59 protein-coding genes and 1 tRNA gene (2 of these 60 running past the window's edge) are annotated in these 55,158 nt (G+C 70.3%); 27 read left to right on the forward strand and 33 right to left on the reverse strand.

What is annotated here, in order from left to right; genetic code table 11:
* The 4 genes in view from queA to GWK15_RS17755 are tightly spaced (at most 52 nt apart) and all read left to right on the forward strand, a layout consistent with a single transcriptional unit that may run on beyond the window.
* Positions 1 to 296: the final stretch of a tRNA preQ1(34) S-adenosylmethionine ribosyltransferase-isomerase QueA gene (gene queA, locus GWK15_RS26045; RefSeq protein WP_338147280.1), read on the forward strand. It extends 766 nt beyond the left edge of the window; the window shows 296 of its 1,062 coding nt (coding positions 767-1,062); its start codon lies beyond the left edge, outside the window; the stop codon is at positions 294 to 296.
* Positions 293 to 1,420 (forward strand): tRNA guanosine(34) transglycosylase Tgt, encoded by a 1,128-nt coding sequence (gene tgt / locus GWK15_RS17745; RefSeq protein WP_168042702.1) that lies wholly within the window; start codon positions 293 to 295, stop codon positions 1,418 to 1,420. The genes queA and tgt overlap by 4 nt, the downstream gene beginning before the upstream one ends.
* Entirely contained in the window at positions 1,417 to 1,890 is a 474-nt protein-coding gene (gene queF, locus GWK15_RS17750) for a preQ(1) synthase (protein ID WP_168042703.1), read from the forward strand. The genes tgt and queF overlap by 4 nt, the downstream gene beginning before the upstream one ends.
* 52 nt (positions 1,891 to 1,942) lie before the next feature.
* Positions 1,943 to 2,452, forward strand: a complete 510-nt coding sequence (locus tag GWK15_RS17755) for an SH3 domain-containing protein (RefSeq protein WP_168042704.1) — start codon at positions 1,943 to 1,945, stop codon at positions 2,450 to 2,452.
* A gap of 21 nt (positions 2,453 to 2,473) precedes the next feature.
* On the opposite strand, the gene GWK15_RS17760 is transcribed toward GWK15_RS17755, so the two are convergent.
* From GWK15_RS17760 to GWK15_RS17790, 7 genes are all read right to left on the reverse strand, one after another.
* Positions 2,474 to 4,504, reverse strand: coding sequence for an ABC transporter substrate-binding protein (locus GWK15_RS17760; RefSeq protein WP_168042705.1), 2,031 nt, complete (start codon positions 4,502 to 4,504; stop codon positions 2,474 to 2,476).
* A gap of 20 nt (positions 4,505 to 4,524) precedes the next feature.
* Positions 4,525 to 5,523: an ABC transporter ATP-binding protein gene (locus tag GWK15_RS17765; RefSeq protein WP_168042706.1), complete on the reverse strand. Its 999-nt coding sequence runs from the start codon at positions 5,521 to 5,523 to the stop codon at positions 4,525 to 4,527.
* Positions 5,520 to 6,518, reverse strand: coding sequence for an ABC transporter ATP-binding protein (locus tag GWK15_RS17770; RefSeq protein WP_168042707.1), 999 nt, complete (start codon positions 6,516 to 6,518; stop codon positions 5,520 to 5,522). Before GWK15_RS17770 ends, GWK15_RS17765 begins: the two co-directional genes overlap by 4 nt.
* Positions 6,511 to 7,614 (reverse strand): ABC transporter permease, encoded by a 1,104-nt coding sequence (locus GWK15_RS17775; protein ID WP_168042708.1) that lies wholly within the window; start codon positions 7,612 to 7,614, stop codon positions 6,511 to 6,513. Before GWK15_RS17775 ends, GWK15_RS17770 begins: the two co-directional genes overlap by 8 nt.
* Positions 7,611 to 8,603, reverse strand: a complete 993-nt coding sequence (locus GWK15_RS17780; RefSeq protein ID WP_168042709.1) for an ABC transporter permease — start codon at positions 8,601 to 8,603, stop codon at positions 7,611 to 7,613. The genes GWK15_RS17775 and GWK15_RS17780 overlap by 4 nt, the downstream gene beginning before the upstream one ends.
* A gap of 123 nt (positions 8,604 to 8,726) precedes the next feature.
* Positions 8,727 to 10,004: a TRAP transporter large permease subunit gene (locus GWK15_RS17785; RefSeq protein WP_168042710.1), complete on the reverse strand. Its 1,278-nt coding sequence runs from the start codon at positions 10,002 to 10,004 to the stop codon at positions 8,727 to 8,729.
* 10 nt (positions 10,005 to 10,014) lie between these two features.
* Complete coding sequence (locus GWK15_RS17790) at positions 10,015 to 10,578, reverse strand: TRAP transporter small permease (protein ID WP_168042711.1); 564 nt, start codon at positions 10,576 to 10,578, stop codon at positions 10,015 to 10,017.
* Positions 10,579 to 10,641: 63 nt separating this feature from the next.
* Between GWK15_RS17790 and GWK15_RS17795 the strand changes: the two genes are divergently transcribed.
* Positions 10,642 to 11,754 carry a mandelate racemase/muconate lactonizing enzyme family protein gene (locus GWK15_RS17795; RefSeq protein ID WP_168042712.1) on the forward strand — a complete coding sequence of 371 codons (1,113 nt, stop codon included), beginning with the start codon at positions 10,642 to 10,644 and terminating at the stop codon, positions 11,752 to 11,754.
* Between the two features lie 75 nt (positions 11,755 to 11,829).
* Here the strand turns inward: GWK15_RS17795 and GWK15_RS17800 are convergent, their stop codons facing one another.
* Complete coding sequence (locus tag GWK15_RS17800; protein WP_168042713.1) at positions 11,830 to 12,807, reverse strand: sialic acid TRAP transporter substrate-binding protein SiaP; 978 nt, start codon at positions 12,805 to 12,807, stop codon at positions 11,830 to 11,832.
* 171 nt (positions 12,808 to 12,978) lie between these two features.
* On the opposite strand from GWK15_RS17800, the gene GWK15_RS17805 reads away from it, so the two are divergent.
* Positions 12,979 to 14,256, forward strand: a complete 1,278-nt coding sequence (locus GWK15_RS17805; protein ID WP_168042714.1) for a solute carrier family 23 protein — start codon at positions 12,979 to 12,981, stop codon at positions 14,254 to 14,256.
* A 20-nt stretch (positions 14,257 to 14,276) separates the two neighbouring features.
* Here the strand turns inward: GWK15_RS17805 and GWK15_RS17810 are convergent, their stop codons facing one another.
* The 5 genes from GWK15_RS17810 to GWK15_RS17830 form a co-directional block, all read right to left on the reverse strand.
* Positions 14,277 to 14,672: a DUF4150 domain-containing protein gene (locus tag GWK15_RS17810; RefSeq protein WP_168042715.1), complete on the reverse strand. Its 396-nt coding sequence runs from the start codon at positions 14,670 to 14,672 to the stop codon at positions 14,277 to 14,279.
* A 10-nt stretch (positions 14,673 to 14,682) separates the two neighbouring features.
* Positions 14,683 to 15,270 carry a DUF3540 domain-containing protein gene (locus GWK15_RS17815; RefSeq protein WP_168042716.1) on the reverse strand — a complete coding sequence of 196 codons (588 nt, stop codon included), beginning with the start codon at positions 15,268 to 15,270 and terminating at the stop codon, positions 14,683 to 14,685.
* A 27-nt stretch (positions 15,271 to 15,297) separates the two neighbouring features.
* Positions 15,298 to 16,359: a pentapeptide repeat-containing protein gene (locus GWK15_RS17820; RefSeq protein ID WP_168042717.1), complete on the reverse strand. Its 1,062-nt coding sequence runs from the start codon at positions 16,357 to 16,359 to the stop codon at positions 15,298 to 15,300.
* Positions 16,356 to 18,962: a DUF2169 family type VI secretion system accessory protein gene (locus tag GWK15_RS17825; RefSeq protein ID WP_168042718.1), complete on the reverse strand. Its 2,607-nt coding sequence runs from the start codon at positions 18,960 to 18,962 to the stop codon at positions 16,356 to 16,358. The genes GWK15_RS17820 and GWK15_RS17825 overlap by 4 nt, the downstream gene beginning before the upstream one ends.
* Before the next feature lie 117 nt (positions 18,963 to 19,079).
* The gene (locus tag GWK15_RS17830) at positions 19,080 to 21,344 is read right to left on the reverse strand and encodes a type VI secretion system tip protein TssI/VgrG (protein WP_168042719.1); all 2,265 of its coding nucleotides are present in this window, start codon (positions 21,342 to 21,344) and stop codon (positions 19,080 to 19,082) included.
* Positions 21,345 to 21,995: 651 nt separating this feature from the next.
* Here GWK15_RS17830 and GWK15_RS17835 point away from each other — a divergent pair.
* The 15 genes from GWK15_RS17835 (at position 21,996) to GWK15_RS17905 (ending at position 30,527) form a co-directional block, all read left to right on the forward strand.
* Complete coding sequence (locus GWK15_RS17835) at positions 21,996 to 23,324, forward strand: tyrosine-type recombinase/integrase (protein WP_168042720.1); 1,329 nt, start codon at positions 21,996 to 21,998, stop codon at positions 23,322 to 23,324.
* Positions 23,325 to 23,419: 95 nt separating this feature from the next.
* Complete coding sequence (locus GWK15_RS17840) at positions 23,420 to 23,812, forward strand: hypothetical protein (protein WP_168042721.1); 393 nt, start codon at positions 23,420 to 23,422, stop codon at positions 23,810 to 23,812.
* Complete coding sequence (locus GWK15_RS17845) at positions 23,809 to 24,054, forward strand: hypothetical protein (protein WP_168042722.1); 246 nt, start codon at positions 23,809 to 23,811, stop codon at positions 24,052 to 24,054. Before GWK15_RS17840 ends, GWK15_RS17845 begins: the two co-directional genes overlap by 4 nt.
* A complete protein-coding gene (locus GWK15_RS17850) occupies positions 24,051 to 24,728 on the forward strand; it encodes a hypothetical protein (RefSeq protein WP_168042723.1) in 678 nt (225 codons plus the stop codon). Before GWK15_RS17845 ends, GWK15_RS17850 begins: the two co-directional genes overlap by 4 nt.
* 42 nt (positions 24,729 to 24,770) lie before the next feature.
* Positions 24,771 to 25,064 carry a helix-turn-helix transcriptional regulator gene (locus GWK15_RS17855; RefSeq protein ID WP_168042724.1) on the forward strand — a complete coding sequence of 98 codons (294 nt, stop codon included), beginning with the start codon at positions 24,771 to 24,773 and terminating at the stop codon, positions 25,062 to 25,064.
* Positions 25,061 to 25,933 carry a hypothetical protein gene (locus tag GWK15_RS17860; protein ID WP_168042725.1) on the forward strand — a complete coding sequence of 291 codons (873 nt, stop codon included), beginning with the start codon at positions 25,061 to 25,063 and terminating at the stop codon, positions 25,931 to 25,933. Before GWK15_RS17855 ends, GWK15_RS17860 begins: the two co-directional genes overlap by 4 nt.
* Positions 25,933 to 26,406: a hypothetical protein gene (locus GWK15_RS17865; protein WP_168042726.1), complete on the forward strand. Its 474-nt coding sequence runs from the start codon at positions 25,933 to 25,935 to the stop codon at positions 26,404 to 26,406. The genes GWK15_RS17860 and GWK15_RS17865 overlap by 1 nt, the downstream gene beginning before the upstream one ends.
* Entirely contained in the window at positions 26,403 to 26,603 is a 201-nt protein-coding gene (locus GWK15_RS17870) for a DUF2065 family protein (RefSeq protein WP_168042727.1), read from the forward strand. Before GWK15_RS17865 ends, GWK15_RS17870 begins: the two co-directional genes overlap by 4 nt.
* Before the next feature lie 41 nt (positions 26,604 to 26,644).
* A complete protein-coding gene (locus GWK15_RS17875) occupies positions 26,645 to 26,884 on the forward strand; it encodes a hypothetical protein (RefSeq protein WP_168042728.1) in 240 nt (79 codons plus the stop codon).
* Positions 26,885 to 27,030: 146 nt separating this feature from the next.
* Positions 27,031 to 27,246, forward strand: coding sequence for a hypothetical protein (locus tag GWK15_RS17880; RefSeq protein WP_168042729.1), 216 nt, complete (start codon positions 27,031 to 27,033; stop codon positions 27,244 to 27,246).
* Complete coding sequence (locus GWK15_RS17885; protein WP_168042730.1) at positions 27,243 to 27,479, forward strand: hypothetical protein; 237 nt, start codon at positions 27,243 to 27,245, stop codon at positions 27,477 to 27,479. The genes GWK15_RS17880 and GWK15_RS17885 overlap by 4 nt, the downstream gene beginning before the upstream one ends.
* Positions 27,476 to 28,285, forward strand: coding sequence for a bifunctional DNA primase/polymerase (locus GWK15_RS17890; RefSeq protein ID WP_168042731.1), 810 nt, complete (start codon positions 27,476 to 27,478; stop codon positions 28,283 to 28,285). Before GWK15_RS17885 ends, GWK15_RS17890 begins: the two co-directional genes overlap by 4 nt.
* A complete protein-coding gene (locus tag GWK15_RS17895; protein WP_168042732.1) occupies positions 28,278 to 29,678 on the forward strand; it encodes a phage/plasmid primase, P4 family in 1,401 nt (466 codons plus the stop codon). Before GWK15_RS17890 ends, GWK15_RS17895 begins: the two co-directional genes overlap by 8 nt.
* 147 nt (positions 29,679 to 29,825) lie before the next feature.
* Positions 29,826 to 30,329 carry a hypothetical protein gene (locus tag GWK15_RS17900; RefSeq protein WP_168042733.1) on the forward strand — a complete coding sequence of 168 codons (504 nt, stop codon included), beginning with the start codon at positions 29,826 to 29,828 and terminating at the stop codon, positions 30,327 to 30,329.
* The gene (locus GWK15_RS17905; protein WP_168042734.1) at positions 30,330 to 30,527 is read left to right on the forward strand and encodes a hypothetical protein; all 198 of its coding nucleotides are present in this window, start codon (positions 30,330 to 30,332) and stop codon (positions 30,525 to 30,527) included. It abuts the gene before it with no gap.
* Between the two features lie 1,240 nt (positions 30,528 to 31,767).
* On the opposite strand, the gene GWK15_RS17910 is transcribed toward GWK15_RS17905, so the two are convergent.
* From GWK15_RS17910 to GWK15_RS17960, 11 genes are all read right to left on the reverse strand, one after another.
* Positions 31,768 to 31,911 (reverse strand): hypothetical protein, encoded by a 144-nt coding sequence (locus tag GWK15_RS17910; RefSeq protein WP_168042735.1) that lies wholly within the window; start codon positions 31,909 to 31,911, stop codon positions 31,768 to 31,770.
* 37 nt (positions 31,912 to 31,948) lie between these two features.
* On the reverse strand, positions 31,949 to 32,275 hold the full coding sequence (locus GWK15_RS17915; protein ID WP_168042736.1) for a DUF1488 family protein: 327 nt from the start codon (positions 32,273 to 32,275) through the stop codon (positions 31,949 to 31,951).
* On the reverse strand, positions 32,272 to 32,529 hold the full coding sequence (locus GWK15_RS17920) for a hypothetical protein (protein ID WP_168042738.1): 258 nt from the start codon (positions 32,527 to 32,529) through the stop codon (positions 32,272 to 32,274). The genes GWK15_RS17915 and GWK15_RS17920 overlap by 4 nt, the downstream gene beginning before the upstream one ends.
* A 520-nt stretch (positions 32,530 to 33,049) precedes the next feature.
* A complete protein-coding gene (locus GWK15_RS17925) occupies positions 33,050 to 33,727 on the reverse strand; it encodes a hypothetical protein (RefSeq protein WP_168042739.1) in 678 nt (225 codons plus the stop codon).
* Between the two features lie 364 nt (positions 33,728 to 34,091).
* A tRNA-Glu gene (locus GWK15_RS17930) sits at positions 34,092 to 34,167 on the reverse strand.
* Positions 34,168 to 34,215: 48 nt separating this feature from the next.
* The gene (gene recJ / locus GWK15_RS17935; RefSeq protein WP_168042740.1) at positions 34,216 to 35,997 is read right to left on the reverse strand and encodes a single-stranded-DNA-specific exonuclease RecJ; all 1,782 of its coding nucleotides are present in this window, start codon (positions 35,995 to 35,997) and stop codon (positions 34,216 to 34,218) included.
* A complete protein-coding gene (glpX, locus tag GWK15_RS17940) occupies positions 35,997 to 37,007 on the reverse strand; it encodes a class II fructose-bisphosphatase (protein WP_168042741.1) in 1,011 nt (336 codons plus the stop codon). Before glpX ends, recJ begins: the two co-directional genes overlap by 1 nt.
* A 79-nt stretch (positions 37,008 to 37,086) precedes the next feature.
* Entirely contained in the window at positions 37,087 to 37,545 is a 459-nt protein-coding gene (locus GWK15_RS17945; RefSeq protein WP_168042742.1) for a hypothetical protein, read from the reverse strand.
* Entirely contained in the window at positions 37,542 to 38,834 is a 1,293-nt protein-coding gene (locus tag GWK15_RS17950; protein WP_168042743.1) for a homoserine dehydrogenase, read from the reverse strand. The genes GWK15_RS17945 and GWK15_RS17950 overlap by 4 nt, the downstream gene beginning before the upstream one ends.
* Complete coding sequence (locus GWK15_RS17955; protein ID WP_168042744.1) at positions 38,831 to 40,051, reverse strand: LL-diaminopimelate aminotransferase; 1,221 nt, start codon at positions 40,049 to 40,051, stop codon at positions 38,831 to 38,833. The genes GWK15_RS17950 and GWK15_RS17955 overlap by 4 nt, the downstream gene beginning before the upstream one ends.
* Positions 40,052 to 40,118: 67 nt before the next feature.
* Complete coding sequence (locus GWK15_RS17960) at positions 40,119 to 40,787, reverse strand: hypothetical protein (protein WP_168042745.1); 669 nt, start codon at positions 40,785 to 40,787, stop codon at positions 40,119 to 40,121.
* Between the two features lie 89 nt (positions 40,788 to 40,876).
* Between GWK15_RS17960 and GWK15_RS17965 the strand changes: the two genes are divergently transcribed.
* Positions 40,877 to 42,679 (forward strand): PHA/PHB synthase family protein, encoded by a 1,803-nt coding sequence (locus tag GWK15_RS17965; RefSeq protein WP_168042746.1) that lies wholly within the window; start codon positions 40,877 to 40,879, stop codon positions 42,677 to 42,679.
* A gap of 12 nt (positions 42,680 to 42,691) precedes the next feature.
* On the opposite strand, the gene GWK15_RS17970 is transcribed toward GWK15_RS17965, so the two are convergent.
* From GWK15_RS17970 to rplM, 9 genes are all read right to left on the reverse strand, one after another.
* Positions 42,692 to 43,324 (reverse strand): hypothetical protein, encoded by a 633-nt coding sequence (locus GWK15_RS17970; RefSeq protein ID WP_168042747.1) that lies wholly within the window; start codon positions 43,322 to 43,324, stop codon positions 42,692 to 42,694.
* Positions 43,321 to 43,908: a hypothetical protein gene (locus GWK15_RS17975; RefSeq protein WP_168042748.1), complete on the reverse strand. Its 588-nt coding sequence runs from the start codon at positions 43,906 to 43,908 to the stop codon at positions 43,321 to 43,323. The genes GWK15_RS17970 and GWK15_RS17975 overlap by 4 nt, the downstream gene beginning before the upstream one ends.
* A 49-nt stretch (positions 43,909 to 43,957) precedes the next feature.
* Positions 43,958 to 44,506: a hypothetical protein gene (locus GWK15_RS17980; protein WP_168042749.1), complete on the reverse strand. Its 549-nt coding sequence runs from the start codon at positions 44,504 to 44,506 to the stop codon at positions 43,958 to 43,960.
* Positions 44,507 to 44,529: 23 nt separating this feature from the next.
* Complete coding sequence (locus tag GWK15_RS17985) at positions 44,530 to 45,507, reverse strand: 2-dehydropantoate 2-reductase (RefSeq protein ID WP_168042750.1); 978 nt, start codon at positions 45,505 to 45,507, stop codon at positions 44,530 to 44,532.
* Complete coding sequence (locus GWK15_RS17990; protein ID WP_168042751.1) at positions 45,504 to 47,015, reverse strand: acyl--CoA ligase; 1,512 nt, start codon at positions 47,013 to 47,015, stop codon at positions 45,504 to 45,506. The genes GWK15_RS17985 and GWK15_RS17990 overlap by 4 nt, the downstream gene beginning before the upstream one ends.
* A gap of 104 nt (positions 47,016 to 47,119) precedes the next feature.
* The gene (locus tag GWK15_RS17995) at positions 47,120 to 47,668 is read right to left on the reverse strand and encodes a gamma carbonic anhydrase family protein (RefSeq protein WP_245211731.1); all 549 of its coding nucleotides are present in this window, start codon (positions 47,666 to 47,668) and stop codon (positions 47,120 to 47,122) included.
* 74 nt (positions 47,669 to 47,742) lie between these two features.
* A complete protein-coding gene (gene argC, locus GWK15_RS18000) occupies positions 47,743 to 48,708 on the reverse strand; it encodes an N-acetyl-gamma-glutamyl-phosphate reductase (RefSeq protein WP_168042752.1) in 966 nt (321 codons plus the stop codon).
* Between the two features lie 132 nt (positions 48,709 to 48,840).
* Positions 48,841 to 49,326: a 30S ribosomal protein S9 gene (rpsI, locus tag GWK15_RS18005; RefSeq protein WP_168042753.1), complete on the reverse strand. Its 486-nt coding sequence runs from the start codon at positions 49,324 to 49,326 to the stop codon at positions 48,841 to 48,843.
* Positions 49,327 to 49,330: 4 nt separating this feature from the next.
* The gene (gene rplM / locus GWK15_RS18010; protein WP_168042754.1) at positions 49,331 to 49,816 is read right to left on the reverse strand and encodes a 50S ribosomal protein L13; all 486 of its coding nucleotides are present in this window, start codon (positions 49,814 to 49,816) and stop codon (positions 49,331 to 49,333) included.
* Positions 49,817 to 50,017: 201 nt separating this feature from the next.
* Here rplM and GWK15_RS18015 point away from each other — a divergent pair, with 201 nt between their 5' ends.
* The 5 genes in view from GWK15_RS18015 to GWK15_RS18035 are tightly spaced (at most 33 nt apart) and all read left to right on the forward strand, a layout consistent with a single transcriptional unit that may run on beyond the window.
* On the forward strand, positions 50,018 to 50,995 hold the full coding sequence (locus GWK15_RS18015) for a Bug family tripartite tricarboxylate transporter substrate binding protein (RefSeq protein ID WP_168042755.1): 978 nt from the start codon (positions 50,018 to 50,020) through the stop codon (positions 50,993 to 50,995).
* Positions 50,996 to 51,026: 31 nt separating this feature from the next.
* Positions 51,027 to 51,419: a VOC family protein gene (locus GWK15_RS18020; RefSeq protein ID WP_168042756.1), complete on the forward strand. Its 393-nt coding sequence runs from the start codon at positions 51,027 to 51,029 to the stop codon at positions 51,417 to 51,419.
* Positions 51,420 to 51,452: 33 nt separating this feature from the next.
* Entirely contained in the window at positions 51,453 to 53,150 is a 1,698-nt protein-coding gene (locus GWK15_RS18025; protein ID WP_168042757.1) for a dihydroxy-acid dehydratase, read from the forward strand.
* Positions 53,147 to 54,004: an SDR family oxidoreductase gene (locus GWK15_RS18030; RefSeq protein WP_168042758.1), complete on the forward strand. Its 858-nt coding sequence runs from the start codon at positions 53,147 to 53,149 to the stop codon at positions 54,002 to 54,004. Before GWK15_RS18025 ends, GWK15_RS18030 begins: the two co-directional genes overlap by 4 nt.
* Before the next feature lie 20 nt (positions 54,005 to 54,024).
* Positions 54,025 to 55,158 carry the 5' portion of a M20 aminoacylase family protein gene (locus GWK15_RS18035; protein WP_168042759.1) on the forward strand. Its footprint extends 48 nt past the window's final position, so the window shows 1,134 of its 1,182 coding nt (coding positions 1-1,134); its start codon is at positions 54,025 to 54,027; its stop codon lies beyond the right edge, outside the window.

Consider the following 55,158-nt stretch of genomic DNA (forward strand, 5'->3'; position numbering starts at 1 on the left):
GGCGTATCGTCGCGATCGGCACCACTGCGCTGCGCCTGCTGGAAAGCGCGGCGGGGGAGGATGGCACCGTCCGCCCCTTCCGCGGCCTGACCGACCTGTTCCTGTTGCCCGGCCACCGCTTCCGGACCGCCGACCTGCTGATGACCAACTTCCATTTGCCGAAGAGCACGCTGTTCATGCTGGTCTGCGCCTTCTCCGGCACGGAGCGGATGAAGGCGGCCTACGCCCATGCCGTCGCGCAGCGCTACCGCTTCTACTCCTATGGCGATGCCTCGCTTCTGGAGCGTGCGGCATGACGCTGCACTGGACGAAGGCCGCGACGGACGGCGCGGCGCGCGCGGGCGTGCTGCACACGGCGCATGGCGAGGTCCCGACGCCGGTCTTCATGCCCGTCGGCACCGCCGGCACGGTGAAGGCCATGACGGCCGATGCCGTGCGCAGCACGGGCGCGCGCATGGTGCTCGGCAACACCTACCACCTGATGCTACGGCCCGGGGCGGAGCGCGTCGCGCGGCTCGGCGGACTGCACCGGATGATGGATTGGCACGGGCCGATCCTGACCGATTCCGGCGGCTTCCAGGTCATGTCGCTGTCCGGCCTGCGGAAGATGGACGAACAGGGCGTCACCTTCCAAAGCCATATCGACGGATCGAAACACAGGCTGACGCCGGAACGCAGCGTCGAGATCCAGCGCCTGCTCGGCGCCGACGTGACCATGTGCCTCGACGAATGCACGCCCTTCCCCGCGACCGAGAAGCAGGCGGCGGATTCCATGCGCCTGTCGATGCGCTGGGCCGCGCGCTGCCGCGATGCCTTCGTCGAACGCGACGGCCATGGGCTGTTCGGCATCGTCCAGGGCAGCACCTATCCGGACCTGCGCGCCGAGAGCGCGGATTCGCTGACGCGCATCGGCTTCGAGGGTTATGCCGTGGGCGGCCTCGCCGTCGGCGAGGGGCAGGAGATGATGTTCTCCGTCCTCGACACCACCGTCCCCCTGCTGCCCGCCGGCAAGGCGCGGTACCTGATGGGCGTCGGCACGCCGTCGGACCTGGTCGGCGCCGTGCGGCGCGGGATAGACATGTTCGACTGCGTGATGCCGACGCGATCGGGCCGGACCGGGCGGGCCTACACGCGGCGCGGCGTGCTCAACATCCGCAACGCCCGGCATGCCGAGGATGACAGTCCGCTCGACCCGGATTGTTCCTGCCCGGCCTGCCGGCGGCATTCCCGCGCCTATCTCCATCACCTGTTCAAGGCGGGGGAGATGCTCGGGCCGATGCTGCTGACCTGGCACAACATCCAGTACTACCAGGACCTGATGGCCGACCTCCGGACCGCCATCCTGGAAGGCCGTTTCGAGGAGACCGCCGCGCGGATCGCCGCCGGCTGGCAGGCAGGCGAAGAGGAGAAGGCGGCATGAGCGGCGCCCCCGACCACGAATACAGCGGCCTGACGCAGCTCGGCCAGCCGACGCGCCTGCCATCCAGCCCCGAGGAAGCGGTGCTCGAGCGCGTGCCCGCGCCGCACAAGGGGCTGCGCTACTGCGTGCGCTTCACCGCGCCGGAATTCACCTCGCTCTGCCCGCTGACCGGCCAGCCGGACTTCGCGCATCTCGTCATCGACTACGTGCCGCGGGACTGGATCGTCGAGAGCAAGTCGTTGAAGCAATACCTCGCCGCCTTCCGCAACCACGGGGCGTTCCACGAGGCCTGCACGCTCGACATCGCGCAGCGGCTGGTGGGGCTACTCGATCCGGTGTGGCTGCGCATCGGCGGCTATTGGTATCCGCGCGGGGGCATCCCGATCGACGTCTTCTGGCAGTCGGGCGCACCACCGGACGGGGTGTGGATCCCGCCGCAGGAGGTCCAGCCCTATCGCGGGCGGGGCTGACGCTGGGCGGCTCCGTGGCGAAGCCGATGGCCGCGCGATAGACTTTCCCGCGATGACCTGTCGCAGCACCACGCCCCGTCACGCGATGCCCTTCCGCGCCGGAGCGGCCATCGCGCTGCTGGCCGCCATCGGCCTCGCGACGCCCCTCGCCGCCCAGGTGCCGCCGTCCGACACGCCGCGCGGCCCGCCGCTGCGCGCGGAGCCGGGCGATTGGTGGGGCGACGTGCACCGCTGGACCGGGTCCGACGAGACCCGCCCGCGCGCGGCGCGCCCCGCTTCCCCGCCGCCGCAATCGGCGGCCGCGCCGCCTCCGGCGCCACGCCGCGCCGCACCGGCGCCCGAGGGCGGTGCGCGAACCGCCATCACCAACGCCAACCGCCGTTCCAACGTCCGGCAGGAACCGTCGCTCAACGCGCCGGTGGTGCGCTCGATCCCGCCCAATACCCTGCTGAACGTCTTCGACGAGGCGCCGGACGGCTGGTACCAGGTCGGCGAGGACGCCCCGGTCGGCTGGATGCACCGGTCCGCGATGCAGCGCCCGCCGGCCGCCGAGCGCCCCTGAGCGGGGCGCCCGGCCTCGCCGTCAGGACCTGAAGTACCACTGCTCCGGATGGCCGCCCCAGGGCGTGCGGATGTGCTGCGACACGCCGGTGCGTGCCGGCACGTTCTCGAGCCGCTCGCTGACCACGCGCACCCCCATGAATGCGGGCGAGAGGCCGACCAGCCCGATCCCCCATTGCTGCTCGACCGCGAGCTTCCAGATCTCCTTGGCCGTCTGCGTCCGCTCCGCGAGGCGCTGCCCGGCGGCCGCGCGCATCAGCTGGAAGGCGCGCAGCATCTCGGGTTCGGTCGGCGCGGTGCCGCGTTCGCCGTTCGATGCGAACCACAGCGCATGGGCATTGCCCATGACGCCCGCCGTTGGGTCCACCGGCAGGGCGTAGCGCGGATATAGGTAGAGGCTCTCCGTCCCGTTGTTGGTCCACATCAGGATCTGGTTCTGGTCGTTCAGCGCGCGGGTGATGGCGAGGCTGCGTTCCATCACCTTCACGTCGCCCGCGATGCCGATCTGGCGCCAGTGCTGGACGATCATCTCAGCCTGCTGCGGCCAGGTCGGCGAGAGCGTCTGCGCCACCGCGATCTCGATGCGCAGGCGCTGGCCGTTGTCGCGGCGCAGGCGGTACCCCTCGCGGTCCTTGCGCGTCAGCCCGACCGCATCGAGCAGCTGGTTCGCCTGGCGAGGATCATGGGTGGACCACTTCGTCCGCCATTCCTCGCCCGGGCTTTCGGGGATGATGCGGTCCGGGATGACCGATCCCGGCGTGCCGAGGCCGAGCCAGAACGCCTCGTTCAACTGCTCCCGGTCGATGCCGAGCGACAGCCCACGGCGGAACCGCGCATCGGCGAGCAGCGCGCCGATCTCCCGGTCCTCCGTGTAGGTGAGGTTCGGGAAGAGCACCGAATCCCCGCCGTTGAAACCGGGGTCGAGATGCACGCGGTAGCGGCTGCGCTGCCGGTTCTCGAGCAGGATCGGCAGCTTGCCGAGGTCGATGAAGCGTTCCTGATAGTCGTAGTCGCCGGCGATGGCGCGCAGGTTCACGACCTCAGGGTTCTCGGCCAGCGTCAGCTGCACGCGGTCGATATAGGGCAGCTGGTTGCCCTCGGTGTCGACCGCATAGAAGAAAGGATTACGTTCGAGCACCCATTGCTGGCCGGTGATCGGCTGGACCATCCGCCAGGCGGCGAGCGTCGGCAGGTCGCGGTTCAGCCGCCAGTCCGACCGCGCGCGAAACAGCTGCACCCAGGTCGTGAATCCCGCCGCCCGCGCCTGGGCGTTGAGCTGCTCCATCGGCGTGTATTTTGGCAGGAACTGGCTGAGGTAGTGCTTCGGCGCATAGACGCTGTAGGCGCGCCCGTCCGACTGCTGCCGCGTCTGGCCGCCGCCGACCAGCGTGTCGCCGGCCAGCAGGTAGGGAAACAGGTAGTTCGGATCCTCGAAGACGAAGGCGACGGTGTGATCGTCCACCTTCTCGACGCGGCCGGGCTTGCCGTTGGCGGCCATCTCGGGCGCCGGCGCCGCGACCAGGTCGCGGTTCTGGTAGAGGTCCTCAAACCAGAACACCCAGTCATCGGCGGTGAAGGGCGTGCCGTCCGACCAGCGCATGCCGCGGCGCAGCTGCACGATGGTGCGGCGGCCGTCGTCGCTGACCTCGAAGCCCCGGCACAGGCAGGGGGCGATCTCGGTCCCGGTCTTGTCGAAGAAGAACGGCTTGTCCGCGGACATGATGCGGTTGCCGTTCTCGCTGTCGCCGGGGCCGATGAAGCCACGGCGCCAGGTGCCGCCATAGCGGCCGACGCTGCGCAGCGGCTGGATCACCATCAGGTCCTGCGGCAGGCGCTGGTCGACCGGCGGCAGGCGTCCGGCGCGCACCTGCTCGGCGAGCATCGGCGCCTCGTTGAACCGCGTGGGGCGGCGGGCGGGATCGTCGATCAGCGTCGGGCCTTCCAGTTCCCCCACCAAGCCCGATTCCCGCACCTGCCCCGCCGATTGCGCCAAGGCGGCGGAAGCGAGGCCCGTCGTCGCCATCAGGGCCACACTGAATTCGCGTCGCTTCATCTCGTCCTCCCTTGGAATGCCTAGGCCACGCCGGTGAGCTCGATCTCCTGCGCGCGGTGGCAGCTTGCCCATCGTCCCGGGGCCACTTCGGTCAGTTCGGGGCGCTCCACCCGGCAGCGGTCCTGCGCGTAGGGGCAGCGCGGATGGAAGGCGCAGCCGGGCGGCGGCTTCGCGGGGTCCGCGACCTCGCCGCTCGCCTTCATCTGGCGGCCGCGGCGCATCGGGTCGGGCGCCGGAACGGCGGCGAGCAGCGTCTCGGTGTAGGGATGTCGCGGTGCGCGATACAGCGCGTCGGTCGGCGCGACCTCGACGATGCGCCCGACATACATCACCGCAACCCGGTCGCTGACATGGCGCACGACGCTGAGGTCATGCGCGACGAACAGCATCGACAGCTTCAGACGGTCCTGCAGGTCGAGCATCAGGTTGATGATCTGCGCCTGCACCGAGACGTCGAGCGCGGAGACCGGCTCATCCGCCACCACCAGGCGCGGATTCAGCGCCAGAGCCCGCGCGATGCCGATGCGCTGACGCTGCCCGCCCGAGAAGGCATGCGGGAAGCGCGTGCGGGCGACCGCGGGCATCTGCACCAGGTCCAGCAATTCGAGCACCCGCGCATTGCGCTCGGCCGCCGGGACGCCGTTGACCTTCAGCGGCTCTGCGATGATGTCGCCCACCATCATGCGCGGGTTCAGCGAGGAATAGGGATCCTGGAAGATCATCTGCAGGTGCCGCCGCAGCGGCCGCAGGGCGCGCTTGGGCAGCGTCGCGAGATCGACCGTCCCGCCCTGGCCGGGATCGAAGCGGATGCTGCCGGATGTCGGCGCCAGCGCGCGCAGGATGCAGCGGGAGACGGTGGTCTTGCCGCAGCCGCTCTCGCCCACCAGCGCGAGCGTCTCGCCTTCCGCGATGTGGAAGGACACGCCGTCGACCGCCCGCACCCGCGCGACCTCACGCCGCAGCAGCCCGGCATGGATCGGATAGTGCTTCCTGAGATCCGTGACCTCGAGGACGTTCATGCCGGCACCTCGAGGAAACAGGAGGCGCCAGCCTCGCCCGGCCGCAGGGGTGGCGGCAGCGCGGCATCGCAGCGCCCGGGCATGAAGTCGCCGCAGCGCGGATGGAAGGGGCAGCCCGAGGGCCTCGCCCCCGGATGCGGCACCGCCCCGCCGATAGTGGCCAGGCGCTGGCGCGGCGTCGCGAGGATCGAGGGCACCGCCCGCAGCAGCGCCCGCGTATAGGGATGTCGCGGCGCCGCGAACAGGTCCGCGACCGGCGCGTATTCCACCACGCGGCCGAGATACATGACCGCCACCTCGTCGCACATCTCGGCGATCACGCCCATGTCGTGGGTGATCAGCATCAGCGCGATGTTCTTCTCGCGCTGCAGGCGTCGCAGCAGGTCAAGGACCTGCGCCTGGGTGGTGACGTCGAGGGCGGTGGTCGGCTCGTCCGCGATGAGGATGTCCGGATCACCCGCCAGCGCCATGGCGATGCCGACGCGCTGGCGCAGCCCGCCGCTCAGCTGGAAGGGATAGGCGTCGATGCGCAGTTCCGGGCGCGGGATGCCGACCTCGCGCAGCAACTCGATCGCCCGGTCGCGCGCAGCGGCCTTGGAAAGGTCGCTGTGGGCGCGGACGGCCTCGATGATCTGGTTGCCGACGGTGTAGTGGACCGACAGCGCCGTCATCGGCTCCTGGAAGATCAGCCCGATCCGGCCGCCGCGGATGCCGCGCATGCGGCGGGATTCCGGGTCGATCGCGATCAGGTCGGCTTCCTCGGTCGTGCCGGGGTCGAGAAGCGCCCGGCCGCCCACGATCCGTCCCGGCCGGTCGACGATGCGCAGGATGGACCGCGCCGTGACCGACTTGCCGCAGCCGGATTCGCCGACGATGCCAAGCGTTCGCCCGGCATGAAGGTCGAAGGACACGCCTTCCAGCGCGCGCACCGTGCCCTGCTCCATCTCGAAATGCACCGCGAGGTCGCGGACTGCGAGGGATGTGCGTTCAGCCATAGGGATCCGCCGCGTCGCGCAGCCCGTCGCCGAGGAAATTGAAGGCCAGGATCACCAGGATGACCGGCACCGCCGCCGAGAGCAGCCAGGGCGCATTGGCCAGCACCTGGATGTTCTGCGCGTCCTGCAACAGGATCCCCCAGGAGATCGCCGGCGGCCGCAAACCGAGGCCGAGGAAGGAGAGCGCCGTCTCGCTCACGATCATCGCCGGCAGCGCGAGGCTGACCGCCGCGATGATGTGGGAGGCGAAGGAGGGCAGCATGTGGCGGAAGATGATCCGCCCCTGGCTGGCGCCGGCGAGTTCGGCCGCGACGACGAAATCTTCCTCCCGCAGCGAGAGGAACCGCCCGCGTACCACGCGCGCCAGGTCCGTCCAGCCGATCAGCGAGATGATGATGGTGATCGCGAAATAGACCTGCGTGGTGCTCCAGGTATTGGGCAGCGCGGCGGCGAGGCCCATCCACAGCGGGATGGTGGGGATCGATCGCAGCACCTCGATGACGCGCTGGATCAGGGTGTCGACCCAACCGCCATAGAGTCCCGATACCCCGCCCAGGATGATGCCGAGCAGCAGGCTGAGGGTAACGCCAGCGAGGCCGATCGACAGCGACACCCGCGTGGCGACGATCATGCGGGAGAAGAGGTCGCGCCCGAGTTGGTCGGTCCCGAGCAGGAAGATGCCGTCGGTGCGCTGCCCACCCTCGATGCCGATCAGGTGGATGTCGGTCTCGAACAGGCCGAGCAGGTTGTAGGTATAGCCGCGTGTGAATAGCCGCACCGGCAGCTTGCGGTTCGGGTCGGGCGTGTAGATCAGCTGAAAGGTCTGCCGGTCCCGAACCCCGCGCAACCCGTAGACATGCGGGTTGAAGCCGTCCTCGTCGAACAGGTGGATCGACTGGGGCGGGATGAAGGACCGCCGCGCATCCGTGGCATGCGGGTCGTTGATCGCGAGGAAATCCGCGAAGGCCGCCACCAGGTAGAACAGCACGATGATGAAGAGGCTGACCACCGCGAGCCGGTGCCGCCGGAAGCGCCACCAGGTCAGGCGAAGCTGCGTCGCCTCCGCCCAGCGGTCCTGTGCCGCGGTCGCGCTCATGCCCGCCCCTCCAGCCGGATGCGGGGGTCGATCCACATCAGCAGCAGGTCCGAGATCAGCGTCCCGATCACCGTCATGACGCCGAGCAGCAGCACGATGGCCCCGGCGAGGAACATGTCCTGCGCCACCAGCGCCTGCAGCAGTAGCGGCCCGACGGTCGGCAGGCCGAGCACCAGAGACACCACGATGCTGCCCGAGACGAGATAGGGAAACAGGTAGGCGATGGAACTCGCAAAGGGGTTGAGCGCCGCGCGCACCGGATACTTCAGCACCACGCGCCGTTCCGAGATGCCCTTCGCCCGCGCGGTGACGACATAGGGCCGCCGCAGCTCATCGAGCAGGTTCGCGCGCATGATGCGGATGAGCTGCGCGGTGCCCGCCAACGCCAACACCGCCGCGGGCAGCGGCAGGTGCTTCATCAGGTCCCACACGCGCCCCCAGGACCAGGGCGCCTGCACATACTCCGGCGAGAAGAGCCCGCCCACGCTGAGCCCGAGATAGCGGAAGCCGAGATACATCAGGATGAGCGCGAGCAGGAAGTTCGGCACCGCGAGCCCGATGAAGCCTAGCGTGGTGAAGACATAGTCCCCGATCGAATACTGCCGCACCGCGGAATAGATCCCGATCGGCAGCGCGATCGCCCAGGTGAGGAATAGCGCGGCGAGCGAGACCACCATCGTCAGCCACAGCCGGTCGCCGATCACCTCGCTGACTGGCCGCCGCCAGACCATTGAGACGCCGAAATCCCCCTGCAGCACGCGTCCCATCCAGCGCGCGTACTGCACGATGACCGGCCGATCGAGCCCATATTCCACGCGCATCGCCGCCGCCTGTTCCTGCGAGACGGAACTCCCGCTCGCGGTCAGGTTCGCGATATAGGCATCGACGAAGTCGCCCGGCGGCAGGCGGATGATCACGAAGGTCAGCGCCGAGATGAAGATGCAGGTGACGACCGCGAGGCCGAGGCGCTGCAGCAGATAGCTCAGCATGAACGCCGCCGTCGCGACCGCGCGCTGGCCATGGCTTCGCTTCCTCCGTCCGTCCCGGTCCGTGCCGGCGGTTGTCCAGACTAAACAACAGGGTCAGGGGTGCGGCAAGCCGTGCCGCACCTCTCAGCGATAGATCAGCGTCGGCAGAAACAGCACCATCTCGGGCCAGAAGGTCACGAGGCCGAGGCAGATGAACAACGGGATCAGGAAGGGCGCGCAGGCCTTCGTCGTCTCCTCGAACGTCATGCCCGACACGCGCGCGAGGATGTAGAGCACCATGCCCACCGGCGGCGTCAGCAGGCCGATCATCAGGTTCAGCACCATGATCAGGCCGAAATGCACAGGATCGACGCCGATCTGCGTCATCAGCGGCAGCAGCACCGGGACCAGGATGGTGATGGCGGCGATGGTCTCGAGGAAGCAGCCCACCACCAGCAGCAGGATGTTCACCAGCAGCAGGACGACGATGGGATTGCTGCTGACCGAAAGCACCGCCTCCGCCACCGATTCCGTGACCCGCGTCGTCGTCACCAGCCAGCCGAAGATGGAAGCGCCTGCGACGATCAGCAGCACGACCGCGGTGGTCTCGATCGTCTCCATCGTCACGCGCAGCAGGCCGCGCCAGGACAGCGTGCGATAGACCACGGTGCCGAGCAGCAGCGCGTAGAAGGTCGCGGCGATGGCGGCTTCCGTCGGCGTGAAGGCGCCGGTCGTCATGCCGCCCACCAGCAGCACCGGGGTCATGAGCGGCAGGAAGGCGCGCTTGCCGGTGTGCATCAGCCGCGCCCAGCGGAATTCCGCGTCGCGGTCGAAGCCGCGGCGATGCGCGACCCAGGCCACCGAGCCCATCAGCGTCACCGCCATCAGCAACCCCGGGATCACGCCCGCCGCGAAAAGCTGCCCGATCGAGGTATTCGCCGAGACGCCGTAGATCACCATCGGCAGCGAGGGCGGGATGATCGGGCCGATGGTCGCCGAGGCACCGGTCAGCCCGACCGCGAAGGGCAGCGGGTAGCCGTGCTCCTTCATCGCCTTGATCTCGATGTTGCCGAGCCCGCCGGCATCCGCGACCGCGGTGCCCGACATGCCGGCGAAGATCACGCTGCCCACCACGTTCACATGGCCGAGCCCGCCCTTGAGCCAGCCGACCAGGGCGGTCGCGAAGGAATAGATGCGCTCCGTGATGCCGGCGCTGTTCATCAGGCTGCCGGACATGACGAAGAACGGGATCGCCAGCAGTGGGAAGCTGTCGACGCCCGAGGCCATGCGGTGCAGCACCACCAGCGGCGGCACCGACTGGTCGAACCACACATAGATCAGCGAGGCGCCACCCAGCGCGACAGCCACCGGCACGCCGATCGCCATCAGGCCGAGGAAGGCGAGGAAGAGGATCCAGGTCACCGCCGCCCCCTCAGATATGCACGCCGGCGGTGGGGTCGGCCTCGGCCGGTTCGCCCGCGCGGAAGCGGCGCCAGGCGGCCTGGACCGCGCGGAGCGTCGTCAGCACCAGGCCGAACAGGATCGCCCAGTAGACATAGGACAGCGGCCAGTCGATCACGACCATGGGCTGGAAGCGCATCGCCTCGGCCACCTGCCAGCACAGCCAGACCGACACAGCGTAGAAGGCGATGGTCAGCGCCGCGGCAAGGAGGTGCATCCACCGCCGCGGCCCGGGCGGCAGCGCATTGGGCAGGAATTCGACGGCGATGTGGGTGCCCCGGCGCGCGGCCATCGCACTGCCGGTGAAGGTCAGCGCCATCAGGACGTAGCGCGCGATCTCCTCGGTCCAGGCGATGCTGTCGTTGAGGATGTAGCGGCTGAAGAACTGCAGGAAGACGATGCCGGCCAGGGCCCAGAACAGCAGGAAGGACAGCCAGTCCTCGGGCGCCATGTCGACGGGGGGCTCGGGCGCCTCGGCCTCGTCCCGGGTCAGTTCGACGAAGAGCTCCTCGTCGTCGCTCCGTGGCGTCGCCAAGACCGCTTCCTCCCCTCGTTATGATCTGGGCATGATACTGCTATAGCAGATGGGGGAATGCCAATGGCCAAGATCGCGCGCGTCGAGATCCAGCAGGTGGACCTCGCACCCAAGGTCGCGCGCAGCGACGCCATCCAGGCCTTCCTCGCCCAGGAAACGCCGATCCTGCGCATCACCGACACGGATGGGGCGACGGGGACGGGCTACTGCTACACGATCGGCCAGGGCGGGTCCTCGGTGGTGGCGCTGCTGCGGGACCATTTCGGCCCGCGCCTGATCGGGCGCGAGGCCGAGGCGATCGAGGCGATCTGGCAGGACCTCTTCATGGGCAGCCATGCGCTGTCGGTCGGGCCGCTGACGGCGCTGTCGCTCGCCGCCGTGGACACCGCGCTGTGGGACCTGCGCGGGATCCGCACGGCGCGGCCGCTGCACCTCCTCGCGGGCGGCGCGAAGCCCGCGATCCCCGTCTACACGACCGAGGGCGGCTGGCTGCACATGTCGCAGGCGGAGATCGTCGCCGAGGCCGAGGCCGCCGTCGCGTCGGGCTTCGCGGGCACCAAGATCAAGGTGGGCCGTCCGCGGCTGCAGGAGGACATCGCGCGGCTTTCGGCGGTGCGCGCGGCGGTCGGCGACGCGTTCCAGATCATGACCGACGCCAACCAGGGCTTCACGGTCGCCGAGGCCGTCCGCCGCGCCGGCGCCTTCGAGGCAGCGGGCCTCGACCTCGCCTGGTACGAGGAGCCGCTGCCGGCCGAGGATGTCGAGGGCCATGTGCGCCTGTCGGCCGCGACGCGCATCCCCGTCGCGGTGGGCGAGAGCCTCTATCACCCCGCCCAGTTCCGCGACTACCTGGCGCGCGGCGCGTGCTCGGTGGTGCAGGTCGATGTCGCGCGCATCGGCGGCATCACGCCCTGGCTGAAGGTCGCGCACATGGCCGAGGCCTTCAACGTGCCGGTGTGCCCGCACTTCCTGATGGAACTTCACCTGCCGCTGGTCTGCGCCGTCCCGAATGGCGCCTGGCTGGAGCATATCCCTCAGTTGGACGACATCGCGACGAGCCGCGTGGAGGTCCGCGACGGCCTCGCCGCCCCGCCCGCGGCCCCCGGGAACGGCATCGCCTGGGACTGGGACGCCATCGCCGCGAAGCGCGCCTTCACCCCGCTGGTCCTGACCTGAAAAGTCCCGGTTCCCAAAGGCCTTTCGGCCTTTGGTGGGGGTTTTCGAGGGGGCAAGGCCCCCTCGTCCCGTCGCTTACCGGATCGCCTGCAGCCGGTCGTACTGCTCCCGCGTCCAGCCTGCGCCCGCGGCCGCATCGTTGTGCAGCGGCAGCGCCGCCGCGCGGAACGCCTCGCGGTCGGGCCGCTGCACCGTCTTCCCCTGCCCTTCGAACCACGGCGGCAGGGCGAGCTCCGCCTGGCGGATCTCGTTCGTCGCGCGGTCGGAGGCTTCCTTCAGCACCTGGGTGAAGGTCTGCTTGTCCGCGTCGTTGAGCCGCCGCCAGGTGCTGCCCGAGAGGATCGTGAGCAGGCTTTCGGTGATGTGCCCGGTCAGCGAGATGTGCGTCTGCACCTCGTAGAACTTCTTGGCCTGGATCGTCGGCAGCGGGTTCTCCTGCCCGTCCACCGTGCCCTGCTGGAGGGCGAGGTAGACCTCGGCGAAGGCGATGGGCGTGGCGTTGGCGCCGACCGAGCGGGTGAACATCAGGAAGAGCGGCGCCTGCGGCACGCGCAGCTTCATCCCGCGCATGTCCTCGGGCTTCATGATGGAACGGTTCGCGGTGACGTGGCGTTCGCCGTAGTAGGTGAGCGCGAGGGCCTGGTTGCCGGTCTGCCGGTTGTAGCCGCCCATCATGTCCTGCAGCAGGTCGCTGCGGCGATAGGCCATGAAGTGGTCGAAGTCCCGCAGCGCATAGGGCGCGTTGGTGATCGCGATCGGCTTGTACGTCGCGCCGGCGAAGGCGACGCCGGTGTAGATCATGTCGACGGTGCCGAGGGCGAGTCCTTGGTTGATCGTCGGCTCGTTGCCGAGGGCCGAGGCCGGGAAGACCTCGATCGCCCAGCGGTTGTTGGTGCGCTGCTGGATCTGCTGGGCCGCCCAGACCGCCTGGGTGTGGTAGGGCTCGTTGGTCTCGTAGACATGCGCCCAGCGCAGCCGCGTCTGGGCCTGCGCGGCGCTGCCGAGCAGCGCGGGCGCGGCCAAGGCCGCACCGATGACGGTCCTGCGATGCATCCTGGTGATCCTCCCTCGGGGCTGGGTCGCGTCCATGCGCGGCCCTTGAGCGCAAGGATGCGGCGGGTCGCGGCGCGGAGGCAAGGCTGCCGTTCCGGTTGCGCAGCGCCACACCCCTTGCGCGGGGCGGCCGGTCCCGTCCAATCACGCGCGACCACGGGGGAAGCGACGATGCTGCACTGGACCGAACGACGTCTGACCGACGGGGCGGCGATCGCCCCGGATGAGCGCCTGCCCTGGCCGCAGACCTTCGCGATGGGGCTGCAGCATGTCGTCGCGATGTTCGGCGCGACCGTGCTGGCGCCGCGGCTGATGGGCTTCGACGCCAACATCGCCATCCTGATGAGCGGCATCGGCACGATGCTGTTCTTCGTCATCACGCGGGGCAAGGTGCCGAGCTACCTCGGATCCTCCTTCGCCTTCATCGCGGTGGTGCTGGCCGCGACGGGCTTCGCAGGCGGGGGGCCGAATCCGAATCTCGGCGTGGCGCTGGGCGGCATCGTGGCCTGCGGGGCGCTCTATGCGCTGATCGGCCTCGCGGTGATGGCGGTCGGGACGGGCTGGATCGAACGGCTGATGCCGCCGGCCGTGACCGGGGCGGTGGTCGCGGTGATCGGGCTCAACCTCGCGGCCATCCCGGTGAAGAACATGGCGCCGACCGGCTTCGACGCCTGGATGCAGGCGATGACCTTCGTCGTCCTGGCGCTGGTCGCGGTGAAGACGCGCGGCATGGTGCAGCGGCTGCTGATCCTGGTCGGGTTGATCCTCGCCAGCGTGATCTACGCGGTGCTGACGAACGGGCTGGGGTTCGGTACGCCTGTCGACCTCGCGCCGGTGGCCAATGCGCCGTGGTTCGGCATGCCCGGCTTCGCAGCGCCGGTCTTCTCGGCCCAGGCGATACTGCTGATCGCCCCGGTCGCGATCGTGCTGGTGGCGGAGAACCTCGGGCACCTCAAGGCGGTCGCGGCGATGACGGGGCGGGACATGGACCCGCATATCGGGCGCGCCTTCGTGGGCGACGGCGTCGCGACGATGATCGCAGGTGCCTCCGGCGGCACGGGCGTGACAACCTATGCCGAGAACATCGGCGTGATGGCGGCGACGCGCGTCTACTCGACGGCGGTCTTCGTCGTGGCAGCGATGGTGGCAGTGGTCCTGGGCTTCTCCCCGAAGTTCGGCGCGCTGATCCAGGCCATCCCGCTGGCGGTCATGGGCGGGGTGTCGATCGTGGTGTTCGGGCTGATCACCATCGCCGGGGCGCGGATCTGGGTCGACAACAAGGTCGACTTCGCCAATCCGGCGAACCTGATGACGGTCGCGATCGCGCTGGTCCTCGGCACCGGCGACTTCACGCTGCGCTTCGGGGATTTCGCCCTGGGCGGCATCGGCACCGCGACCTTCGGCGCGATCCTGCTGCACCTGGTGCTGGGCGGGCGGGCGGCGCGCTAGGCGGCGCCCGCCCCGCGCAGTCACGGCGCCAGGATCATCACCTTGGTCTGGCTCGGCACGATGCGCGCGCCGACCATGTTCGTGCTGTTCTGCATCGACATCGAGGTCAGCCGCGTCGCCGGCGACCCCGCCACCAGCACGGTCAAGGCGCCGAGGAGGTGGCGCGACGGCCCCATCACGGTGCCCGAGGCGACGCCCGTCGCCACCCCTGCGTTGTCGCCATTCGTTATCGGCGTGACGGTGGCCATGGTGTGCATGGGACCGACGCCGATGATGGTGGTGAACTGGCTCGGGACCGCCGTCGATCCCTCGGCGACGTTGGGATAGGGGATCGGCAGCGGCGCTGGCAGCGCCGGTGTCAGGCAGACATCCGGGAAGGCCATGTCCATCCCGCCCATCTGGCAATTGGCGAACATCGCGCTGTCCTCAGCCCAGGTGGATCTGATCGGCGCGCAGCTTGACCAGCGCGCCGCCCTGCAGCGTCACCGCGTCCCCGCGCAGGTGCATGTGGCCACTGGCGCGCTGTTCGATGTCGCGGGCGCGCAGCTGCTCGCTTTCCTCGACGATGCGGATCGACCGGCGGAAGCGGCCGACGATGCGCTGGGCGATGGTCTCGATCGCCTCGGCCAGCAGCGCCACGCGGCCCAGGCTGGCATCGGTGCGCCCGGCGGCGACATCTAGCGATCCCGTCGTCACCCCGGTCGTACTCGCCCGCAGGTCAATCCTGCCGGCATCGAGCGTCAGCCGCCCTTCCGCCGCGGCGATGGTCGCGCCATCCGGCAGCGCGACGCGCATCGGCGCATCGCCGTGCCGCGCCAGCACCGCGAGGATGAACGCCTCGCCCTCCGCATGGCCCACCAGCACCAGGTCGCCCGGGGCCGGTTCCACGAGACATGAGAAGGCGCGCTGCGCGGCCTCCGCCCGACCATGGCGCAGGATGGTGAAGCCCGTGCAGTCCTGCGCCACGACGCGCGCACTGTCGGTGAGCGGCGCGAAGCCGGTGATGGCGTTCATCTCGGGGTCTCCGGTGCTGCGGTCATGTCATGCGCCCGCGAAGCGCTGTTGCCATTGCTCGGCCTCGAGCCGCTCGTGATCGGGCGGCAGGGCGTGGCGACGGTCCGGTATGCGCGCGCCGCCGTCGCGGACGGCGTGCAGGTTCGCGCGGGTCAGGCGCGCACCGGTCAGGTCGGCGCCAGTCAGGTCGGCATGGCTGAGGTCGGCATAGGTCATGTCGCAGTCGTTGAACCGCGCGCGTGGCGCCGCCATGCCGACGCAGACCGCCTGCACCAGCCGCGCGCCGGTGGCATCGGCCTCGGCGAGGTCGGCCCCCTGCAGGATCGCGCTGGTGAGGTCCGCGCCGCGCAGCACGGCCTTGGCGAGAACGGCCCCCAGCAGCACGGCGCGCATCATCCGCGCCCCTTCGAAGATGGCGCCGGCAGCCTTCAGATTCGCCATGCCCGACTGCGTGAGATCGGCGCCCGAGAGGTCGCAGCCGGTCATGTCGCAGTCGCTGAAGTGACACAGCGCCGCGACCAGGCCGCGCAGGTCGAGGCCGGCGAAGCTCACCTTGACGAAGTTGGTGCGGAGGAAGCGCACCCCGTCCAGCGTTGCGGCCGAGAGATCGGCCTCGACCAGCGCCAGTTCCTCGCAATCCGTCCCGGCGAGGTCGATGCCATCGGTGCGGCATTGCACGAGGTTGGCACGCTGCAGGGACGCGCCGGCGAAGGTGGCGCGCGTCAGCCGGCACTGCACGATGTTCGCCTCGGCCAGCTTTGCATTGGCGAAGAACGCGCCGCGCAATCCGCTGCCGGTGACGTTCCATCCGGTGCAGTCGGCGCCCGAGAGGTCCACGCGCGACATGGCGCAGCCCTGGAAGCTCGCCTTCGCCAGCGTCGCGCCGGCGAGCGTCGCGCCGTCCAGGCGCACGCCGTACAGCATCGCCTCGCGCAGATCGGCGCCGCTGAGGTCGCAACTGGCGAGGCTCGCGCCGTCGAAGATGCCGCCGGACAGGTCGGCGCCGGACAGGTCGAGCCCCGTCCAGTCGCGATCGGACCCGATGACCTCGCCATCGCGCACCATCGCCTCGATCTCGGCGCGGCTCATGACGGCGTCCGGCGCGGATGGATGCGCGTGCGGGTGCGCTGCACGCGGTCGATGCGGGTCGCCTCGTCGGCATGGATGCGGGCGATGTCGGCCTCGTACAGGCTGGTGTCGCTGAGATCCGCGGCGCGGATGTCCGCGCGCGCCAGGCTCGCCTGGGCGAGATCGGCGCGCGTCAGCTGCGCGCCGTGCAGGTCGGCGGCCGTCAGCCGCGCGGCGCGACCGCGCGTGAGGTCGAAGGACGCGCCATGCAGGCTGCAGTCCGACAGGTCGGCGCCATCCAGCGAGGCGCCGTCGAACACCGCCCCGTCCAGCACTGCGCCACGCAGGTTCGCACCGTCGCAGCGCGCCCCGGCGAAGCGCGCGCCGCGGAGGACGCAATCCTGCACGAAGACCGCGCGTTCCAGCTGCGCCCCGTCGAAGGCCACGCCATCGCCCGTGGCGCCGATGAAGGCAGCGCCGGTCAGCTTCGCCCCGGTGAAGTCGGCGCCGTCGAGCCCCGCGCGGATCAGCACCGCGCCGTCGAGATTGGCATAGGCGGCGCGCACTCCGGCGAGCGAGCCCTCATTCACGAGCAGGTTGGGCAGTTGGGCCTCACTGATGTCGGCTCCTTCCAGCAGCGCGCCGGTCAGGCTCACGCCCTCCATCCGGGCGCGATGGAACCTGCCGCGGCGGAGGTCGGCATGGCGCAGCACCGCGTCGCGCAGGTCGGCGTCCGAGAGGTCCGCGGCCTCGAAGCGCGCGCGGCCGAGATTGGCGCCCTGCAGCGAAGCGCGCGCCAGCCGCGCGCCGTCGAGCCGCGCATGCGCGAGCACCGCCCGGTCGAGCCTGGCACCCGTGAGATCCGCTCCGGCGAGGTCCGCGCCATCCAGCCAGACCTCCGTCAGGTCGAAGCCGGCGAGGTCCATCCCCGTCAGGTCCGCGCCGCAGAGATCGAGCCGCGCGCCGTTGCGGCTGCCGTCCAGCAACCGGGCGCGCAGCGCGGCGCTGGCCGCCGCATCCAGGCGCGGCGCGGGATCCTGCATGTCGGCGCCGGCGAGGTAGCCCTGCCGGAGAATCCCCTCCCGCTCCGCGGCGTATCGCGCGAACTGCGGCTCGTCGCGCAGGCGGCGCTCCGTCTCCGTCGGCAGGCCCTGCGCCTCCAGCGCCGCGATGCGCGCATCGATGCGCGCGCGGGGGTCCTCGGCGTCGAGGCGCGGCGGGCCGGACGGCCGCGACGGGGCATCCGGCGGCGTGCCGCCCGCGGCGACGATGCGGGCAGCCGCGGCATCGCGTTCGCGGGCGATCGTCGCCTCGGCCTCGCTGCGGCGCTCCTCCGCCTCCTTAAGCCGGGCGGCGATGGTGGCCGGGAGGTCCTCCAGCGCCGGCGGCGGGTCGCGCGGCGGGCGCTGCGCCAGGCCATAGGCGTCCGGGTCGACGCCGCGTTCGATCAGCCGCGCGCGGTGGCGTTCGTGCTCGCGGTCGGCGCGGTCGCGGGCGCGGCGCTGCGCGACGCCCTCGTCGGCCACGCGGCGGCGCATCTTCTCGAGCACAGGGTCGGGACGCAGGAAGGCGGCCGGCACGAGCGCCGCCTCGTCCAGCGCGGCGATCATGCCCTTCTCGGGGTCGCGCCGCGCGGCGTAGACCGCCTCGAATTCCGCCACGCTGCGCGGTTCGCCGAGCCGGTCGGCGCCCATGAGCAGGGCGGTGATGTCGCGCGCATCCTCCTCCTCGGTCGGGACGCTGCCGTGATGCACCATCACCAGGCGCTTCCATGCGGGAAAGAACCATACGGTCGTCAGGTGCAGCGGCACGTCCTCGAAGGCCGTGGCGCCGCGGCGCTGCACCAGGATGCGCGGCTGCAGGCCCGGCAGGCGGCCGGTAATCTCCGGTTCCTCCGGATGCATGTGGGTGATGGCGTAGTCCTCGTCGCCCGCCAGGAAACCCGCGAAGCGCTGGTCGGGCTGCGCGGCCATGGCGATGCGGTGGTCGACGTCGCGCGCGAAGCCGGGGAAATCCTCCTCGAGCCAGCGCTGGTCGTGCGTGCCGGCAAGGCGCGTCCGCTGCGGCCAGGCGATGTCCATGGCACTCAGGTTCACCGGATGCGGCGCGCCGTGCGCCACGCTCCCGGCCGGCAGCACGATGTTGGGCAGCGCGACGCGGAAGCCGATCCCGGGCAGCGGCACCTCGGCGATGCCGCGCCCAAGCGGATTTTCGGCGCAGGATGGGCCGCCATAGGCGCGCTCCCAGCCCAGTGGCATCTCCGTGAAGGGCGCGGGCTCGGTCGGCAGGCCGTCCTCGATGTGGTGGTCGCCCACCACGCCGACGCGCTTCGTCACGCCGCCGAGGCGCACGCTGACCGTCAGCGTGCGGACGGGCCGCCCCTGCGGGGCGAAGGCGCTGCCGGTCACCAGGAACTCCGCGGCGGGCTTGGGCAGCGCCATGTCGATCGGCTGCGCGGGGGGCAGGACCTCCGGCAGGAACTTCCACATGGCGACCTCGCCGAGCAGCCCCGCCTCCTCGCCCATCGGGCAGAAGCTGAGGGCGGCGACGCCGAGGGAATGGCGCCGGCGGAACTCCGACGGCCGCGTCATGAGGCCGAGCGCGAGGGGCTTCTCGACCCTCATGCGGCGCCGTCGCGGGCGGCAGGCCGCGCGCAATCCTGGCCTGGCGCGGGCGCGATCATCGCACCCCGCCAAGCGGCGCGACGGCGCCGGACGGCCTTGCGGATCGACCGGCGGTGCTCATCGGATGACGGTGAGGCCATTGGCATGCATCGCGAAGCCCGCCTGCCCCAACGCCACCCCCATGTTTTCGATGCCGGTGCCGATGTTCCGCGCCACGGTCGCGGCGGTGTCGATCACCATGGCCTTGGTCCTGGCCTCGAACTCGCCGATGTTGTTGGTCCAGGCGTTCACGTTGACGCTACGGAAGGTCATGTTGAAGGAGGCGAGATAGACGTTGGTGGTCAGCGCGGCCTGGTAGTTGGTCGTGACGTAGAAGCTGCCCGCCCCCGTCCCCATCTGCCAGTCGTACTTGCTGACCCACCGGTTGTGGTGCTCGGCGTTGATGTTGACCGTCGGCGCCGTGATGTTGATGGTATCCGTCGCGGTCAGGTTGATGTCGGGGCCGGACGTCACGCTGACATTCTGGTCGACGTTGAGCGTGACGTTCCCGTGGACGGTTTCCGTCACGTCGCCGGTGATCGTCCGTGTCTCGCTGCCGCCGATGGTGTCGGCCGCGTTGCCCGTGATGGCGACGCTGCGGTTGCCGCCGATGGTCATCGTCTCGTCGTTCTTGATGATGGCCGAGCGGTTCCCCGCGCCGCCGCCCATGCCCACGGTGCGGGTTTCGTTGTTCTCCACCTCCACCACGTAGTCGCGCTCGGCATGGAGCAGCACCTGCTCGGCGCCGATCGCATCCTCGAAGCGCAACTCGTTGTAGTTGGCGGCGGTGCCGCCCGGCGTCGATCGTGTGCGGATGCCGGACTGCGTCGCGCTGGCCGGCAGCGCATAGGGCACCGACAGGTCGGTGTCGTAGACACGGCCGGTGATGATCGGGCGGTCGGGATCCCCGTTGAGGAAATCGACGATCACTTCCTGCCCGACGCGCGGGACGTGGATGTGCCCCCAGCCGGCGCCGGCCGCGCCCTGCGAGACACGGATCCAGACAGCGCTGTTGACCGCCGGTGCGCCCGGAGGCCCGCGGTCCCACAGGAACTGCACCTGGACGCGGCCGTATTCGTCGGTGTTGATCTCCTGCCCGGCGGCGCCGACCACCAGTGCGGTCTGCGGCCCCGCCACCTTCGGCTTGGGCGTGACGCGATCGGGGCGGAAGGGCACGCCGTGCGGCACGCAGTCGAAGTCGTTGTCGCAGGACGGCGGCGGCGCGGCGTCCCCACCGGGCTGCAGCAGCGCCCATTCCTCCTCGGTCCAGCAGGAATAGTCGCGCGCGCGGTGGCGGATGCCGATCACGAGGTAGTCGGCGGCGCTCGCCTCGGTGTCCGGCTGGATCCTCACCTTGGTGCCGGGATCGAGGCCCGCCGCGAGGCTGGCGCCGGTCCAGCGTTCCCAGTGCGATTCCTCGATCTCGATCAGCCGCGTGGCCATCAGGTCCGCGTCGTGCTGGCCGACCTGGCCTTCGATGGAACCGTCCGCGTGGCTGCGCAGCCGCGCCATGTAGTTGCCGGGAAAACGATAGCGCTCGAACCGCGTGAACTGGCGGACCACCGACGCATCGGCGCTGGCGATGTCGGCGAAGGATTCGGTCTTGTCCCAGGCGCGCTGCGGGCGGGTGAGGTTGTGGTCGCGCACGGTCCAGGTGCCGGTGCGGAAGCTGTAGGCCTCGGCGAAGCGGTCGGTCACGCCGTCGCCCACCACCAGCGTCTCGAAGGGAGGGTTGGGCACGTGCACGTTGTTGTTGTTGTCGGTGAAGCACAGCGTGTGCGCGGTGTCGGTGTGCTCGTGCCAATAAAAGACGCCCGCGTGCTCGAGCAGCCGGGAGACGAAGTCGAGCGCCGTCTCGTCGTACTGCACGCAGTATTCCAGCGTGCCATAGGTCTCCGGCACGACGATGCGGTCGGCATGGGGAATGCCGTGCTCGCCAAGGATGGTGGCGACGATCTGCGGAATGGTCTGGTCGTGGAAGATGCGGAAGTCCGAGGTCTGCGAGAGGAACCACAGCCTCGGCACCACCTCGGCTTCCCATTCCAGGATCATGCCGTCGCGCCCGACGCGCCCGATGCGCGCGATGCGCCGGAAATGCCCGTTGAGCGGACGCCGGCGCAGCCGGTTCGCCGCGTCGGGTTCGGGCTGTCCGAAGAACAGCGTCACCTCGGTGCCGATCAGCGCCTTCACCGCGGCCACCGGCGCCTCGGTCGCGAAGCGGATGCGATAGACGAAGGGGGCCGAGAGCCTGTCCTCGCCTTCGAGTTCCGTGAGGACCACCGGCCATCCGGCCAGCGTCGTGTGCATCGCGAGCAGGCAGTTCGACTGGTCGTAGTTCGGCACCGTGTCGTGTCCTCGGCTTGTCGGGGAGTGACGCCCGTCCGGCGGCGCCCGCGCGGGGCCGCGCCCTGCGGTCAGCCTGGCGGCGGCGCCGCGCCGCGCACGGTCATGGCCCTGCGGCCCTTCAGCAAGGGCGGCTCCTTGCGAGGGATCCGGCTGGCGAACCTGGTCGCACGGTCGGTCATCAGCCGCTGTCTCCCCGTCGTGACGAATCCGGCATCAGCAACAGGCTGGCGTGATCGTGCCGCGAACTCAACGGTTCAACTTCGCCTGATGGTCACCTTACGGATAGGCCGTGGTCGGCCCGCGAGGCACCGGGACCGCGCCGGGCGCGCATCGCCCATCCGCCGCATTGCAGGGCGGCGCGCCAATCCCTGGTTGTCATGGGCAAGCGGCATGATGAAGCCGCTGGGAAGCGACTGGCGTCCCCTACGGGAGTGCAACTCGCGTCGCGCGCAATAAAATTACATCGCCGGTGATCGTCTAAACGTCTGTTTTAGCTTGATATCTTGTCGCCCTACGTCGCGCACAATCGCCTTGCATCGCCCCCTAGCGTGTGGATAGTGTGGGGGAGACTGTGGGGGAGGTCGGGGTTATGCTTCCGACTCCCGCGAGACTTTCGGAGGTCGGATGGCGCGGCAGCCGCGGACATGGTTGGAGGCTCAGAACGCGGAACCGCGCGAGAAGGCCTATCGGCTGTCGTTCGGGCATGGGTTGCTCCTCGAAGTGCAGCCCAGCGGGGCGAAGACTTGGCTCTACCGCTACCAGCACAATGGCAAGCGCCGCGACATGGGCCTCGGGCCGCTGTCGGAGGTCTCGATCAGCGCGGCGCGAAAGGCCATCAAGGCCGCCCAGGCCATCAGGGAGACGGGCGCCGATCCGATCAGCGCGCGCCGGGCCGACCAGCGCGAGGTGGCTCAGAAGGTCGAGGAAGCCGCGGCCCCCCTCACCTTCCGCGACGTGGCCGAGAAGCTCGTCGCCGCCCAGTCGCCCGGGTGGTCCTCCGAGAAGACCACCGCATCGTGGCGCCTGACACTGGACCGGCACGCCTACCCCGCGATCGGTGACGTGCCGGTGGCCGAGATCGCATCCGAGCATGTGGTGCGCACGCTGTCCGCCATCTGGACGGCGCAGCCGGCGACTGCGCGGAAGCTGCAACGCCGCATCTCGGCCGTCCTGGATTACGCGACGGCCCATGGCTTGCGCACAGCGCCCAACCCTGCCGCCGGGCGCGTGCTTCGGCTGACGCAGGCGCTGCCGAACGTGAAGGGCAAGGGCAAGCGCTGGGCGTCCCTGCCCTGGCAGAAGGTGCCGGCCTTCCTCGCTGCGCTGGACAAGCAGACCGGCATGGCGCCCCTCGCCCTCCGCTTCGCGGTGCTGACCGCGGTGCGGTCGAACGAGGTTCGGCAGGCCCATTGGTCGGAGATCGATGTCGGCAACGCTCTGTGGACGATCCCCGGCCATCGCATGAAGGGTGGCGGCGCGAAGGATCTGCCACCGCACCGCGTGCCGCTCTCCCGGGCGATGCTGGAGATCCTGTGCCGCGCGGTCGCGATGCGGACAGGCGAGGTGCCGACGATCGCGCAACTCGGGGCGGTCGCCGCGCTCCAGGGCGATGCGCTGATCTTCACGAACCCGAAGGGCGAGGCGTTCTCCGACGCCGCCCTCGGCGCCTGCATCAAGCGGCTCAACGAGGGCGCCAAGCCGGGTGCGGAGCCTTGGCGCGACGTGGACGGCCGGCCCGTCACTGCGCACGGCTTCCGGCGCTCCTTCCGAACCTGGGTGGACGACGAGCATCCGACCGAGCGCGCGGCGGCCGAGCGGGCACTGGCGCACGAGGGGAACGACAAGGTCGAGGAAGCCTATCGCGGCTCGGACCTGCTGCCACGGCGGCGCCCGCTGATGGAGGCGTGGGGGGAATTCTGCTCGAAGCCGCCCGCGCCCGTGAAGAGGCTTCGGCCGGTGGCGAAGTCCGCCGGCTGACGAGAACCGCGCCGCGGCGGCTCCGCGGCCCAAGGGCGCCCCGGCGGGTGCAGGAACACCGCGCCGAGGCTGACCCCGCAATCGGAGGCTACCCGATGAACGAGGCTATCGAGCAGACTACCACTGCAAACGTCCCGAGCGATCTAGGCGCGCCGTGGCGCGCTCACGTGGCGGAGTTCGAAGCCGCACACATGCGCGATCTCGTCACCCTGGGGCGCCTGTTCTTTGCCGCGGTCAACATGCGGGCTCGTGAGTGGTCGGACGACGAAATGGCAACCCTCGCCCGCTTCGACGACGTCCTTTCTGAGCTCATAGTGCGCCGGCGCCCGACTTCGGCCGAGGAGTTTGCGGAGAAGACGCGATACCTTCTCGGCAGGATTGAGGCCGAGGACATGGCCGACGCCGTCGAGCAGCAGGCTTGGCACGTGCTGAGGCGGGAGGCAGCGGCGTTCTGCGCAGTGCCCGACGCGCGGGAGGCGTCGGCATGAGCGCCCAAGTCGACTTGTCGAATAGGGAGGCGCGCTTCCTTGCGGGCATCCGGCAAATGCCTCCCTCGCTCGTCGCTGCGCTGGTCAATGCGATGACGCGCCGTGTGGGCGGCGAGCCATGGCAGACGGCCATCCCTGCCGCGTTCCGGGATACCGGCTGGTCCGATGCGGACGCCGCGCCCGAGATCGCGCTGATGACTGAGTGCCTGGATTGCGCGGCCGGCACGCAGCCGATCCAGTGACGATCCGTCGCAAGAACGCGAACGAGGCCGGCGGGGGCGACCCTGCCGGCTCGGATCTGCCGGCGCCAGTGCGCTTGGCGTGCATGTTAGCGGCGGTGCATCGAAGGCCCGGCGCTGATCTTGTGGGTGCTTATGACGCGGCGCTTGTCGGCATCGTCATGATCGCGGTGCCGGCCTTTGAGCGAGCGTTGAAAGAAGATCTGCTCTCACGCCAGGAAGCGAAGTGGCGGGGGCAGCGTGTCGGTGCCGACCGCCGCCGCAGGGACAAAGTGTTGGCGCGACTTCCGGTCGCGTGGCGTAGCCGGTTGCGAAACCTGGCGGACAGAGGTTCCGCGCATCTGCCGGTGGTCCCGAAGGCGCAGGGAAACAAGCCTCGGCACGCCACGGACGCGTTCGTACTGGCGCTGGCAGAGGTGTGGGAACGGGTCACTGGGAAGATCGCGCAGCGGCGGAACACGACAGGCGACGGCGTTATGTCGCCGGCCGAGACGTTCATTCACTTCGCGGTAGCCGGGGTGCGTGAGGCCTACCGCGGGATGCCTGCCCGAATGAGCGCAGGCCACGCCATTGAATGGCTGCAGGCGATTACGCCCAACGCTATCGCCAATCGGCTGGAACCCAGGAAACGTAAGGCGATTTCCGGCATCGAATTACACACAAAGCGGCGCCGGTAGAGGTCGCCGATAGTCGCTTCGCACCGTTGATGGTCGGAGCCGATGCCAAAGATCAGGACCGCAGCCGAAAATCCCGCCCCTCTGCCGTATGGCGCCCGGCGCGTCGTCACCGCGGACCAAAGCGCAGCCGCAGCCGGCGTGCACGTCGCGACATTCTGGGCCGGCGTAGCGAGCGGGCGCTTCCCCAAGCCGGTCTATCCCGCTCCCAAGGCGCCGCGATGGTTCCTCGACGAGATCGAGGCCGCGCTTGAGGCAACGCGCGCTCTGCCGTGCGAGGCGAAGGCCCAGCGCATGGCACGCCGCAACGCGGCCCCGGCCCAGCAGGTGGCGGCATGAGCGCCGCGCAGATGCTGCCGGCGGACGCGCCGGAAGACGAAGCCGCGAGGGTCCAGGCTGAGCGCGAGGCAACCTGGCGCGCGCAGGAGGAATTCCACGCCACGAAGACGGCGACGTTCGAAGTCGCCATGGAGGAGATGCGGGCAATCGTTTGCCTGGAGCGCCCGGGGGCCTCTCTCGATGAAGCGCGCAGGAAGCTCGGTGAAGCCGCGCACGATCTCAGGAACCAGAACCAGCACATGGGGGACCTGAAGCATCGCTGGGCGCGCGAAGACGCCGGCGAGATCAGGCAGGAGAAGGCGCGGCTTCGGGAGACGAAGCCGGCATCCTCCATCCGATGGAAGAACCTCGCGACGCCGCTCCTCAACGCCATGGGCGTGAACAGCGAATTCGGCCGGGACGACGATCGCCTCCTCAATCACGCAGTGCTGGTCGAACTCGGTATCGGTGAGGACATGTCTGCGGATGAGCAGCGCGCCGAGGCATTCACGCGCCTCGTGCGGCACGCCGGTTCCTACGTGGACAGCGATCTCAAGCTGGCGATCGTCGAGACGGTCGAAGGCGTCGTCACGCGCATGAGCCTGGCCGGCCAATGCCTCCCGGCACTCCCGATGCCGGACGACGAGGAAGGCCAGCGTCTCCATCACCGCTTGCTAACGCTGGAGCGCGCCGCGCTGGAAGAATTCCGTGGACACGGACCTGTCCCGACACGAACCGAGCAGGAACGCGCGCGGCAGGTGGCCTGGCATCGGTTGATGGACGAGGAACGGCAGTCCGTCCCGCCTGGCATGTCCTCCCAGCAGCGCCAGCAGCAGATCGCTCAACTGGTCCCGGAGTGGGCCGGCTGGGCGGGGATCATGGTGCGCTGATGGCCGAAACGGTTGCAATCTCGGCCGTGGCCATTGCGGCGGCGGCGTCCGCCGGGACCGCGATCTACTCGGGCATTCAGCAGCGCGAGGCGGCGGATGCGCAGGCGGCGCAGTACGAGGAAGAGCGCATGGCCGCCCGCACGGCGGCGCAGCAGGAAGAAGCGGCGAAGCAGCGGCAGTTGAACCGTGTGCTTGGTGCCGCCGATGCGCTGCGGGCCGGGCGTGGCCTGGAACTCATGTCCACGACCGGCGAGGAAATCCGGCGCGAGAACATCGACGCGGTGAACAACGATATCACGACGATTCGCGCCAACGCGAACACCCGAACGCGTCGCCTGGGCCTCGCGGCCGACAACGCTCGGGGCCAGGGTGACGCTGCGCTGATCGGCGGGTACGGCCGTGCAGTCGGCTCGTTGGCGAGCGGCGTGACCAGCGCATACGGGATCATGAATCGCGCGCAGGCAGCCCCGTGACCCCTCTTGCCGGCTTCCTTCTCGGCGTGTCCGGCATGCTGATCCTCGACGGCGCGGCATGCTGGCTGCTGCCGAAGCTGCTTCGGGACGCCTATCGCGCAAGGGCAGAGCAGGGCGACGCGCAGATGCGGGCGCGGGGCGCTTGGCTGATCGCCGGCGGCGCGCTCGGCATGATCGTGGCGGTGGTTCAGTTGTGAGCGCGCGGGGCGGCGTGTGGGAGTACCCCCGGCGGCATTCCATGCTGCAAAGGCTGCGGACCTCCGAGGCGCTGCGCCAGAAGTCGGGGCGGCTCGAAGCACCGCCGCCGCTCCAGCACATGACGGCGATCCCGCCGCTGCGGTTCACATCATGTCAGTGGGTGACCGAAGCCGCGCCACCCTGGCCGCGTTGCGGCGAACCGACCGAAGGCGGCTGTGCGTGGTGCGAGCCGCACAAGCGCGTCGTGTTCCAGCCCCGCGAGGAAACGCCAATGCCCTGAACGATTGCGCCCGCCACGGCGAGGACCGGGCGGGCGCGGGATTGAGTTCACACGGAGGTGCCGGAGGAGGGCCGGCGACGCGGAGGTTCCAGAACCGGCCCGCGCCATGCAAGCCCTCAATGCCGGCGCCTCGAAGGAGGCGGAAGATGACCGGAAATGGCAGCCGGGCGGGCAAGCCCAGCGAGTTGATCGAGGCGGGGCGCCTGTTCACGCGCACGACCGAACGGGGCGGCGACTACCTTGTAGGCAGGCTGGGCGGGTTGAAGATCCTCGTCTTCCGCAAGCGGGACGGGGACGAGGGCGAGCACAGTCACACGTTGATGGTTGCCGCGGCTGTCCAGCGGAATGGCGGCGGCCGATGACCCCGCCGCTGCACATTCAACGCGGGGCCGAGCATCTGTGCCGCATGGGGCCGCGCGGCCTGGCCGAATTCCTGCACGACCTCGGCGAGCGCACCGGCACCGTCGCCGAAATCGCGGACATGCTGGCCGAATGGCGGCGGCTCGATCCGGCATTGCTGGGCGCCGTGCTCGCTCAGTTCGCAGGCGCGCGACAGTTCCCGCCGAGCATCCAGCCCGTGGAGCGCGCAGCGTGACGCTCCATCCCGACATCGAGCGCGTGGCGCTGCTGGGCTGGCGCGTGGTCCCTGCGACGGCGACGAAGAAGGGCCTATTCAAAGGATACATCGACGCCGCGACGCACGACCTCGACACGCTGGAACGCTGGTCGCGAGAGTTCCCCGGCTGCTGCTGGAAGGTCATCCCGGCCGGCTCCGGCGTGTGGTTCCTTGATGTGGACGTGCCCGGTGCCGACCACGCCAACGACGGTGCGGCGACCCTGCGCGATCTGTGCGAGCGGCATGGACCATTGCCGCCACGTCCGCATGGTCGGTCACCCTCCGGCGGGCATCTGCTGGTGTTCAAGGACACCGGCGCACCCATCGCCGCCGGCTCTGCGCGCCTCGGGCCGGGCCTGGACGTGCTGGCCGGACGCTGTTGCCCGATGATCTCGCCCTCCCGCCGCCGCGGTGGCGCCTATCGGTGGCAGGTGGCTCCGTGGGACCTGGCGCCCCCGCCTGCGCCGGCGTGGTTGCTCGCGGCCGTGGCGCCCACTCCGAGGCCGTCCAGGGCGGTCCCGCCCGCGCGGGAGGGTGTGCGCCTCGAACGGCGCATCGCGGGCCTGGTGCGGCTCGCAGCCACCGCGCCGCCGGGCGAGCGCAACCGGGTCCTGTTCTGGGCGGCCTGCCGGCTCGGGGAGGCAGCGCGCGAAGGCATCCTGTCCGAACGCGCCGCGACGGCGATGGCGCAGGAAGCCGGCGAGGCGGCCGGTCTGCTGCCAAGGGAGGCGGCCCTCACCATCGCATCCGCCATCCGCACCGCGATGGAGGCGCCCCGTGGCTGACTTCAAAGGCATGGGCGAGGACGAAGCCGCGGCCTTCGCCGGCGATGCCATGGCCGGCAAGATCGTGCTGCCGCCCGAGTTCTCCGAAGACGCGCTCGCCCTGCGCTTCACCGACCAGCATGCCGGGCAGCTTGTGCACGTCGCGGAGTGGGGCCAGTGGCGGCGCTGGGACGGATGCCGGTGGGCGGAGGACAAGACCCTCGCCATCTTCGACCTGGCCCGCCTCGTTTGCCGCCGCGCTGCCGAGGAGGCGCTGGCAGAAGGCAAGGCCGGCATCGCCTCGCAAATGGCCGCCGCCCGCACCGTGAGCGCCGTAGAGCGGTTGGCGCGGTACGATCGCAAACACGCCCGCGCCTCCGATGCTTTCGACGCCGATCCCTGGATGCTGAACACGCCCGCCGGCGTCGTGGATCTGCGCACCGCTCGCATGCGGCACCATCGCCCCGGCAATCTGTTCACAAAGGTCACGGCCGTTGGCCCCGGCGGCGACTGTCCGCGGTGGCTCGCCTTCCTCGAGGAGATCACCCGAGGTGATGCCGAGGTGGTGCGATACCTGCACCGTTGGTGCGGATACTGTCTGACCGGCGACACGCGCGAGCACGCTTTCATGGCGGTGATCGGGCCCGGCGGCAACGGCAAGGGAACGTTCTTCAACACCTTCGCCGCAGCCATGGGCGACTACGCCACCACCGCGCCCATGGAGTTGTTCGCGGCCCGGCAGCACGCACCGCATGAGGCTGGCGTCGCAGGATTGCGCGGGGCCCGCCTGGTGCTCGCGCAGGAAACCGAAGCCGGCGCGCGCTTCGCAGAGGCCCGCATCAAGGCCCTCACCGGCGGAGATCGCATCAAGGCGAAGCTCCTTTACGCGAACCCCTTCGAGTTCACGCCCGCATTCAAGTTGGTGCTGGTCGGCAACCACCGGCCTGCCCTCAGGAACCCCGACGCGGCCATGCGTCGCCGGCTGCAGCTGCTGCCGCTGACCTTCGTCCCACCCGTCCCCAATCGCGCGCTCGCTGACCAATTGCGCGAGGAACTGCCGGGCATCCTCGCATGGGCCATCCGCGGCTGCCTCGAATGGCAACGCATCGGCCTGGCGCCTCCCGCCGCGGTTCTGGAGGCGGTCGCCGACTACTTCGCCGAGCAGGACCTCGCCGCGCAGTGGATCCAGGAACGGTGCGACGTCCACCCCTCCGCCGAAGGACCATCACGCGCCCTCTTCCAGGACTGGCGCCGTTGGGCCGAAGCCCGCGGCGAAGAGGCCGGAACGGAGAAGTCATTCTCCGCCAGCCTCGAACGCGACTACGCGAAGAAGAAGACCAAGCGCGGCGCCATGTTCATCGGCCTTCGCCTCAACGCCGCCGCCTCATCCGGCACCGATCCAGACAGGTGGTGACGGGTGGTGACGGGTTTTCAGAACTTCCCGTCACGCACACGCGCGTGCGCGTGGACGGTAATTATGGAGAACCCACCACCACCCGTCACCCGCACCACCCCGCACGCCATCCTTGAGCCCCTAGGCCGCCATCTGGACGTTACGAACATGCCCCGTGGACAGCGTTCCGACGCAACCCCAGCCGATCCCGCCAACCGCCCCCTCACCGAGCGACAGCGCAGGCTCGTCGAGATCGCTCTTCAGGCCGCCAGCGACGGCCGCCTCCTGTCCCGCCGACAACTCGGCGAAGCCTCCGGCTTTGGCTCCGGCGACGTTGCACGCGTCCAGGCAAGCCGCACTCTCGGCCTCCCACACGTCCGCGCTGCAATCGTTGCTGGCGTGCGGGAGCAGGCGCAGACGGACGCGGCTGACTCATACGCGACGTTACGGTTCATCGCCCGCAAGGCGCGCTCGACCCGCGATCGGCTCGGCGCGGCCCGCGAAGTGCTGTCGATCGCGGGCGTGACGGGCAGCGAGGGCGGCTACACCGGGCCGCCTGTCGCGCTGCAAATCGTCTTCCGCAGCCCCGACGCTGCCGCGCTGCTCCAGGCCGCGCCGGTGGTGCACGCAGTCACGCAGCGGCCCGCGGTGCCGCACATGGCGGAGGAGTAGATGGCCCAGGACGAGCCCACAGCAGCGTGGCTGGTGATTGAGGCGCGGCGGCTCCTGGCGCTGCCCGACTATGCGACCAACGCCGCAGCGCAGCGTCAGGTCACTGGGCTGTTCAAGGCGGCCTACCCAGGCGAGCCGGCGGGCACCGCGACGGCCCCCGGCCAGGTGCCGGCGAGCCCTTTCGGGCAGCGCGGATAGGCCGCACCGTCTCAAATCTAATTCCGGCGACAGGGGCTCAGCGCCGGAAGATCTGCGGTGGGCACGCGCAAACCGGCCTGAGACCGTGGGCGCGGTGAGCCATAACGGTCATTATGGAAAATCGAGGGGCTAACCCATTGACCCGCGAAGGCCGCCGCGGATCGGTGAGACACTCGGCCCGCCGCGCTGAGACGCGCGCGGTGAGACAAGCGTAAGGCACCGCGCCGAGCCGGGGCAACGGTCGGTGGATGCCTGCTACCGCCCGGCGAGAAGCGCGACCCCTCCCCCGGGTGTCGCGATCGGCCGGCCGGCGGGGGTGGGGGTCAAAACCGCGCGCCTCAGTCACGACGCCGGGTTGCCCGCACGATTCCGCCCCGAAAAGCCGGCGGGCTGGCTGGGCGCCCAGTCGGTGGGCTGTCTGGAATTTTCTGGGTGCTGGAAGTCGCGGACGAGAGGCGCCGCAAGGAGATCTACCAGGCGCTGCATCCGGAGACGCGGCACGGCGGGGATCGGACAAGTCGCCAAATTGGCGACATGAAAGACGCCCGCTTCACGGCCGACACCGCAGCGAAGACGGGCCGTTCCGAGCGCGACGTTCAGCGGGATGCGACCCGAGGCGAGCGCATCCCAGAGCCGGTGCTGGCCGAGGTGCGCTACACAGCCCCGACAAGCATGGCGAAGATGCCGAGCACGAGGGCCAGGATGGCGCCGCATATCAAGGCGAGGGCAACGTTGGTTTGCGACCCTGCAGCGCGAAGCTTAGCCACGCGCGTTAGCGGCCCTTGAGGCTGCCTTGCTTGCTTTGAGGCCGAGTTCGACGAGTTGTCGGAGGGCCTCGCCACGAGACGGTAAGGTTCGCTGCTGCTGCCGCCAGACGTCCACCTGCCAGACCTCGGCTAGGGTCATGAGGGCAGCGACGCGGTGCGTTTTTGCTGGGTTATGCATCGACGAATCTAGCGCCTCTCCCTCGGTGATAGCGAATGGTTTCGCCGAGGCCGACCGTGGTGCGATCCGCGACGAGGTGCGGCAGGCGACCCTTCCGCCGCCTGGGCCGGCGAAGGGACAAGCGCCGCATGGGCGCCTGGCTTGGCGGAGGCAGCCCCCGCCGCTGCTGCGGAGGGTCCAGGCTCGGCCGGCGGCTGATTGCCGGCGCGGGCTGACAGTTCGCTTACAGCCCTGCGGTTCCCAGGCAGCATGCGTCTGCGCTGGCCTCGTAGGCGGCCAGGATCACCATTCCTCGCTATCCGAGGCCGAGCAACCGCAGGGCGATCGCCAAGACGATCACGGTTGCGAAGGCCTTGAGCACGAGTGTCGCCATCGGCGCACCGGCGCGGCCGTAGCGTCCAAGGTGGGTGGCGGTGGCAAACCGTCGCATCTGCATCATTTGGCATCCAGTTCAATTGAAGGACGACGGCAGTCGATCACGCTCGAAGTCGGGTTGCTCTCATGGCGCGCGGCGCGGTGGATGGCGGCTCGGGATCGAGCACATCGTCTTCCCAGATATGCAGCAGCCCGATCGGCGGGCTGACGCGCTGCCGGAGCTTGGCGCGGGCGGCAGCCTCGATCATCGATCGCGATATCGAGAAGCGCCTCAGGATGTCGTCCGTTTTGAGCTGCCCACCGCCGCTGATGTCGAGTAGGGCGAGGCGTGAGATCGCGCACCGGACGCTCGTCCCGTCTTTCATGCTGAGGGCAAACAGCACGCGATGCCCGTCCCACCTTGCCGCGGGGCTGTTCGGGGCGATCATTGGTCGGCGTCCGCGTTCAGCAGATCCGCCAGTTCCCCGTGGGTGAGAGGCAGCTTGTCACGCTGTCCGTCGTGCGGTGCTTCCGCACTGGCGATCGTCATGCCGCTGCGCCGCCACGGCGGGAACGACAAGCCGTCGAACCGCTCCTCGTGGAGTTCGACCACATACTGGCCGGCTGGCAGGTAGCCAGCGCGACATCTGACCGCGAACGGCCGACGGAATTCGATGATCTCCATCGAGGTGCGGATATCCATGGTGTCGCGCCCCCCCGGGGCGAGATGCGTAGAAGCCGGGTGCATGACCTGGCCTCTAGCGAGCGCTCACGTAGGCGGTGCCTACATACCCGGCGGCGGATAGTGTCGCGAAGAATGCCCGGGAAAAGCTCGCGGATGGACCATGGGCCCAGCGTTCAACAGATGCAACAAGACTTCACGCCAAAAGGCCGCCTCCCGTCTTTGTGCGTGCTCTTGTGCTGGCGCTGGCTGAACTTCAATTGGACGACGTGACGTCGGCGTCTAGCGACGGCCTCGATGGCGCGCTTCGAGCCGCATCCGCGCCGTCTCGCGCTTCGCTTCATTGAGCCGCCGTCTCGCTGGCAGGGCGACGGTGGCAGCGCATCCATGACGCGGCCGGTCGGGACGGCTTCGGCCATGCCGGTATTGTAGCGCGGCCGGATCCGGGTTCATCTGGCGCCGGCGGTGCCTGGTCCCCGTTCCGGACGTAGAGGTGGGGGCCGTCCTTCGGGGCTCGATCCTGCCGTTCCAGGCCCGCCACTCATCGCTGATCCTTCGGATGGCGCGCGAGGTCTGCCTCTGCGATCCCGAGAACCTGAGCCGCGATCGGCGCGTGGCCGTCGTCCTGTCGATCGAGGCGCGCGGCAAAGCTCTCTATGGCCATCGACAGATCGCCAAAATCGCGGCGCGCCATATCGAGATCGACTTGCCGGATGGTCTCAGGCTCCTGCGCGAGCCGGCGCCAGCGGTTCGTCTTTGCATTGATGGCCAAGACCTGCGGAACCATGACGGATCTGCGAAGGACGAGTGGACTATCTGGGCCCTCGGAACTGCCGATGACCATGTAGTGGGCAAGTTGGTTCCGGCGCCGCTGCCGCTTGTCGATGACACCGCACAGCTTGGACCATTCGTCGAAGAAGGGCGTTCCCGCCGCACGACTCTCAATCACACGGCGCGCCAACGACAGCTTTCCTTCAAAGCCCAAGATGACGCTGAACTGCGCCGCTGCCTCGGCCGCGGACCGATCGTGTGGCCAGCCGGGCGCTTCCTCGGCCGGCTTGAGCGCGACCAGATATGCTAGGAGCAGCGACATCTCTACATGGGCCCACCATGCAATGGCGCGGCCGAGCGCTTCGTAGAAACGAGCTTCAGCCATTAGTTGACGATCGATCATCGCGTTGAACACGTCGGGCGGCGGCAGCGGAAAGTCGTCACTCAACGCCAAAACTCCCATGCCGATCTTTGCCCGCTGGCACCAGTGCGGAGGAACTCACCGCACCGATCAGCGGCCGTCGAAAATTTCGGAGACGACCTTCTCTGCGGCAACCTGAAATCCAGGAGGCGGTCTGAGAGGAGGCGCCCCTCCTTCTCGTCCAACCTCGCAAGACTGCCCCCCTACTTCGAGCGCGCACGGAGCCGAGCCGAGGCGATCGCGCCGGCCCGAATTGGACGGCGCGTCCCGTCAATGTCCGGTCAAAAGCGGCGACGGCATGCGAGGGCCGCAACGGCATCGCTAGTCTGTGGGGGAGAATGTGGGGGAACAGGCCTTGGAGAACCTGAAACCCGCAGAAAACCAAGGGATCTGGCGTCCCCTACGGGATTCGAACCCGTGTCGCCGCCGTGAAAGGGCGGTGTCCTAGGCCTCTAGACGAAGGGGACCGGCCGTGGGCGTCGGGTTAATGCGCCCTCGGCGCACGGTCAATAGGCTCAGGCCGGCGCGGCGTCGACGACCTGCAGCGCGGCGGTGGTTTCGCCGTTCCACTGCTCCGCGCGCAGGTGACCGCACAGGTGCAGGGGCACCCGGTCGGGCGCCAGCAGCGTCTGCGCCAGCGGGCCGTCCTTGGCCCGGAAGCAGATGGTCTTGAGCCGCCCGCCGCCCTCGCCTTCCACGATGGCGCGCACCGTGCCGCCATCCTTGCCGACACGGTCCGCCTTCACGACGCGGGCGCGCTGGATGGCGAAGACCGGCTCCTCGTTGCCCGGCCCGAAAGGCGCGAGGCGCGCGACCTCCTGCGCCAGGTCCGCCTGGGCGGCGAGGACGTTCAGCGTGCCCTCGACCAGCAGGTCCGCCGCCGCGGGCAGAAGCGCGGCGTGCTTCAGCCGCTCCTCGAAGAAGGCGTGCACCTCCTCCGCGCGGCCGGCGCGGAAGGAGAATCCGGCGGCCATGGCATGACCGCCGCCGGTCTCGAGCAGCCCCGACTGCCGCGCCGCGATCACCGCGGCACCCAGGTCCACGCCCGGCACCGAACGCCCCGATCCCTTCGCCAGGCCATCGGACAGACCGGCGACGCAGGCCGGGCGGTTGAAGCGTTCCTTCATGCGCCCGGCGACGATGCCGACCACGCCCGGATGCCAACCCTCGCCCACCAGCAGCAGCACGGCGCGGCCTTCCTCGGCCTGGCGCTCGGCCATGGCATGGGCGGCGGCGAGCACCTCGCCCTCCACCTCCTGCCGCCGGCGGTTCACCGTATCGAGCTTCTCGGCGATCGCACGCGCCTCGACCGCATCCTCGCAGAGCAGCAGGCGAAGCCCGAGGTCGGGTTCCCCGATGCGGCCCGAGGCATTGATCCTCGGCCCCAGTAGGAAGCCCAGCGTATGGGCGGAGGGCGCATCCCGTGCCCCGGTCACGTCGAGCAGCGCGGCGATCCCCGCCCTGCCCCGCCGCCCCATCACCTTCAGCCCCTGGGCGACAAGCGCCCGGTTGAAGCCGGTCAGCGGCATCACGTCGCAGACCGTCGCGAGCGCCACCAGGTCGAGCAGCGCGAGCAGGTCGGGCTCGCTGCGTCGCGCGAACCAGTTCGCCTTGCGCAGCACCCGCACCGTCGCCGCCGCGGCCAGGAAGGCGACCGCCGCCGCGCAGACGTGATGCAGCCCCGATCCGCAATCGAGCCGGTTCGGATTCACCGCGGCGATGATGCGCGGGATCGGCCCTTCCGCCTTGTGGTGGTCCAGCACCACCACATCGGCACGGCCATCGGCGACGGCGAGCGCCTCGGCCGCCGCGATGCCGCAGTCGACGCAGACGATCAGCGTCGCGCCGCGCTCGCACAGCGCATCGATCGCCGCCGCGTTCGGCCCGTAGCCCTCCTTCAGCCGGTCGGGGACATAGGGGCTCACCTCGCAGCCGAGGTCGCGCAGGAAGCGCGACATCAGCGCGCCCGAACAGGCGCCGTCGACGTCATAGTCGCCGAACACCGCGACATGCTCGCCCGACCGCACCGCCGCCGCGAGCCGGTCCGCCGCCGCGTCCATGTCCATCAGTGCCGAGGGGTCGGGCATCAGCGCCCGCAGCGTGGGTTCAAGGAAGTCGCCCGCATGGTCCGGCCCGATGCCGCGCGCGGCGAGCAGCCGGCCCACCACCTCGGGCAGGCCGAGCCGCTGCGCGATGCCGAGCCCCGTGCGCGGGTCCGCCGGCCGCCAGATCCACCGGCGGCCGGTGACGCTGCGCTCGACGCCGAGGACCGGCGGCTGCGGGGCGACCCCGTCCATCAGGCGATGAAGGCTGACGGCTTGCGGGAGAAGTTGTGATGCCCCTCGACGTAGCGGACCGTGCCCGACTTCGACCGCATCACGATCGAATGGGTGTAGGCCCCGCCCGCGAAGCGCCGCACGCCGCGCAGCATCGCGCCCGAGGTGACGCCGGTCGCGGCAAACATCACGTCGCCCTTGGCCATCTCCTCGACCGAATAGATGCGGTTCGGGTCGGTGATGCCCATGGTGGCGGCGCGGGCGACCTGGTCCTCGTTCTCGAACATCAGCCGGCCCTGCATCTGGCCCCCGATGCAGCGCAGCGCCGCGGCCGCCAGCACGCCTTCCGGCGCGCCGCCCGAACCCATGTAGATGTCGATCCCGGCCTCGCGCTGGCTGACGTTGATCACGCCCGCGACGTCGCCGTCGCCGATCAGCGTGATGCGCGCGCCCGCCGCGCGGCAGGCCTTGATCAGGTCCTTGTGGCGGTCGCGGTCGAGCGTACAGACCATCAGGTCGCTGATGTCGCACTTCTTCGCGCGGGCGAGCTCGCGCAGGTTCTGCTCGGGCGAGGCATCGAGATGCACGACGCCATCCGGCAGGCCCGGCCCGACCGCGAGCTTGTCCATGTAGATGTCGGGCGCATGGAGGAAGCCGCCCTTTTCCGCCAGCGCGACCGTCGCGATCGCATTCGGCCCGCCCTTGGCGGTGATCGACGTGCCCTCGAGCGGATCGACTGCGATGTCGACCTCCGGGCCGCCGCCGGTCTTCGCGTAGAGGCCGACCTTCTCGCCGATGTAGAGCATCGGCGCCTCGTCCATCTCGCCTTCGCCGATGACGACGGTGCCGGTGATGGCCACGGTGTCGAAGGCCTTGCGCATCGCCTCGACGGCGGCGCCGTCGGCGGCATTCTTGTCGCCCCGGCCGATCCAGCGGGAGGCGGCCAGCGCCGCCGCCTCCGTCACCCGCACCAGTTCGAGCGCCAGATTGCGATCGACGACCGCTCCTGGTTCCGGGGCCGCAGCCGCCATGGACCTTCCTCCGAATCGACTCATGCCGGGCAGGAAACCCTGCCCCTCGCATTGCCCATAGCCGGAATCGCGGCCCGCGTCAGCGGAGCGAGAGCAGCGGCGCCCCGGCCCGGCAGGCCTCGCCTCCGGGCGGCCCCGCACTTCGTTCCACCCGGAAGGCGGTGCAGCCCGGCCCGCGCACCACCCCCTGGATGCGCCCGCCATCGGCCGAGATCGCGCCGTCCAGCCCGACCATCACGTAGTTGGCCGGGCGACGCAGCCAACGGACGGGGCGCAGCGCGATCGCGCCGGACGTATCCCCGGCGCGGCCCTGCATCTCGAAGCAGCCCATGGGCACATCGGGATTGTCCGGCGCGGCCTCGAAATGGAACAGGGCCGAGACGGAGCCGTCCTTGCGCGGTTCGATCGTCAACGCGACAGCCGTATTGCCCTGCGCGCAGACATAGGCGCCACGCCAGGTGCCGGCGAACTCGGTCTGCGCCGCGGCCGGCGCGGCGGCCAGGGCCAGCAGCAGCCCCGCCGCCGCGCGGCGCGTCACAGCGCCTCGATGCGGATCAGTGCCGGCTTCTCGACCACCGCATCGAGTGCGGCGATGCGCGCGAGCGCCGCGCGGACCGAGGCCTCGCTCGTCTCATGCGTGGTCAGCACGACCGGCACCGCCTCGCCCGGCGAACGTCCGCGCTGGAGCATGGATTCGAGGCTGATCGCATTGTCGCGCAGCACGCCGGTCACATCGGCGATGACGCCCGGCCGGTCGACGACCATCAGGCGCAGGTAGTAGGCACCGGTGTGCCGGTCCATCGGCAGCGAGGGCTCGGGCTTCAGCGCGCTGGTCGCCGCACCCCAGACCGGGGTGAAGCGCGCGCGGGCGATGTCGATCAGGTCGGCGACCACGGCGGACGCGGTCGGTCCCGCGCCGGCGCCGCGGCCCTCCATCATCACGCGGCCGACGAAGTCGCCTTCCGCCACCACCGCGTTGAACACGCCATCGACCCGCGCGATCGGCGCCGAGACCGGCACCATGCAGGGATGCACGCGCGTCGAGATGCCGCCTTCCTCGCGCTTGGCGATGCCGAGCAGCTTGATGCGGTAGCCCAGTTCCTCGGCCAGCGAGATGTCGAGCGCGCTGACCTCGCGGATGCCTTCCACGTGCACCGCCCCGAAATCGACCGGCCGTCCGAAGGCCAGCGCCGCCAGGATCGCGAGCTTGTGCGCCGCGTCGATGCCGTCGATGTCGAAGGACGGATCGGCCTCGGCGTAGCCGAGCTTCTGCGCCTCGCTCAGCACCTCGGCGAATTCGCGACGCTCGTTGCGCATCGTCGTGAGGATGTAGTTGCAGGTTCCATTCAGGATGCCGGCGATGCGCTGGATGCGGTTCGCGGCGAGCCCTTCGCGCACCGCCTTGATCGCGGGGATGCCGCCGGCAACCGAGGCCTCGAAGGCGAGTGCGACGCCCTTGGCCTCCGCCTGCTGCGCGAGCGCGGCGCCATGCACCGCGAGCAGCGCCTTGTTCGCGGTCACCACGTGCTTGCCCGCTGCGATAGCGGCTTCCACCAGCGCCTTGGCCTTGCCGTCGGACCCGCCGATGCATTCGACCACCACCTCGACCTGCGGATCGGCGGCCAGCGCAACGGCGTCCTCGTACCAGCGCAGGCCAGCGACCGGCACGCCGCGGTCGCGCGAACGGTCGCGGGCCGACACGGCCGTCACCGTGATGGGCCGCCCCGCGCGCGCCGCGATGATGTCGGCATTGGCACGCAGCACGTTGACGACCCCGGCGCCGACCGTACCCAGGCCGGCGACCGCAATGGCAAGCGGACGGTTCATGCGCTGACTGCTTCCTGCTTCTCGTCCACCGGCGCGGCGTTGTCGCCCGCGAGGAACGACTTGATGCCCCGCAGCGCCTGGCGGATGCGGTGGTTGTTCTCGACGAGGGCGATGCGGACATGCTCGTCCCCGTGCTCGCCGAAGCCGAGGCCAGGGGCGACCGCGACCTTCGCCTTCTCCAGCAGCAGCTTCGAGAAGCCGACCGAGCCGAGATGGCGGAAGCGTTCCGGGATCGGCGCCCAGAGGAACATCGAGGCCTCCGGCGCCGGCACGTCCCAGCCCGCGGCCTTGAGGCCCTTCACCAGCACCTCGCGGCGGTCCTTGTAGAGGACGCGCATCTCCTCGATGCAGTCCTGCGGCCCGTTCAGCGCGGCGGTGGCAGCGACCTGGATCGGCGTGAAGGCGCCGTAGTCGAGGTAGGACTTCACCCGCGCGAGCGCTGCGATCAGCCGCGGGTTGCCCGCCGCGAATCCCATGCGCCAGCCCGGCATGTTGTAGGTCTTGGACATCGAGGTGAACTCGACCGTGATGTCCTTCGCCCCCGGCACTTCGAGCACCGAGGGCGGTGGCGTGTCGCCGAAATACAGCTCGGCATAGGCGAGGTCGGAGAGGATGAAGAGCTCGTGCCTGCGGCACAGCGCGACGAGCTCCCGGTAGAACTCGATCGACGCGACGAGCGCGGTCGGATTGGACGGGAAGTTCACGATCACCGCGGTCGGCTTCGGCACCGAATGGCGCACCGCGCGGTCGATCGCGGCCAGCATCGAATCGTCGGGCGTGTAAGGGATGGACCGCACCGAGGCGCCGGCGATGATGAAGCCGAACTGGTGGATCGGGTAGGACGGGTTCGGCACCAGGATGGTGTCGCCGGGGCTGGCGATGGCCTGCGCCAGGTTCGCGAGACCCTCCTTCGACCCGAGCGTCGCGACGACCTCCGTCTCGGGGTCGAGCTTCACGCCGAAGCGGCGGTCGTAATAACCGGCCAGGGCCTTCCGCAGCCCGGGAATGCCCTTCGACATCGAATAGCGATGCGTGCGCGGGTCCTGCACCGCCTCGATCAGCTTGGCAACGATGTGGGGCGGCGTCGGGCTGTCCGGGTTGCCCATGCCGAGGTCGACAATGTCCTCCGCTGCCGCGCGCGCCTTCGCCTTCGCCGCGTTCACCTCGGCAAAGACATAGGGCGGCAGGCGGCGGATGCGGTGGAAGTCCTCGGTCATGGCGGCGTTCCGTGGTGGAAAGGCCGCGACCTATAGAACACCCGCGCCGCGCTGTGTATCGCAGCCTTCAGCGCCGGGGCGGGGCCAGCAGATCAGGCGATGGCGGAGGCGGCGGACCACCGCCCGGGGCCAGCAATTCCGCCGGCGGCGGCGGGGGCGGCGCGGTGTCCATCTCGGGCAGCGGGGCCTGCGGGGCGGCGGCCGGCGCCGGGCGCGCGGGGCGCGGCGCGGCGGGCGCTTCCGGGGCCGGCGGCACGGGCCGCGCGGCCGGTTCCACCGGCGCGACGGGGCCCGGGGCCTCGAGCGGGATCCGCGGCGCGCTCGCGAGCGGCGCCGGGCCCGGCGGGGCCATCGGCATGCTGCGGTCCCCCGCGGTCCCGGCCGGGCGGGGCGGGACCGGATTGGTGTCGGGATCGAACGGATTGCGGCTGCGCTGCCGTTCCTCGGCGAGCGCCGCCGTCAGCGCGTTGCGCACCTGCGGGTCGGGAATCGAGGGTCGCGGTGGGATCGTCCCGAGATTGGGGAAATCGGCATCGGCGCCCGGCGGCGGTTCCCGCCCCTCATGCGCCGGGCCGAACATGTTGCGGAACAGGGGGCCGATCGCCTCCGGCCCCTGCCCGGCGGAACAGCCGCCCAGCAGCAGCGCCAGCGCGATCGCCGTGCGCCGCGCTTGATCGGCCCGGTGCCGGACCCTACCGTGACGGAGCCAGCCCCTGGTGCCTCTCCGACCGGTCATGCCGCCTTCCCTTCGCATCGGCGAAGCGGTAGCCCGAAACAGCCGGTCCGCGAAGCCGGGGGTTCGCCTGCCTCGTACCGGAACGCCAGATGGCCGATAAAGACAACGCCAACCCCGCTTCCTTCCGGCTGCCGGACCCGGCGCTGGTCAGCCGGACCATGTCCGATGTGGCGGAACGCGGGCACCGGATCGTCTCGGACTTCCTCAAGCGCCAGACCGACGGCACGCCGGACCCCGATCCGCTGAAGATCGGCTCCGCCTTCCTCGAGATGACGACGCGGCTGATGACGAATCCGGCGCGGCTGGTCCAGGCGCAGCTCGGCTTCTGGCACGACTACCTCACGCTCTGGCAGAACACCGCGCGGCGGATGATGGGCGACGAACCGAAGCCCGTCATCGACGAGGATTCGAAGGACCGCCGCTTCAAGGACGAAGCCTGGCGCGACCACGAGATCTTCGACTTCATCCGCCAGACCTACCTTCTTTCCGCCCGCTACTTCCGCCACGTCGTGGAAGGGGCCGAGGGGCTCGAGCCCAAGACGGCGCAGAAGGTCGATTTCTACACGCGCCAGTTCGTCGACGCGATGAGCCCGACGAACTTCCTGCTGACCAACCCCGAGGTTCTGCGCCGCACCGCGGAAACCGGCGGGGAGAACCTGCTGCGCGGCCTGTCGAACCTGCTGTCGGACCTCGAGCGCGGCCGTGGCCAGCTCAAGATCCGCATGACGGACGACACCAAGTTCAAGGTCGGCGAGAACATCGCCGTCACCCCGGGCAAGGTCGTCTACCAGAACGACCTGATGCAGCTGATCCAGTACACGCCCACCACCAAGGATGTGCTGAAGCGTCCGCTGCTGATCATCCCGCCCTGGATCAACAAGTTCTACATCCTCGACCTGCGGCCGAAGAACTCCTTCATCCGCTGGGCGGTGGAACAGGGCCACACGGTCTTCGTCATCTCCTGGGTCAACCCGGACTCGAAGCTCGCGGAGAAGGGCTTCGACGACTACATGACGGAAGGCCCCTACGCCGCGCTCGATGCCATCGAGAAGGCGACGGGCGAGAAGGGTGCCAACGTCATCGGCTATTGCCTCGGCGGCACGCTGCTCGCGTCCACACTCGCGCACATGGCGGTGAAGAAGGACACGCGGGTGAAGTCCGCGACCTTCTTCACGACCATGGTGGATTTCGAGGAGGCCGGCGAGCTCGGCGTCTTCATCGACGAGGAGCAGCTCTCCGCACTCGAGGAGAAGATGTCGAAGCGCGGCTTCCTCGAGGGCCAGGAGATGGCCACCACCTTCAACATGCTGCGCGCGAACGACCTGATCTGGTCCTTCGTCGTCAACAACTACCTGATGGGCCAGGAGCCCTTCCCCTTCGACCTGCTCTACTGGAACGACGATTCCACGCGGATGCCGGCGAAGATGCATTCCTTCTACCTGCGCCGGATGTACCAGCAGAACGACCTGGTGAAGCCGGGCGGGATCGAGCTGAACGGCGTCAAGCTGGACCTCCGGAAGATCAAGGTCCCGGCATACATCCTCTCGACGCGCGAGGACCACATCGCGCCCTGGCTTTCGACCTACCGCGCGACGCAGATCTACAAGGGGCCGGTGCGCTTCGTGCTCGCGGCCTCGGGCCACATCGCGGGCGTCGCCAACCCGCCGGATGCCGGCAAGTACAGCCACTGGATCAACACCGAGCTGCCGGCGGACCCCGAGGATTGGTTCAAGGGCGCGACCGAGCTCGCCGGATCCTGGTGGCCGGACTGGCACCGCTGGGTCAGCGGCCAGGACAAGACGACGGTCCCCGCCCGCATCCCCGGCGAGGGCGGCCTGCCTGCGCTCGAGGACGCGCCCGGGTCCTATGTGAAGGTGATGGGGACCGACTGAGCCCCGGCGGGCTCAGTTCACGCCGGAGCCGAGCCCATCGGTGATCGCCCCGGGCGCGCCGGTCTGCCACCAATTGCCCGCGCCGACCCAGCCGCCGTCGAGGTCTAGCCGCCGCACCTCGCGCGCCAGCGTGGCGGAGGCCTGCTCCGCCGCCGGCAGCGGCCCGAGGTCGCCGAGCCGCGCCAGCGTCTGCTGCCCGCCCGGCTCGAAGATCGCGGGCACCAGCAGCGCTTCCGCCGCCGCCTGGTTGCCCGCGCGCAGCCGGGACGAGACGTTGCCCAGCGCGGTGATGACCTGCGGCGCCGGCGCCGACTGCGCGATGCCGAGCGCGGACCGGTTCTCGTTGCGCGCCGTGCGCAACGCATAGGCCGTCGTCTGCGAGAGCATCGGCCAGGCGCGCCGTTCCATGACCTCGAGGTCCAGCGCCTCCAGCCGCGCCAGCGCCAGCGCCGCCTGCGCCGGCTGCCCCTGCAGGGCCTGGCCCTGGTTGGCGAAGGCGGCGGCCGTCGCCTCGATGGCCGCGCGCAGCGGCCCACCCTGGCCGCTCGCCGTCGTCAGCACCGCCGGCGGCAGCGCCTGGGGCGTGCGGAGTTCGGCGCAGGCCGCGAGCAGCGGCAGGCCCAGCAGGGCGCGTCGGCCGCTCATCGTACCAACAGGCTCCGGGAATTCTGTCTCTGCATGCGCCACATCTCCTGGAGCGTCAGACTTGCCGCCCAGGCGGTGCGCGGCAAGGGGGGAAGGTTCGTCAGCCTGGCGAGCGTCTCCGTACCGCCCGGGACGAAGACCGGCGGCGCCAGCGCCGCGGCGGCCGCCGCCTGGTCGCCCGCGGCGACGGCGTTGCGCACGCGCGTCAGGGCGTCGATCACCGCCTGCGGCGGCGCCTCGGCCGGGATGCCGAGTGCGCCGCGCCATTCCGGCCGCGCCTGCTCGAAGGCCATGGAGGCCAGGGGCGACATCTCGATCCACCGCGCGCCGTAGCGGAGCTCGACGGTGAGGTGCTCGGCCTCCGAGATGCCCTGCGCCGCTTCCGCCGTCCGCCCTTGCAGGTAGGCCGGGCGCGGGAAGACGTAGGCGGCGTGGATGATCCCCTGGCGCGTCGGGTCCGCGAAGCCGAGGGCCGGGTCGACCGGCAAGGTCGTGTAGGGGACCGGACCGCCCGAGCACGCCCCGGCCAGGGCCAGGAGCGGCAGGAGGATCGCCCAGCGCCGGGGCGTCACGTCGCGCGGCATGGACGCATCCTCCGCCCCGCGCCCCGGCCGCAGCAAAGCCGCCAGGGGCTCACGGATCGGATTCGATCTGCACCTGGTCACGCCACATCTCGCTCTGCGCATCGCTGCCCGCCCGGGCCGACAGCGGCAGGCGCGGCAGCGCCGACAGCCGCGCCAGCGCATCCTCCCCGCCCGCCGGGAAGACCGGCGGCGCGAGCGCCGCGACCGCCGCGGCCCGGTTCCCGGCCAGCAGCGCGGCGCGGGCGCCGAGCAGCGCATCGATCGCCGCCTGCGGCGCCGCATCGGGCGCGATGCCGCCCGCCGCGCGCCATTCCGGCCGCGCCGCGACGAAGGCCTGGCGCACGCTCGGCGCGAAGGGGATCCAGCGCGGGCCGATCGCCAGTTCGACGGTGAGGAACTCGGCCTGGGCCAGCAGTTCGGCGGCCTCGGCCGGGCGCCCGGCCAGGGTGTCGGGCCGCGCGAAGCCGAAGGCGGTGCCGTTGATCGCCTGGCGGGCAGGATCCGTCGTGACGCCCCCGCCGGCCGGGGCCGGCCAGGTCACCGGCTCCGGACGCGGGCCGCCGCAGGCGGTGAGCGCGAGCAGCGCCGCGGCGATCATGCCGGGGCGCCGCCCGCCGCGCATCACAGGCAGCCCGCAGCCCGCGCGCGGGCGCGCACCAGCGCCAGCACGGTGCGGCAGGTCGGCGCGGCTTCGCCCACCAGGTCGGCCAGTTCCACCACGGCGCCGAGCAGCGCCTCGACCTCCATCGGCCGTCCGCGCTCGAGGTCCTGCAGCATGGAGGTCTTGTGCGCGCCGACCTCGGCCGCGCCGGCAATGCGCTTGTCGACGTCGATGGCGAAGCGCACGCCGAGCGCCTCCGCCACGCGCTGGCCTTCCAGCATCATGGCGCGCGCGACGGCCCGCTGCTCGTCGTCATTGATCAGCACGTCGAGCGTCGCGGTCGTCAGCGCCGAGATCGGGTTGAAGGCCATGTTGCCCCACAGCTTCACCCAGAGTTCGTCGCGGATGCGCGGGCGCACCGGCGCCTTGAAGCCGGCCGCGATCAGCGCCTCGCTCAGCTTCTGCGCGCGCGGGCTGCGCGAACCGTCGGGCTCGCCGAGGGAGAAGCGGTCGCCATAGGTGTGCTCGATCACGCCGGGCTCGATCACCTCGGCGGCCGGATAGACGATGCAGCCGATGGCGCGCGACGGCGGCAGCAGCTTCGAGACTGTCCCGCCCGGATCGACGCTCTCGACGACGCGACCTTCATGGGCGCCGCCGGTGCCGTGGAAGTACCACCAGGGCACGCCGTTCACCGCGCTGACGATCGCAGTCTCGGGGCCTAGCAGCGGCTGCATCTGCGCCGCAGCGCCGGGCAGAGAATGCGCCTTCAGCGTGACGACGACATAATCCTGCGGCCCGGCTTCCTCGGCCGTCGCGACGCACCGTGGGGTGGCGACGATCTCCTGCCCCTCGCTCTGCACACGCAGCCCATTGGCCTGCATGGCCGCGAGATGCGGGCCGCGGGCGATGACCGTGACCTCGGCATCGCCCTTGAGCGCGAGTTTGGCTGCCATGAGGCCACCGATGGCGCCGGCGCCGAAGATGCAGATCCTCATGCCGTCAGCCCCAGCTTCTCGGCCAGCCCGATGCGCATCAGCTTGCCCGTGGCCCCCTTCGGGATCTCGGCGAGGAAGACGACCTTCCGCGGCACCTTGAAGTCCGCGAGGTGCTCGGCGGCGAAGGCGCGCAATTCGCGCTCGGAGCATTCCATACCCTCGCGCAGCACGACCGCGGCGCCGACCTCCTCGCCCAGCTTCGGATGCGGGATGGCGAAGGTCAGCGCCTGCGCGACCGCCGGATGGCCCGACAGCACGCCGTCGACCTCGAGAGGGCTCACCTTCTCGCCGCCGCGGTTGATCAGTTCCTTGAGCCGCCCGGTCAGCGTCAGGAAGCCGTCCTCGTCGAAGGCGCCCTGGTCGCCGGTGCGGAACCAGCCATGGGTGAAGGCCTTCGCGTTGGCCTCGGGGTTCGCCTCGTAGCCGGCGGTGACGTTGGGCCCGCGGATGACGACCTCACCCACCTCGCCCTGCGGCAGGATGGTGCCGTCGTCGTCCATGACGGCGACCTCCGGGCCCGCGGGGCGGCCGACCGAGCCCGGCTTGCGCGGACCGGCCAGCGGGTTCGAGCACATCTGGTGCGAGGCCTCGGTCATGCCGTAGCTCTCGACCAGCGGAGCGGAGAAGACCTGCTCCAGCTGCTGCATCACCGGCCCCGGCAGCGAAGCGGAGGAGGAGCGCAGGAAGCGCAGCCGCGCGCGGGCGATGATGTCGGCGTTGCGCTCGGCGCGGCCGAGGATCGCCTGGTGCATGGTCGGCACCGCGGTGAACCAGGTCGGCCGTTCCTCATCGAGCCAGCGGAAGAAGCGCAGCGCGTCGAAGCCCGGCGTGCAGACCACCGCCCCGCCCGCGGCGACCGAAGCGAGAACCGCCGCCATCAGCCCATGGATGTGGAACAGCGGCATGATGTTCAGGCAGGCATCGTCGGGCGCCAGTTCCAGCGTCCGCCCGATGTTGCGCGCGGAGGCGCAGATGTTCGCCTGGGTCAGCGGCACGATCTTGGGCCGCGCCGTGGTGCCGGAGGTATGCAGCACCAGCGCCTCGTCCTCGGGCCAGGCCATGCCGGGCTTCTCGGGATTGCCATGGCTGCCGCCCTCGAGTGTGAAGTCGCCCGCCGCTTCCCCCGGCACGAGGTCGAGCACCGGGATGGACAGCCGGGCGGCGACCTCCCGCGCATCGGTCGCCATGCCGTGCAGCACGACCAGCGCCTTGGCCCGCAGGTCGGTCAGGTAGAAGGTGAATTCCTCCGCCCGGTAGGCGGGGTTGAGCGGCGCCGTGGTGGCGCCCGATCCGATCGCGAGGAAGGCGGTCGCCATCTCCGGCCCGTTCGGCAGCACGATCGCGACCCGGTCGCCCCGCCCGATGCCGAGGAGGTTGAGGCGCCTTACGGTCCGCGCGCACAGGTCGCGCAGCGCGCCGTAGGTCAGCCTGGGCCGGTCGTTGGTGCCGCGGATCGCCGCGGCCTCGGCAACGCCGCCCGCGAGCAGGCGGGAGATGGTCTCGGTCATACGCACCTCGTTCCGAATACGCCGCGGCTATGGCAGAGGCGCTGCCCGGCGTCAGCAATTTCCCATCAGGGCGGAGATGTCGCTTTCGTCATGCCGCGCCGGCGTCAGCCCGCGAGCGACGCCCGGTGCCGCTGCGCGAGCTCGACGTAATGCGGCGCGGTGCGGTCGAAGCCGGCGCGCTGCTCCACGGTCAGCACGCGCACCATCTTGGCCGGGTTGCCCATCCAGAGTTCCATGGCGCCGATGACCTTGCCCGGCGGCAGCACCGAGCCCGCGGCGAGCACGCCGCCTTCCTCGATGATCGCATCGTCCAGCACGGTCGCGCCCATGCCGACGAAGGCGCGGTCCTTGAGCGTGCAGGCATGGATGATCGCCGCATGCCCGACCGTGACGTCGTCGCCGATGGTGGTGCACTGACGCCCGGCATTCACATGGACGATGGTGCCGTCCTGGATGTTGGTGCCGCGGCCGATGGTGATGGTGTTGGTGTCACCGCGCAGGACGCAATGATACCAGATGTTGGATCCCTCCCCGATCGTCACCTGGCCGATCACGGCGGCGGTCGGCGCGACGAAGGCGCCGGGGTGCACGACAGGCTTGTGGCCCTCGAACACATAGAGCGGGGGCATGGTCAGGGTCTGGTTGGTGTCCATGGCGGATCCTCCGGGCTTCGCCCCGCAAGATGCGCCTTCGGGCGGGGCAGCGGAAGGCCACCCCGCCCCGGCAATCACTCCGCCGCGCGCGGCGCCGCGACCGGCAGGCTGGCGTTCACCGGAATGCCGAGCATGAGCCCGAGGTTCTGCACGGCCGCCCCCGACGCACCCTTGCCGAGGTTGTCGAAGCGCGCGACCAGCACCGCCTGGCCGAGTGCCTCGTCGCCATAGACGCGGATCTCGAGCGCATTGGTCCCGTTCAGCGCCTGCGGCTCGATCTTGCCGCCGGCCTCGGCCGGGACGACGCGGACGTACTCGCTGCCGGCATAGCGGTCGCGCAGCAGGGCCTCGATGTCGGCGGGCTTGGGCGAGCCCTTCAGCGTGTCGAGATGCAGCGGGATCGCGTCCAGCATGCCCTGCGCGTAGTCGGCGACGGCCGGGACGAAGATCGGCCGGCGCGTCAGCAGGGAATACTTCTGCATCTCCGGCAGGTGCTTGTGGCGCAGGCCGAGGCCGTACATCTCGAAGTCCGGCGCGGTGCGGGCTTCATAGGCCGCGACCATCGACTTGCCGCCGCCGGTGTAGCCGGAGACCGCATTGACCGTGATCGGATGGTCGGCGGCCATCAGCCCGGCCTCGACCAGCGGGCGCAGCATCAGGATCGCGCCCGTCGGGTAGCAGCCCGGGTTCGACACGTTCTGCGCCGCGGCGATCGCCGCCGGCTGGTCGGGCGTCAGTTCCGCCAGGCCGTAGACCCAGGACGGATCGACGCGATGCGCCGTCGAGGCATCGAGCAGCTTCGGCGCCTTGGATCCGAGCGAGGCGGCGAGCGCGGCACTTTCCTTCGCCGCATCGTCGGGCAGGCAGAGGATGACGAGGTCCACTTCCTCCATCATCTCACGCCGCGCCCCGGCATCCTTGCGTCGCTCGGCGGCGATCGACCGGAGGGCGACATGCGGGTTCGCCGCCAGCCGCTCGCGGATCTGCAGGCCGGTGGTGCCGGCCTCGCCGTCGATGAACACAGTGGGGGTCTTGGCCATGGGATATGGACCTCCTTGCCGGGCCATTTGCCGCGAAAGCGGCTAGGAAAAGCAAGAGGGGCGGGCCCTTGCGGACCCGCCCCCCGATTGAACCAGCCATGCGGCCGGGCGTGACGCCCGTCCGCCGGGGCGTCAGCGCTTCGAGAACTGGAAGGAACGTCGCGCCTTCATCTTGCCGTACTTCTTGCGCTCCACGACGCGGGGGTCGCGGGTCAGGAAGCCGGCCTTCTTCAGGATGGCGCGCAGTTCGGGCTCGTAGTTGCAGAGCGCACGGGAGATGCCGTGGCGCACCGCGCCGGCCTGGCCCGAAAGCCCGCCGCCGGTCACCGAGCAGATCACGTCGAACTGCTGGTAGCGGTCGGCCACCAGGAAGGGCTGCGTGATCAGCATGCGCAGCACGGGACGCGCGAAGTACTTCGACTGCGTCTTGCCGTTGATCTCGATGGAGCCCTTGCCGGGCTTCACCCACACACGAGCCACGGCGTCCTTGCGGCGGCCGGTGGCATAGGCGCGGCCCTGGGCATCGCGCTTCGGTTCACGCTTGATCGCAGCCTCGGGCGCCGCCGGGGTGCCGGCGACGAGCTCCTTGAGGTCCGCGAGGGTACGGGTCTCGCTCATCGCCTCAGGCCACCTTCTTCACGAGAACGGAGTTCTTGCGGTTCAGCGCCGCGACGTCGAGAGCCTCGGGCGTCTGGCCGGCATGCGGATGCTCGGCGCCCGCATAGACATGCAGGTTGCGCATCTGCTGGCGACCGAGCGGGCCGCGGGTGATCATGCGCTCCACGGCCTTCTCGATCACGCGCTCGGGATACTTGCTCTCGAGGCGCTCGCGGACCGTGCGCTGCTTGATGCCGCCGGCGTAGCCGGTGTGCCAGTAGAACACCTTCTGCTCGGCCTTCGCGCCGGTGACGCGGATCTTCCGGGCATTGATGATGACGACATGGTCGCCGCAATCCACATGCGGGGTGAACTGCGCCTTGTGCTTGCCGCGGAGGCGATTGGCGACGAGGCTGGCGAGACGGCCGAGCACGAGCCCGTCCGCGTCGATCAGCACCCAAGCCTTCTTCACCTCGGCCGGCTTCAGCGAGGTGGTCTGTCTCGTGAGCATCGGTGTTCCAGGGTCTGACTAGAGAAGCGGCCGGGCTTATCGCGGCCGGCGACGGGAAAGTCAAGCGAAGCCGCGGATTTTTCGATGCGGTATTATGATACCGCATCCCTGCTGCCGCCCCCTTCCCCCCGCCGACGGGGCCTGCGACCCTGCCGCCCAAGGGCGGAACAAGCCCGGGATTCTCTGAGGAACAGCGTCCGAATGACCCATCCGTCCCGCCGCGGCCTTGTCGCCGGCGCCACCGCCCTGCTCGCCGCCCCGGGGCTGCTCCGCGCCCAGGGCGCCTGGCCGCAGGGCCAGGCCACCAGCATCGTCATCCCCTATGCCGCCGGCGGCGCGCCGGACGTGCTCGGCCGCATCATCACCCAGGGCTTCGCCGAGAAGACCGGGGGCAACTTCATCCTCGAGCACAAGCCCGGCGCCTCGACCACGCTCGCCGCCCGCCAGGTCGCCCGCGCCCGCCCCGACGGGTCGAGCCTGCTCATGGGCACGGTGGTGACCTTCACCACCGCCCCCTTCGCGCTGCGCAGCCTCGGCTACGATCCGGTCGCGGACTTCGCCCACATCACCCAGATCGCCGAGACGCTCTTCATCCTCGTCGCCAATCCGCGCTGGGAGAGCCTCGACCACGTCCTGGCCGAGGCGCGGCGTCGCCCGGGGCAGATCACCTATGCGACCTGGGGCGTGGGCAGCACGTCGCATCTCGGCATGGTGGACCTGATGCAGCGGACCGGGACCGAGATGCTGCACGTCCCCTTCAACGGCACCCCGCCGGCGCTGACTGAGACCATCGCCGGGCGGACCGACCTGATGATCTCGACCTTCGCGCCGGCCAAGCCGCATGTGGAAGGGGGGCGGTTGCGGGCGCTCGGCATGGCCTCCGCGGCGCGGACGGCGGCGCTGCCGGACGTGCCGACGCTCGCGGAACTCGGCCAGCGGGACTTCGTGGTCAGCGGCTGGTTCAGCCTGCAGGCCCCGGCCGGCACGCCGCAGGCGGTGCAGGACCGGGTGAACGAACTTGCCAAGGAGGCCTTCGGCACGCCGGCCGCGGCCGAGACCTTCGCACGGCTCGGCTTCGCGCCGACCGAATCCGGCCCGGCTGTGCTGACGGCGCGCATCCGTCGGGAACTCGAGCTTAACCGGGAATTGATGCGCAGGGCGGGCATCCAGCCGGAGTAGCCTCCGGCCGCCGGAAGAAGGATTCGCCCCGATGTTCAGCCACGCCACGGTCGGCACGACCGACATCCGTCGTGCCGTCGCCTTCTACGATGCCATCCTGACGGACCTCGGCATCGCGCGGCAGGAAGCGGATCTCGACAAGGGGTATGCCGGCTACGCCCTCGCCCCGGAAACGACGCCGCAATTCTGGGTGATGCTACCGCTGAACGGCGAACCCGCCACGGTCGGCAACGGCGTGACCATCGCCTTCGAGGCGCCGGACCGTCCGGCCGTCGATCGCTTCCACGCCACGGCCCTCGCCCATGGCGGGACGAATGAGGGCCCGCCGGGCCTGCGCCCGCACTACCACCCCGACTACTACGGTGCTTATGTGCGCGACCCCGACGGCAACAAGCTCTGCTGCGTCTGCCACCGCCCCGCCTGACGGGCGGCGGCCGCGGCGGGGCGGAGGACACGCATGACCGACAAGCCCCATGGCCTGGGCCGCAACGCTTCCAATTATGGCGACCCCGCCTTCGCGCTCTATCTGCGGCGGTCCTTCGCCAAGTCCATGGGCTACAGCCAGGCGATGCTCGACAAGCCCGTGGTGGGCATCGCCGACACCGCCTCGGACTACAACAACTGCCACCGGACCATCCCGGAACTGATCGAGGCGGTGAAGCGCGGCGTGCTCGCCGCCGGCGGGCTGCCGCTGTCCTTCCCCACGATCAGCATCTGCGAACCGTCCCTGTCCCCGTGCTCCATGCATTACCGTAACCTCATGGCGCTCGACACGGAGACCATGCTGGCGAACCAGCCGATGGACGCGGCGGTGCTGGTGGGCGGCTGCGACAAGACGGTGCCGGCGCAGCTGATGGGCGCGATCAGCTCGGGCACGCCGTCGGTGATGCTGGTGGTCGGCCCGATGCTCGCCCAGGCCTTCGAGGGCGAGCGCCTGTCCGCCTGCACCGACTGCCGCCGCTACTGGGCGCGCTACCGCGCGGGCGAGGTCTCGGACGAGAAGATCGCCACGCTGGAAGGCAAGCTCGCGACGACGGCGGGCACCTGCGGCGTGATGGGCACCGCCTCGACCATGGCCTGCCTCGCCTCGACGCTCGGCTTCATGCCGCTCGATGCGGCCTCCGCGCCGGCCGTCCATGCCGACCGGCTGCGCATCGCCGAGGAAGCGGGCGCGCAGGCCGTGCGTCTCATCAAGAACCCGGTCTCGCCGCTGTCGCTGATGACGCAGGGCAACCTCGACAATGCGGTGCGCGTGCTGCTCGCGCTCGGCGGGTCGACCAACGCCATCGTGCACCTCGCCGCCATCGCGGGCCGCGCGGGGCTGTCGCTCGACCTCAAGCGCCTCGATGCGCTGTCCGAGGAAACCCCGGTGCTGGTAGACCTCAAGCCCACCGGCGAGGGCTACATGGAGGACTTCCACGCGGCCGGCGGCATGCGCGCCCTGCTGTGGGAACTGCGCGACCTGCTGGACCTCACCGCCAAGGACCTCGACGGCAGGACGCTCGCCGAGCGCATCGGCGATGGCAGCCACTTCGTCGATCGCCGCATCATCCGCGCGCGGCAGACGCCGGTCTCCCCAGTCGGCGGGCTGGTCGCGCTGTTCGGCTCCCTCGCCCCGGAAGGCGCCATCCTCAAGCGCAGCGCCGCGACGCCGTCGCTCTTCGAGACCGAGGCCCGCTGCATCGTCTTCGACGGGCTGAAGGATCTCTCGGACCGCATCGACGACCCCGACCTCGACGTCACGCCGCAGGATATCCTGGTGCTGAAGGGCGCGGGTCCGCGCTCCCCGGCGGGCATGCCCGAGGCCGGTTACCTGCCCATTCCGAAGAAGCTCGCGCGCCAGGGCGTGAAGGACATGGTGCGCATGAGCGACTGCCGCATGTCCGGCACCGCCTTCGGCACCATCGTGCTGCACATCGCGCCCGAGGCCTCGGTCGGCGGCCCGCTGCAGTTCGTCGAGACCGGCGACCGCATCCGCCTGTCGGTCAAGAACCGCACGCTGGACCTGCTGGTGGACGAGGCGACGCTCGCGCAGCGCCGCGCCGCCTGGACACCGGCGCCGGCGCCGAAGCGCGGCTGGGACAAGCTGGTGCATGACCAGGTGACGCAGGCCCCGCTCGGCGCGGACCTCGCCTTCCTGCGCGCCGAACCTTGATCGCCCTGGTCGGCGCGACGGGGCGCTCCGGCGCCGCGCTCGCGCGCGTCCTGGCGGCGGAGGGCATCGCCTTCATCCCGGTGGTCCGCAACGCGGCCGCCTGGGCGGCGCTCGGCCTGCCGGGGGAAGCGCGAGTCGCCGACCTGCGCGACCCGGCAGCACTGCACCGCGCCCTGGCCGGGGCGGAGTGCGTCGTCAGCACCGCCCACGCCCGCCACGCGCCGGCGCTGCTGGCCGCGGCGGAACCGGGCGCCTCCTTCGTGCTGATGGGCTCGACCCGGCGCTACTCGCAGTGGCCGGACGCGCATGGCGACGGCGTGCGCGCGGGAGAGGCAGCCTTCCTGGCCTCAGGCCGCCGCGGCGTGATGCTGCACCCGACCATGATCTATGGCGCCGAGGGGGAGGACAACGTCCGCCGCCTTGCCGCCCTGATCGCCCGCCTGCCATTCGCGCCTCTGCCTGGCGGTGGCCGCGCCTTGGTCCAGCCGATCCACCAGGGGGACGTCACGCGGTCCCTGCTCGCCGCGCTGAAGCGCGATTGGGCCGAGGCGACCACCATCGTCATCGCCGGCCCGGCGCCCATGGCCTATCGCGACTTCCTCGCCGCCGTCGCCCGCGCGGCCGGGCTGCGCGTGCCGCCCATCCTGCCCATCCCGGCCCTGCCGCTCCGCCTCCTCGCCCCCCTCACCCGCTTCATTCCGGGCCTGCCGCGGATCGGCGCTGACGAGATCCGCCGCCTGACCGAGGACAAGGCCTTCGACATCGGCCCCATGCGCCGGCTGCTCGGGGTCGAGCCGATTCCCCTCGGCCAGGGCCTTGCCCTGACCTTCCCCCAGGGCCACACCTCCGCCTGAGACGACCGGAGCCGACCCCCATGCCCGTGCACAACCGCATCGCCGACTTCCACGCCGAGATGACCGCCTGGCGGCGGGACTTCCACGAGCATCCGGAACTCGCCTTCGAGGAGGTCCGCACCTCCAGCGTCGTCGCCGACAAGCTGCGCGAATTCGGCTGCGATGAGGTCGTCACCGGCATCGCGAAGACCGGCGTGGTCGGCGTGATCCGCGGCAACAACGCTGCCTCGGGCCGCGCCATCGGACTGCGGGCCGACATGGACGCGCTGCCGATCCTCGAGGAGACGGGCGCCCCCTATGCCTCGAAGACGCCGGGCAAGATGCACGCCTGCGGCCATGACGGGCACACCACCATGCTGCTGGGTGCCGCAAAGTACCTGGCGGAGACGCGCAACTTCGACGGCACCGTCTACGTCATCTTCCAGCCTGCCGAGGAGAATTTCGGCGGCGGCGAGGTGATGGTGAAGGAAGGGCTGTTCGAGCGCTTCCCCATGGAACGCGTATTCGGCCTGCACAACTGGCCCTCCATCCCCGCCGGCATCTTCGCCTGGCGCGAGGGCCCGGTCATGGCCGCGGTCGCGAACCTCGAGGTGACGATCACCGGCAAGGGCGCCCATGGCGCCATGCCGCACAACGGCAACGACCCGATCGTCATCGCCGCCGCCATGGTGCAGGCGCTGCAATCCATCGTCGCCCGCAACGTCGAGCCGGTGGACGCCGGCGTCATCACCATCGCCCACATCAATGGCGGCCACACCTACAACGTGATCCCCGAGACGGTGACGATGCTCGGCACCGCGCGCTGGTTCGCCCCCGAGATCGGCGACCTGCTCGAGAAGCGCTTCCTCGAGACCGTCGCCGGCATCGCCGCCGCCTTCGGCGCCCAGGCCGAGGCGAAGTTCATCCGCCTCTACCCAGCGACGATCAACGAGGTCGAAAGCGTCCACATCGCCGCCGACGCCGCCCGCGCCGTGCAGGGAGAGGCGCGCGTCCTGCCCATGCCGAAGCCGACCATGGGGGGCGAGGATTTCTCCTTCATGCTCAACGCCAAGGACGGCGCCTACCTGATGCTGGGCGGCGGGCGCGGTGAGCAGGATGCGAGCCTCCATCACCCGAAATACGACTTCAACGACGAGATCCTGCCGGTCGGCGCC

The sequence above is a fragment of the Neoroseomonas oryzicola genome, from assembly GCF_012163135.1.
GTDB lineage: Bacteria > Pseudomonadota > Alphaproteobacteria > Acetobacterales > Acetobacteraceae > Neoroseomonas > Neoroseomonas oryzicola.

Coding starts and splice junctions, on each gene's coding strand:
- tgt (WP_168042702.1), top strand. CDS start 293: ATGACGCTGCACTGGACGAAGGCCGCGACGGACGGCGCGGCGCGCGCG.
- queF (WP_168042703.1), top strand. CDS start 1,417: ATGAGCGGCGCCCCCGACCACGAATACAGCGGCCTGACGCAGCTCGGC.
- GWK15_RS17755 (WP_168042704.1), top strand. CDS start 1,943: ATGACCTGTCGCAGCACCACGCCCCGTCACGCGATGCCCTTCCGCGCC.
- GWK15_RS17760 (WP_168042705.1), bottom strand. CDS start 4,504: ATGAAGCGACGCGAATTCAGTGTGGCCCTGATGGCGACGACGGGCCTC.
- GWK15_RS17765 (WP_168042706.1), bottom strand. CDS start 5,523: ATGAACGTCCTCGAGGTCACGGATCTCAGGAAGCACTATCCGATCCAT.
- GWK15_RS17770 (WP_168042707.1), bottom strand. CDS start 6,518: ATGGCTGAACGCACATCCCTCGCAGTCCGCGACCTCGCGGTGCATTTC.
- GWK15_RS17775 (WP_168042708.1), bottom strand. CDS start 7,614: ATGAGCGCGACCGCGGCACAGGACCGCTGGGCGGAGGCGACGCAGCTT.
- GWK15_RS17780 (WP_168042709.1), bottom strand. CDS start 8,603: ATGCTGAGCTATCTGCTGCAGCGCCTCGGCCTCGCGGTCGTCACCTGC.
- GWK15_RS17795 (WP_168042712.1), top strand. CDS start 10,642: ATGGCCAAGATCGCGCGCGTCGAGATCCAGCAGGTGGACCTCGCACCC.
- GWK15_RS17800 (WP_168042713.1), bottom strand. CDS start 12,807: ATGCATCGCAGGACCGTCATCGGTGCGGCCTTGGCCGCGCCCGCGCTG.
- GWK15_RS17805 (WP_168042714.1), top strand. CDS start 12,979: ATGCTGCACTGGACCGAACGACGTCTGACCGACGGGGCGGCGATCGCC.
- GWK15_RS17810 (WP_168042715.1), bottom strand. CDS start 14,672: ATGTTCGCCAATTGCCAGATGGGCGGGATGGACATGGCCTTCCCGGAT.
- GWK15_RS17815 (WP_168042716.1), bottom strand. CDS start 15,270: ATGAACGCCATCACCGGCTTCGCGCCGCTCACCGACAGTGCGCGCGTC.
- GWK15_RS17820 (WP_168042717.1), bottom strand. CDS start 16,359: ATGAGCCGCGCCGAGATCGAGGCGATGGTGCGCGATGGCGAGGTCATC.
- GWK15_RS17825 (WP_168042718.1), bottom strand. CDS start 18,962: ATGAGGGTCGAGAAGCCCCTCGCGCTCGGCCTCATGACGCGGCCGTCG.
- GWK15_RS17840 (WP_168042721.1), top strand. CDS start 23,420: ATGAACGAGGCTATCGAGCAGACTACCACTGCAAACGTCCCGAGCGAT.
- GWK15_RS17845 (WP_168042722.1), top strand. CDS start 23,809: ATGAGCGCCCAAGTCGACTTGTCGAATAGGGAGGCGCGCTTCCTTGCG.
- GWK15_RS17855 (WP_168042724.1), top strand. CDS start 24,771: ATGCCAAAGATCAGGACCGCAGCCGAAAATCCCGCCCCTCTGCCGTAT.
- GWK15_RS17860 (WP_168042725.1), top strand. CDS start 25,061: ATGAGCGCCGCGCAGATGCTGCCGGCGGACGCGCCGGAAGACGAAGCC.
- GWK15_RS17865 (WP_168042726.1), top strand. CDS start 25,933: ATGGCCGAAACGGTTGCAATCTCGGCCGTGGCCATTGCGGCGGCGGCG.
- GWK15_RS17875 (WP_168042728.1), top strand. CDS start 26,645: ATGCTGCAAAGGCTGCGGACCTCCGAGGCGCTGCGCCAGAAGTCGGGG.
- GWK15_RS17880 (WP_168042729.1), top strand. CDS start 27,031: ATGACCGGAAATGGCAGCCGGGCGGGCAAGCCCAGCGAGTTGATCGAG.
- GWK15_RS17885 (WP_168042730.1), top strand. CDS start 27,243: ATGACCCCGCCGCTGCACATTCAACGCGGGGCCGAGCATCTGTGCCGC.
- GWK15_RS17900 (WP_168042733.1), top strand. CDS start 29,826: ATGCCCCGTGGACAGCGTTCCGACGCAACCCCAGCCGATCCCGCCAAC.
- GWK15_RS17905 (WP_168042734.1), top strand. CDS start 30,330: ATGGCCCAGGACGAGCCCACAGCAGCGTGGCTGGTGATTGAGGCGCGG.
- GWK15_RS17910 (WP_168042735.1), bottom strand. CDS start 31,911: ATGATGCAGATGCGACGGTTTGCCACCGCCACCCACCTTGGACGCTAC.
- GWK15_RS17915 (WP_168042736.1), bottom strand. CDS start 32,275: ATGATCGCCCCGAACAGCCCCGCGGCAAGGTGGGACGGGCATCGCGTG.
- GWK15_RS17920 (WP_168042738.1), bottom strand. CDS start 32,529: ATGGATATCCGCACCTCGATGGAGATCATCGAATTCCGTCGGCCGTTC.
- recJ (WP_168042740.1), bottom strand. CDS start 35,997: ATGGACGGGGTCGCCCCGCAGCCGCCGGTCCTCGGCGTCGAGCGCAGC.
- glpX (WP_168042741.1), bottom strand. CDS start 37,007: ATGGCGGCTGCGGCCCCGGAACCAGGAGCGGTCGTCGATCGCAATCTG.
- GWK15_RS17950 (WP_168042743.1), bottom strand. CDS start 38,834: ATGAACCGTCCGCTTGCCATTGCGGTCGCCGGCCTGGGTACGGTCGGC.
- GWK15_RS17955 (WP_168042744.1), bottom strand. CDS start 40,051: ATGACCGAGGACTTCCACCGCATCCGCCGCCTGCCGCCCTATGTCTTT.
- GWK15_RS17960 (WP_168042745.1), bottom strand. CDS start 40,787: ATGACCGGTCGGAGAGGCACCAGGGGCTGGCTCCGTCACGGTAGGGTC.
- GWK15_RS17965 (WP_168042746.1), top strand. CDS start 40,877: ATGGCCGATAAAGACAACGCCAACCCCGCTTCCTTCCGGCTGCCGGAC.
- GWK15_RS17970 (WP_168042747.1), bottom strand. CDS start 43,324: ATGAGCGGCCGACGCGCCCTGCTGGGCCTGCCGCTGCTCGCGGCCTGC.
- GWK15_RS17975 (WP_168042748.1), bottom strand. CDS start 43,908: ATGCCGCGCGACGTGACGCCCCGGCGCTGGGCGATCCTCCTGCCGCTC.
- GWK15_RS17980 (WP_168042749.1), bottom strand. CDS start 44,506: ATGATCGCCGCGGCGCTGCTCGCGCTCACCGCCTGCGGCGGCCCGCGT.
- GWK15_RS17985 (WP_168042750.1), bottom strand. CDS start 45,507: ATGAGGATCTGCATCTTCGGCGCCGGCGCCATCGGTGGCCTCATGGCA.
- GWK15_RS17990 (WP_168042751.1), bottom strand. CDS start 47,015: ATGACCGAGACCATCTCCCGCCTGCTCGCGGGCGGCGTTGCCGAGGCC.
- GWK15_RS17995 (WP_245211731.1), bottom strand. CDS start 47,668: ATGGACACCAACCAGACCCTGACCATGCCCCCGCTCTATGTGTTCGAG.
- argC (WP_168042752.1), bottom strand. CDS start 48,708: ATGGCCAAGACCCCCACTGTGTTCATCGACGGCGAGGCCGGCACCACC.
- rpsI (WP_168042753.1), bottom strand. CDS start 49,326: ATGAGCGAGACCCGTACCCTCGCGGACCTCAAGGAGCTCGTCGCCGGC.
- rplM (WP_168042754.1), bottom strand. CDS start 49,816: ATGCTCACGAGACAGACCACCTCGCTGAAGCCGGCCGAGGTGAAGAAG.
- GWK15_RS18015 (WP_168042755.1), top strand. CDS start 50,018: ATGACCCATCCGTCCCGCCGCGGCCTTGTCGCCGGCGCCACCGCCCTG.
- GWK15_RS18020 (WP_168042756.1), top strand. CDS start 51,027: ATGTTCAGCCACGCCACGGTCGGCACGACCGACATCCGTCGTGCCGTC.
- GWK15_RS18025 (WP_168042757.1), top strand. CDS start 51,453: ATGACCGACAAGCCCCATGGCCTGGGCCGCAACGCTTCCAATTATGGC.